Origin of the sequence: Pseudomonas sp. Leaf129 (genome assembly GCF_001423465.1) — a bacterium.
Lineage (GTDB): Bacteria > Pseudomonadota > Gammaproteobacteria > Pseudomonadales > Pseudomonadaceae > Aquipseudomonas > Aquipseudomonas coleopterorum.
On the sequence record NZ_LMOC01000010.1, the window covers coordinates 229,081 to 286,480 of the forward strand.

Consider the following 57,400-nt stretch of genomic DNA (forward strand, 5'->3'; position numbering starts at 1 on the left):
CGCGAGCAGACGGCAGGTCGCCTGAGCAACGACCAAGGCGCTACTGCCATGCTGCTGGTCACGATGCCAGGCGCCCGTCAGCGCGCGCTGTACGCTGCAGACACCATCGAAGCGAGCCTGGTCAGTGTCCAGGCCATGGGCGTGCCGTTGCAGCGCCGCGCCGAACTCACCCACGCCTTGATCATCCGCCGGCGGGTCGGCAGCCAGGGCGGCGAAGTGTTGCTGATGTACACTCCGGTCAACGGGCTTGAGAGCTTCCCGACCTTACAGGCGATGGCCGATGCATTCGCCATGCACCTGGGGCATGCGGTCACCGGCCCGGCGCTGGAGCTGGCGCTGTATTCGCCCACGGGCAACATCTTCGAGGCGCAGGCCCAGGCCATTCTGGAGCAACAACTCGAAGCGGTGCAGACACTGGGGACTTATTGCCGAACCAATGGCCTCGGGGCAGGGGCTCTGGAGCGGGGCACCGAGCATGTGACATTCCTGTTCGATATCGACAGCGCTGAAGAGCGCGCCCGCCTGCAAGCCGTGCAGGAGGGTTTGCCAGCATGGCTGACGAAGGCCGATGATGCGCAACGCCGAGAGTTCTCGTTGTACTTGGCAACGTTGGCCACCTTGCGCGAACAGCAGCAACAGGCATCGTTTCTGGACGGCATCCCCACCATCACCGACTTCACCGAACAAGCGCTGATCAGACAGATCGCCCTGGACCATCCGCATGCAATGCTCGGCGCTGTCGATGACATCGAAGTGCATATCCTGACGGTGCCGAACGCGCAGTTGAGCATCGTCAATGCCGGTGACATGACCTTGGAGGATCATGTCATCAGCCTTGTGGACCTTGCTCTTTACAACCTCTCGGGCCGACCTCAGGGGCGCTTGCTGATCCAGCCCAAGGCGGGTGTCACGCTGCCTGCCTGGGTCGACGAGACCAGTATCCAGGCCTTGGTCACCAGGACCGACGCCGCAGGCGGCTACCTGGCGTTGCTCAAGGAGAAACTGCTGCAAGACCCCGTCGAGTCCACTCGGCGCCAGGGCTTGTTCGCCAGTCAGTTGCAGTGCCAATTACCCATGCTGGCGTTGGAAAACAGCATCCGCGGGCTGTGCGGGTTCACCCGCCTGGGCTGGAAGTACGTGGCCGGGGTCATGGAAGCCCCAGGCAACGCTGAAATCGAAGGCATCAGTGTGGGCATTCAGGCGCTGGGCATCCTGCCAGCGGCGGACATGAAGGTCGACAGGGTCTGCAACATGTATGTCATCGCCGCCACCGACGGTTCCGGTCTGCAGGTGTTGTACCGCCCTCTCATGCAGCCGACGTTGATTCAATACTCGGACCGCGCGGCTCTGTTCGAGGCCATCGCCGAGGAGGGCGAGGTGCAACGTAGCGTGCTCGACTGGCTCGATGCCCCGGCCCGTGCCCGATACGCCAACGGTGGCTTTCATCAGCCGCACCTGGTGCGGTTCGGCCAAGGTTCGGACTATGCGCCGCTCAGCGTTCCTGTTGCAGCCACCTTGAAGGGCATCGCCCTGGGTGGCGATGTATTGGCCGAGCTGTACCAAGGCAGCGCGAATGCCCTGATCACGGTGGCTGATCGGCAGTCGATTTCCAGTGAGGAAAGCCGCTGGATCGGTTATCGCGCGCTGGGCTGGACGGTTTTCAACGCGCTCTTGCCCGTTCTTTCGGGACCCTTGGCCACCGCTGGCTGGCTGATCCAGGCCATGGCCGCGAGCAACGTCACGTTGGTCGCGCAGGCCAGCGGCGACAAGACTGCGGCAGATGATCAACTGGTGGATCTGCTCTTCAACATTGCGTTGGTATTGCTGATCCATACCTCCGAGCAGGCCATGGCGATCCGCGAGTTTCGCCAGCCGGTACTGCCGGTGCCTGCGAAGGCGGTGGTGACGACGCAGTTATCACTGACACCGGTGCAGGCCTTCGACGCCAACGCCCACCTGAGTTTTTCCTGGGCGCGTGCCCAGCACCGGCTCAGCCCCGAGGATGCCACTGCGTTGGCCAGCTACCGCGTTGCTGCTCCGCAGCCGATGCCCGAGCCTCTGCCACATGGTGCGTTGCGCGGTTTGTACCTGGATGGCGAGCGCTGGCTGTTGCCACTGGAGGGGCATTTCTATCAGGTCATGGTCGATGATGGGCAGGTGCGCATCATCGATGCCGCTCGCCCGCAGACACCGGGGCCCTGGGTGGAGCGCGATGAAGTCGGGCGCTGGCGTTTGGATCTGCATTTGCGTCTACGCGGCGGTGGACCCAAGCGCAGCATTGCGGCACTGCGGGCAGCCAATCGACAGCGGATGCAGGCCTGCGACCAGCAGATTATTGAATTCAACCAGAAGCGCTCGTCTTTGCACGAACAGGTCAACGCGGTATTGCGCAAGGTCAACCGTGCCTTCGAGGCCAAGGACAGCGAACGCCTCAGAGGGCTGCGCAATGCCCTGAGCGAGGCGACCGGCAATTATCTTGCCGCGTTGCGCCAGGTACTGGCGGTCAGTCTGGAGCTCAACCAGCTCGAGCCCTACGGCAACCGTGCCAAGGAGCAGGCCAGCCTGCTGTTCCAATTGTGTGAGGTGGGCCAGGAAGAGGTCATCAACCTGCGCTACAAAAGCCTGGATTATCGCGACAGGGCCGATGACATCAGTGCGCTTCTGGACGGCTCAGACATGAGCGAGCAGCAGTCTCGACTGTTTTTCGATTATGTCAGCGACAGTATCGATATCCTCGACAAGCAGGTTCAACTGAGCAAAGAACTCACCCAGTGGAAAGAGCAGCTGCGGCGCATGCCGATCGAAGGCGCGACAGCACTGGAGAAACTGGCCGCAAACTGGATCGAGGCATTGTCGATCCGACGCTGGATCGGCCTGCTGGTGGATGGCCTGGCGCTGACCAGCATCCGCCATATCGCCACCTCGCAAGTGGCTGATCGGATGATGGACTCGGTGGCCGAGCCGGTTCGCCTGGCGGCGCAGACCCATGCCGCGCTGGAAGAAACCGCCGAATACTCCCTCAACGATCGGGTCGAATTGCTCAACAGTCTGGACCTGCAATATGAGGCTGCCCAGCAATCCCTGGCGTTCTATACCAATGAGCATGGCGAGCAGTTGCACGAGCCTGCGCGTCTGCGCCTGGCCGGCCTGATTCAGGAATTGCGCGACAGTGCCCAGGCCGCGCTGGTGCCGCTGATTCGCGAACAGTTCAAGATGACCCGCAAGCAGCGCCAGCAGGCGCGTCACAAGAATATCTTCGTGACCCGTCACAGAGGGCTGGTGGTCGGGCAGCGTCGGACCAAGGTTACCGTCACCGATCGCGACATCGTCGACGTGATCGACCCCATCGAAAAGAAAGTCCTGGCCTCGTTTGGCAAGGATCCGGCACAGGCTGATTGGGAGGCGGTGGAAACACCCGCGGCGGCGCGTCCACGACCGGCGAGCCGCTCGCTGAAAACGGCGATCCGGCGTGGCAACCAGCTGTTGCAGGGTGCCGACCAGCAGACCCGCACGGCCTGGAAGGAAGCGCAAAAGCCCTATCTGCCGGTGGAGGTCGAGGATCGGCTACGGCTGTACGCACAGCAGTTGAATGAGGCGGCCGATGCCGTCGAACAGCAACTGACCCGCGACAATGAGGTGGACGAGGCCACCAGCCAGCAGACATCAGCCCATGGTCGCGCGCAGCTGTTTCGTAACAAGGCCGCCGAGTTGATCGAGCAAGGACGCCTGATCCGCATTCATATGGTCAAGTGGCAGCCCCCGGCGGCGGCTCGGGTTGACTACCTGTACCGTCAGGGTGCAGCACGGATCAGCCGCGTGGGGGCTCGCAGCAAGCTCAAACGCTCGCCCGGCTATCTGGAGGAATACCTGGTGGCCGACACGGCGGGAAAACCCTTGTGGTACGCCCACTTTCACTACGCGCATCCACGCGGCCCTCGTGATGCCTACACCGCGGCACACTTGAAAACCGTGGAGCAACGCTTCGACGGAATCGAGAAGCAAAAGACCGACGAAGCAACCCACGGCAAATGGATCGGGATACTGCGCAGCGAAATCGCGCCGCCTTACGATGAGGTGTACCTGGCGCTCTGAGCCTGGCGCTCGGCCTATCGTTGGCCGGGGCATGAAAAAAACGGAGCCTGATGATTCAGGCCCCGTCTTTTTTTTGCCGCATTCTTCACACTGATTGAACGTGCAGCCTTACTTGCGCTTCAACCCATACTGCTCGTCCAACATGCCAGGCGAGTTCGCTGCCTTGGGCGCGTAATCGCGTGGCGGCTCCGCATCGCGCGGCGGTGTCAGGCGCTCGCGGTGGGGCTGCGGCGCGTCCGAATGCAGGGCGGCGAGCAAGCGCTGGCGAGTGAGTTCGTCCAGGGCCAGACGGTCGGCGCCTTCGGCCAGGTGATCCTGCACTTCCTGATAGCTCTGGGTCAGTTTCTTGACCAGGATCGCGGTGCTGTTGAAATGGGTGACCACCTCGTTCTGGTAGGTATCGAAACGTTCCTGGATATCATCGAGCTGACGCTGTGTGCCATTGGGCACGGCACGGGGTGCCAGGCGCGCAACGGCAAAACCGATGACCACACCGACCACCAGGGCCAGGGTTGGCAACAACCAAACTAAGAGCGAGAGTTCCACGAGTCCTTCCTCTATAAACGGCTTTGCTTTACGTTAACGGCTCGGACCTGCGCTGTATACCGCGCACTTGCGCAATTTCACAGGCCAGAATCTTCCAGCTAGACGAGTCGACCCCTGTTAGGGTCACGGAGTTCACCCCTTGCTCATCCGCGAAACCGCAGTTTTCATCGACGGCCCGCAGGGCCCACTCGAAGCGTTGTACCTCGACACCGCCGATGCTACGGGCATTGCCTTGATCTGCCACCCCAATCCGGTACAGGGCGGGACCATGCTCAACAAGGTGGTGTCTACCTTGCAGCGCACCGCCCGCGATGCCGGCATGCTGACGCTGCGCTTCAACTACCGCGGCGTCGGCGCCAGCGCCGGAAGCCATGATATGGGCAGCGGCGAAGTCGACGATGCCTGGGCCGTGGCCCGCTGGCTTCGAGCGAAACACCCCGAACTGCCGCTGACGATTCTGGGCTTTTCCTTTGGCGGTTTCGTGGCAGCCACCCTGGCCGGCCGCCTGGAGGCTGAAGGCGAGGCGGTGCAGCAGTTGTTCATGGTCGCTCCAGCGGTGATGCGGATAACCGAGCGCTTGCCGCAGCAGGCCACGTTGACCGTGATCCAGCCGGATGCCGACGAAGTGGTCGATCCACAGCTCGTCTACGACTGGTCCGACAAGCTCGAGCGCCCCCACGAGCTGCTGAAAGTGGCAGAATGCGGGCACTTTTTCCACGGCAAGCTGACCGACCTCAAGGATCTGCTGCTGCCGCGTCTTTCGAACTGATGCCCGTCCACGGCTCCTGAACAAGAATCGACCCATGACCACTCGTATCCTGACCGGTATCACCACCACTGGCACGCCTCACCTTGGCAACTATGCCGGTGCCATCCGCCCGGCGATCGTTGCCAGTCGCCAGAGTGACGCCGACTCGTTCTATTTCCTGGCCGATTACCACGCCCTGATCAAATGCGATGACCCGCTGCGCATCCAGCGCTCGCGTCTGGAAATCGCGGCCACCTGGCTGGCGTCGGGTCTGGATGTGGAGCGGGTGACGTTCTATCGGCAGTCCGATATCCCGGAAATCCCGGAGCTGACCTGGCTGCTGACCTGCGTGGCCGCCAAGGGCCTGCTCAACCGCGCCCATGCCTACAAGGCGTCGGTGGACAAGAACGTCGAAACCGGTGAAGACCCTGATGCCGGCATCTCCATGGGCTTGTACAGCTATCCGGTGCTGATGGCCGCCGACATCCTGATGTTCAATGCGCACAAGGTCCCGGTCGGCCGCGACCAGATCCAGCACGTGGAAATGGCCCGCGACATCGGCCAGCGCTTCAACCACCTGTTCGGCAAGGGCCGCGAGTTCTTCGTCATGCCCGAGGCGTTGATCGAGGAGAGCGTCGCCACCTTGCCCGGCCTGGACGGGCGCAAGATGTCCAAGAGCTACGACAACACCATCCCGTTGTTCACCAGCGCCAAGGACATGAAAGACGCTATCTCGCGCATCGTCACCGACTCGCGCGCGCCGGGCGAAGCCAAGGACCCGGACAATTCGCACCTGTTCACCTTGTTCCAGGCCTTCGCCACGCCCGAGCAGAGCGCCGAGTTCCATGCCGCGCTGCGCGAAGGCCTGGGTTGGGGCGAGGCCAAGGCGCGCCTGTTCAACCTGCTCGATGCCGAGCTGGGTGAAGCCCGCGAGCGTTATCACCACTTCATCGAGCGCCCGGCGGAACTGGAAGACATCCTTCTGGCCGGCGCCGCCAAAGCCCGTGCCGTCGCCACGCCGTTCCTGGGTGAGCTGCGCGAGGCGGTAGGGCTGCGCTCCTTCCGCGAGCAGGTGCAGGTGACCACGGCAGGCAAGAAGAAAGCCGCCAAGGCTGCACGCTTCGTCAGCTTCCGTGACGACGACGGCAGCTTCCGCTTCCGTCTGCTCGACGCCAGCGGCGAGCAGCTGCTGCTGTCGCGCAGCTTCGCCGACGGCAAGGCGGCCGGGCAGGTCAGCAAGCAATTGCAGCAGGGCGGTGAACTGGACATCCGCAGCGATGCCGAAAGCTTCACGCTGTGGCTGGACGGCACCTGCGTGGCCGATGGCCCGACGTTCACCACGACAGAGGCCCGCGATACCGCCACCCAGGCGTTGCGCAAGGCACTGCAGCCCCAAGGGGAGTGATGCGACACCCTGTCGCAAAGCTCATTGCCATTATCCTGGGCCGTCGCTACAGTGACGGCCCGTTTTTGTTGCCTTGCTAACGAATATGACGCCCCTAGAACGATACCAAGCCGATCTCAAACGTCCCGAATTCTTCCACGACGCCGCCCAGGAAAATGCCGTCCGCCACCTGCAGCGTCTGTACGACGATCTGGTCGCCGCCGGGCACAGCAAACCTGGCGTGTTCGGCAAGCTGTTCGGCAAGAAGGAACCCAAGCTGGTCAAGGGGATTTACTTCTGGGGCGGCGTCGGCCGCGGCAAGACCTACCTGGTCGACACCTTCTTCGACGCCTTGCCGTTCGAGCAGAAAGTGCGGACGCACTTCCACCGCTTCATGAAGCGCGTGCACGAGGAACTGAAAACCCTCAAGGACGTGAAGAACCCACTGACGGTGATCGCCAAGCGGTTCTCCGACGAGGCGCGGGTGATCTGCTTCGACGAATTCTTCGTTTCGGACATCACCGACGCGATGATCCTGGGCACCTTGATGGAAGAGCTGTTCAAGAACGGCGTGACGTTGGTGGCGACCTCCAACATCGTGCCCGACGGCCTGTACAAGGATGGCCTGCAGCGAGCGCGCTTCCTGCCGGCGATCGCGCTGATCAAGGAGCACACCGAGATCGTCAACGTTGACAGCGGCGTCGACTATCGTCTGCGTCACCTGGAGCAGGCCGAGCTGTTCCACTCGCCGCTCAACGAAGCCGCCCAGGCGAGCATGCGCGAAAGCTTCAAGGCGCTGACCCACAACAGCACCAAGGTGGTCGAGAACGACCCCCTGATGATCGAGAATCGCGAGATCCGCGCGCTGCGCACCTGCGATGACGTGGCCTGGTTCGAATTCCGCGAGCTGTGCGACGGCCCACGCAGCCAGAACGACTACATCGAGCTGGGCAAGATCTTCAATGCCGTACTGCTCAGTGGTGTCGAGCAGATGAGCGTGACCACCGACGACATCGCCCGCCGCTTCATCAACATGGTCGACGAGTTTTACGATCGCAACGTGAAGCTGATCATCTCGGCCGAAGTGGAGCTCAAGGACCTGTACACCGGTGGACGTCTGAACTTCGAGTTCCAGCGCACCTTGAGCCGCCTGCTGGAAATGCAGTCCCACGAGTTCCTCTCGCGGGCGCACAAGCCCTGACAGACCGCAGGGTCTGTTTCGCGGCCGCTGACCGCTCCTACAATTGTCCGTAGGAGCGGTCCATGGCCGCGAATAATTCCCCGTAGGAGCGGACCGTGGCCGCGAAGGGCGCACCGCGATGCTTCCTCAAGCCGCCTGCATGAACTGCTGACGATAGCCATTGGGTGACAGTTCGGTGTGCTGGCGGAACAGCCGCGCGAAGAAGCTCGCATCGTCGTACCCCACTTCATAGCTGATCGTCTTGACGCTCTTGCGGGTACCTGACAACAGGCCCTTGGCAGTTTCGATGCGCAGCCGCTGCAGGTAATGCAGCGGCTTGTCGCCAGTGGCGGCATGGAAACGACGCATGAAGTTGCGGATGCTCATGCCGCGCTCGCGGGCCACGTCCTCGAAACGAAATTTCTCGGCGAAATGCTCTTCGAGCCATTGCTGGATGTGCAGGATCGGCACGTCTCGGTGCAGCTTCTGGCCACCGAAGCCAATGCGTCCAGGCGTATAGCTGCGTTGCACTTCGTACAGGGTATCGCGCGACACCGCCTGGGCTACATGGGCGCCACAGAACCGCTCGATCAGGTGAATGTACAGGTCGCAGGCCGACACCGGCCCGCCGGCACAGAAGAGGTTGTCCGCGTCGGTCAGGTGCTTGTCCTGATTGAGGCGAACGCCGGGAAAGCGTTGCTTGAATTCTTCGAAGAAGCGCCAGTAGGTGGTCGCTTCCTTACCGTCCAGCAGGCCACTGGCAGCCAGCCAGAACACGCCGCTGGCCTCACCGCACAGAACCGCGCCGCGGGCGTGTTGGGCGCACAGCCAGGGCAGCACCTGCGGGTAGCGCGCCGCAGCGCCGTCGAAGTCGCCCCAGCAGGCGGGCAGGATGATCAGGTCGGCGTCTTCCAGACCACCGTCCACCGGCAGCATGACCTCGCTGAAGCTGCGCACCGGCAGGCCGTCCGGGCTGACCAGGCGGGTTTCGAAGAGCGCATGGCGGTCCAGGCCCAGCTGCTTGCCGTAGCGCAGGCTGGCCATGTGGAAGAAGTCCTTGGCCTGCATCAGGGTCGAGGCCATGACCTGATCGGTGGCCAGAATGCAGACGCGCCGCAGCGCAGGCGTGTGGGGCGTGAAGATCATGATTTTATTCTTGTGGGGTGAAAGCGGTCAGGATATGGCCGAAGTGCCGCTGGATTCAAGCGAGGTCGCGAAGGGGAAGGGTATTGATCCCTTCGCGGCCGCTGACCGCTCCTACGAAAGATGTTCAGATCCCTGTAGGAGCGGCCAGTGGTCGCGAAGAGGCCATCAGCAACAGCAGCAATCGAAAGTCACGGCGCCGGATTCGGCTGCGCCTTGTGGATCGCCTCGATACCCGCCAGCACGTCTTCGGACAGCACCAGATCGATGCTCGCCAGGTTGCTGTCCAGTTGTTCCAGCGAGGTCGCGCCGATGATGTTGCTGGTCACGAACGGCTGCGCGGTCACGAAGGCCAGGGCCATCTGCGCCGGGTCCAGACCGTGTTCGCGGGCCAGCGCCACGTAGCGGCTGGTGGCAGCGATGGCCTGGTCGTTGGCGTAGCGGGTGAAACGGCTGAACAGCGCCAGACGGCTACCGGCCGGACGTGCGCCGTTCTCGAACTTGCCCGAGAGCATGCCGAACGCCAGGGGCGAGTAGGCCAGCAGCCCGCACTGCTCACGGATCGCCACTTCGGCCAGGCCGACGTCGAAGGTGCGGTTGAGCAGGTTGTACGGGTTCTGGATGGACACCGGGCGGGGCAGGTTGCCGCTGTCGGCCAGACCCAGGAACTTCATCGTGCCCCACGGCGTTTCGTTGGACAGCCCGACATGCCGGATCTTGCCGGCCTTGACCTGTTCGTCGAGCACCTGCAGGGTTTCCTGCAACGGTGTATCGAGGTGGTCCTGGGTGTGCTGATAGCCCAGCTTGCCGAAGAAGTTGGTGCTGCGTTCCGGCCAGTGCAACTGATAGAGGTCGATCCAGTCGGTCTGCAACCGCTGCAGGCTGGCATCCAGGGCCGCGACGATGTGCTCGCGGTTGAATTTAAGCTGGCCATCGCGGATATGGCTGATGCCGTTGCCGGGGCCGGCGATCTTGCTCGCCAGGATCCAGTCGGCGCGGTCGCCCTGGCGCTTGAACCAGTTGCCGATCACCCGCTCGGTGGCGGCATAGGTTTCCGGACGCGGTGGCACGGGGTACATTTCCGCCGTGTCGAGGAAATTGATGCCGGCCGTCTTGGCCCTTTCTATCTGCGCGAAGCCTTGCTCCTCGGTGTTCTGCTCGCCCCAGGTCATCGTGCCCAGGCACAGCGCGCTCACGTTCAGATCGGTACGTCCCAGCTTGCGATAGTGCATCGGTGACTCCTCTTGGCAAAGGAATCATAAAAGCAGGTTGATATTTTTTTCGCAATCTGGATAATTCGGCCCCTCTCTGTGAAGTGGAAGTGATGCCCCCCTCCCGGAAGAATTTTGCCGTGTATGTGACGCGAAGACCCGAGCCCCCCAAAAGTGTCCCGTGCCCGGCTGCCTTTGACTTGTCAAAGTAAGCACTATTCAGTAAGATCCGCCGTCTCTTTTTGCTGGGCGGCCCCTGAGGCTATAAAGAATGAAAACTTTTACTGCTAAACCGGAAACAGTAAAGCGCGACTGGTTCGTCGTTGATGCTGCTGGTCAGACCCTGGGTCGTCTGGCTACAGAAATCGCGAGCCGTCTGCGTGGCAAGCACAAGCCTGAGTACACTCCTCACGTTGACACCGGCGACTACATCGTCGTCATCAACGCCGAGCAGGTGCGTGTCACTGGTGCCAAAACCACTGACAAGATCTACTACTCCCACTCCGGTTTCCCGGGCGGTATCAAGTCGATCAACTTCGAAAAGCTGATCGCCAAGGCGCCAGAGCGCGTGCTCGAGACCGCGGTTAAGGGCATGCTGCCCAAGAACCCGCTGGGTCGCGACATGTACCGTAAGCTGAAAGTCTATGCGGGCGCTGCTCACCCTCATACTGCTCAGCAGCCCCAAGAACTGAAGTTTTAACGGAATAGTTCATTATGTCGGCGACTCAAAATTACGGCACTGGCCGTCGCAAGACCGCAACCGCTCGCGTTTTCCTGCGTCCGGGCACCGGTAATATCTCCATCAACAATCGCACTCTGGACACCTTCTTCGGTCGCGAAACTGCCCGCATGGTAGTTCGCCAGCCGCTGGAGCTGACCGAGAACACCGAGAAGTTCGACATCTACGTCACCGTCATCGGTGGTGGTGTCAGCGGTCAGGCCGGTGCGATCCGTCACGGTATCACCCGTGCACTGATGGACTACGACGAAGCACTGCGTCCGGCCCTGCGTAAAGCAGGCTTCGTGACTCGCGATGCTCGTGAAGTTGAACGTAAGAAAGTCGGTCTGCGTAAAGCGCGTAAGCGTCCGCAGTACTCGAAGCGTTAATTCGCGTCTTCGTTCCAGAAAAACCCGGTTCTCGCGAGCCGGGTTTTTTTTCGCCCGTCAATACGTGAAAGGCGCTGGTACACTGCGCGCTGGACAATGCAGATGCCTGTTGCAGCAGGCTAAGGTAGAGGATGGCGGACGAGCAGGGCAGGGTGTGTGACATCGACCAGGGTCGCCGTCGCTTTCTGGTCAGAACCACGGCGCTGGTGGGCGCTGCCGGTGCGGTCGGCGCAGCGGTGCCGTTCGTGGCTTCATGGCAACCCAGCGCCAAAGCTCGCGCCGCCGCTGCGCCGGTCAAGGTCAACATCGCCAAGATCGAGCCCGGGCAGCAGGTGGTCGCACGCTGGCGCGGCCAACCCGTTTTCATCTGTCGACGCACGCCGCAGATACTCGACAATCTTGCCCACGACATCGACCATCTGGCCGATCCCGAATCGCGCGACTCCGACCAGCCAACGTATGTAGACGCCGCATTGCGCGCCATCCGGCCCGAGGTGCTAGTGGTGGTCGGCATCTGCACGCACCTGGGTTGCTCGCCCACCTTCCGTCCCGAGGTGGCGCCAGCCGACCTGGGGCCGGACTGGCAGGGCGGGTATTTCTGCCCCTGTCATGGCTCGCACTACGATCTGGCTGGGCGTGTCTACAAGGCACAGCCCGCACCCTTGAACCTCGCCGTGCCACCGCATTACTACGAGAGTGCCGATGTGCTCGTGCTGGGTATCGATGGGGAGAGCGCCTGATGCGAGGCCTGTTGCAGTGGATCGAAGCGCGCCTGCCGGTGGGCAGAGTGTGGCGCAACCACCTGAGCCAGTACTACATCCCGAAGAATCTGAATGTTTTCTACATTTTCGGTTCTCTGGCGCTGCTGATGCTGCTCAATCAGTTGCTCACCGGCATCTGGCTGACCATGAACTACACGCCCACGGCTGAGGGGGCTTTCGCGTCCATCGAGTACATCATGCGCGACGTCGAATATGGCTGGCTGCTGCGCTACCTGCATTCCACCGGTGCTTCGGCGTTCTTCATCGTGATCTACCTGCACATGTTCCGCAGCCTGCTGTATGGCTCCTATCAGAAACCGCGCGAGCTGGTGTGGGTGTTCGGCATGTCGATCTACCTGCTGCTGATGGCGGAGGCCTTCATGGGGTACCTGTTGCCGTGGGGGCAGATGTCGTACTGGGGGGCGCAGGTGATCATCTCGTTGTTTGGTACCATCCCTATCGTGGGCGCCGATCTGGCCCAGTGGATCCGCGGTGACTACCTGGTCTCGGGCGTGACCTTGAACCGTTTCTTTGCCTTGCATGTGGTGGCCTTGCCGCTGCTGATCGTGGCGCTGGTGGTGCTGCACATTCTGGCGCTGCACGAGGTGGGCTCGAACAACCCCGACGGCATCGACATCAAGCGCCTGCGCGACGCGGACGGCAAGCCGCTGGACGGCATTGCCTTTCATCCCTACTACACGGTCAAGGATCTGCTCGGGGTGGCGGTTTTTCTGTTCGTGTTCAGCGCCGTGGTGTTCTTCTTTCCGCAGATGGGCGGGTACTTTCTGGAGCCGGCCAATTTCGAGCCCGCGAACGTGCTCAAGACGCCGGAGCACATTGCCCCCGTCTGGTACTTCACCCCGTTCTACGCGATTCTGCGCGCCGTGCCCGACAAGCTCATGGGCGTATGCGCCATGGGCCTGGCGATCGCCATTGTGTTCGTACTGCCCTGGCTGGACCGCAGTCCGGTGAAGTCGATGCGCTACAAGGGAGGGTTCAGCCGCGCTGCATTGGCGTTGTTCTGCCTGGCGTTCGTGGCGCTGGGCTACCTGGGTATGCAACCGGCCACGACCGCCGCGATCTGGGCGGCGCGGGTGTGCATGCTGCTGTACTTCTGTTACTTCCTGGCAATGCCGCTGTATACGCGTCGGGAAGTGACCCGGCCGGTGCCTGATCGGATTCCAAGCCGATGAGAGTGCTGATTGCGTTTGTGCTGCTGTCGCTGTCGCCGCTGATGGTCTGGGCGGCACCCGTCGCTTCAGGTGTGCAGCCTGTGGTGATCGACGTGACCGACAAGGCCGCCTTGCGCGACGGTGCGAACACCTTTGTCGGCTATTGTATGGGCTGCCATGGCGCGCAATTTCAGCGATACCAGGCGGTGGCTGACGACTTGGGCATACCCTATGAGCAGGTGTTGCAGACCCTGGCACCTGCAGGGGCGAGCATTGCCGATCACATGCAGACACGTTTGCTGCCAGCCGATGCCAAGGCATGGTTCGGCACCGAGGTGCCCGACCTGACGCTGATCGCTCGCGTGAGGGGTACCGACTGGCTGTACGCCTACCTGCAGGGCTTTCACGCCGACCCTGCGCGGCCCTGGGGCGTGAACAACATCGTCTACCCCAACGTCGGCATGCCCAATGTGCTGGAAAGCCTGCAGGGGCGTCAGGTGCTCGACTGCCCCGAGCCAGCGGTGCAGCCGTGCACGCGTCTACGCGTCATACCCGGTACCGGCAGCCTCGACGCTCGGCAATTCGACGACAAGGTCAGGAATCTGGTGGCGTTCCTGGCCTACTCGGCCGACCCGGTACAGACCAAAAGCCGGCAGATTGGCCTATACGTATTGCTGTACCTGGCGCTGCTGATCCTCTTCGCTTACTTGCTGAAACGCGAATACTGGAAGGACGTGGGTTGAAAGTGCGGTAAACTTCGCGGCTTGCTTGCGCCCCCTGCTGGGGTCGCTCGTTTTTGCATTCATACTCTATACGCGAGGAGGACCGCCATGGGCGTGACCAATCGGTTGGCCTGTTACTCCGACCCCGCCGACCACTATTCTCATCGGGTGCGCATCGTTCTCGCCGAGAAAGGCGTCAGCGCAGAGATCATCAACGTGGAAGGCGGTCGTCTGCCACCCCGGCTGATCGAAGTGAACCCCTACGGCAGCACGCCGACGCTGGTCGACCGGGACCTGGCCCTGTTCGAATCGACCGTGGTGATGGAATACCTCGACGAACGCTATCCCCATCCGCCGCTGTTGCCAGTGTATCCGGTGGCGCGCGCCAACAGCCGGCTGCTGATCCACCGCATCCAGCGCGACTGGTGCGGCCTGGCCGACCTGATCCTGGATCCGCGCAGCAAAGAAGCCGCCCGCGTTCAGGCGCGCAAAGAGCTGCGCGAAAGCCTGACCGGCGTGTCGGCTCTGTTCGCTGACAAGCCCTGCTTCCTCAGCGAGGAGCAAAGTCTGGTCGACTGCTGTCTACTGCCGATACTCTGGCGCTTGCCGATCATGGGTATCGAACTGCCGCGGCCCGCCAAGCCGCTGCTCGACTATATGGAACGTCAGTTCGCACGGGAGGCCTTCAAGGCCAGCCTGTCTGCCGCTGAACGTGAAATGCGCTAGGTTTTGAGGAGCCGTTGATGAACTCCAGTCGTCCCTATCTGATCCGCGCGCTGTACGAGTGGATCGTCGACAATGACTGCACCCCCCACATGCTGGTCAATGCCGAGTATCCCTCGGTACGGGTCCCGCAAGGTTTCGCCAGCGATGGCCAGATCGTATTGAACGTGTCGCCCAGCGCCGTACGCAACCTGCATATGGATAACGAGGCGGTCAGTTTCGACGGTCGTTTCGGCGGCGTATCGCACACGCTGTTCGTGCCTACGGGCGCCATTCTCGGCATCTATGCTCGCGAGAACGGTCAGGGCATGGTCTTCGATCTGGAGTCCCCGGAGTTGGACGAGGAGGACGCCGAATTCGAGGACATCGTCGAATCAGACGACGATGCCCCTCCACCCGGTAACCCCCCGCCACGGCCTACCGGGCGTCCAAGCCTGAAAGTGGTGAAATGAAAAAAGGCGATCCGCAAGGATCGCCTTTTTTGTTGCGCTCGTACCGCCCGGCAGGGGCGGCATCGATGGTCAGTCGATGTATTCGAACAGCTTCACGATCTTCTGTACGCCGGAAACGCCCTGCACCAGGTTGGTGGCCCGGGTAGCCTCGGCCTGGGTCAGCAGACCCAGCAGGTAGACGATGCCGTTCTCGGTGACCACTTTGATGCGCGAGCCAGGGATGGCGCTGTCGGCCAGCATCTGGGTCTTGATCTTGGTGGTCAGCCAGGCGTCGTTGTTGCGCGCCAGCAGCGAGGACGGTGCCAGCACCTGGATTTCGTTGTGCACTTTCTTGACCCGCTGCACTTCACTGGCCGCCTGCTCGGCGAGGGTCTTGAGGTCGGCGCGCGGGGTCTGTCCGGCGAGCAGGACCACACCGTTGTAGCTGGTCACGACGATGTGGGAATTCTTGTCCAGATCGATATTGGCCTTGGCGATATTCACCGACACCTTGGTTTCGATCAGCGAGTCGTCGATCTTGCTGCCCAGGGTGCGGGTACCGCGGTCATCGTCGATCGGGTTATCGCGGGTAGCAGTCAGAACCGAGCTGCAGCCGGTGACGCTCAAGGCCAGGCTCAGGGCCACTAGGGCAAGGCGGGTACGCTTCATTCTTCACTCCCGAACAGTTGGCTGTCGATCAAGTCGCAGAGGCAGTGGATCGCCAGCAGGTGAACTTCCTGAATGCGTGCCGTGACGTTGGCAGGCACGCGGATCTCGACGTCTTCAGGCAGCAGCAGGGAGGCCATGCCACCCCCGTCGCGGCCGGTCAGGGCAACCACCACCATGTCACGGTCGTGGGCGGCCTGGATGGCCTGGATGATGTTGGCCGAGTTGCCGCTGGTGGAGATGGCCAGCAACACGTCGCCGGGCTGTCCCAGCGCGCGGATCTGCTTGGAGAATACCTCGTTGTAGCTGTAGTCGTTGGCGATCGAGGTAATCGTCGAGCTGTCGGTGGTTAGGGCGATGGCGGGCAGGCTGGGGCGTTCCCGTTCGAAGCGGTTGAGCAGCTCGGATGAGAAGTGCTGGGCATCGCCGGCCGAGCCGCCGTTACCGCAGGACAGCATCTTGCCGTCGCTGAGCAGGGCGCCGACCATGACCTGGCTGGCTTGTTCGATGTACGGTGCAAGGACTTCCATCGCCTGTTGCTTGGTATCGATACTGGCCTGGAAAAGCTGGCGAATTCGGGATTGCATGTCCATCAAGGTGACCTTAAGTAAAGCGGCTGGTCGGGCAAGACCGCAACGCGGCGGCGGTTCCCGGCACAACAAGAATGTGCAGCCCGCAAAGCAAAGAGCGAGAACGCGTGGCTGGGGTGTCAGGTATCAGCTGTCGAAGGCATTGCGTATCCAGTTCAGGCGCGTGGCCTGGCTACCGCTGCCTTCCAGGGCGATCACGTCGAAACGGCATGGATGTTGGGCCCAGCGTGTTTCCTTGAGGAGGAAATACTGCGCGGCCAACACCAGCTTTTCGCGCTTGCGGGCATCGATGCTGGCCAATGCTCCACCCCATTGTGCGTGCAGGCGATAGCGGACTTCGATGAATACTACTGTATCGCCCTCTAGCATGACCAGATCAAGCTCGCCTCGTTTGCACAGCCAGTTCTGCGCCAGCAGCTCCAGGCCCAGTGCACACAAGTGCTCCAGGGCCTGCTGCTCGGCCTCGCGACCCGCCTTCTGTCGGGGGTTCAGCGACATTACGGCGTGGTGTTGGGCAGGCGCTGGACTTGGCCACCGACGAACTGCGCCCAGGGCAGTTGGCGTTCGATGCGTTGGTTGGCGCCCATGCCCAGGTTGCCGGACAAGCCTTCGACGCGGCTGTCAGGCAAGGCCTTGAGCTGGCCCAGACGGGCGGCCAGGGTGTAGGCGTCCACGCCCATGGCGTACAGCCGGCCCATGCTGCCGTTGGCCTGTGGCCACTGCCGAGTGACCTGCTGACGCAGTGGATTGCTGGCGTCGAGCAGCCAGGGCGTTTCGCAGAAGCGAATGCCGGTCATGTCGTTGTACTGAGCCTGGTCGCCACTGGCGCTGAACACGTGCGAAGTGGCGTAGACCGGAAGATCACCGGCGTACTGGAAGTTCAGGGTCGGCTTGATCTGCTGCGCCTGCTGAGGTGTAGCGGCCAGGAAGATGAAATCGATGTCCTGACGCCGCGAGCCCTGGGCGCCGCTGCTGCTCTGCAGCCCGCCGCCGGCGTTGCGCACATTGAGCATATCGGCAATCTGCTGAGCCAGTTGCACCGGTTGGTCGACGCGTTCGGCTGCGATCAAGGTGCCGCCGTTGGCTTCCCAGTCCTGGCGGAAGGCGTTGAGCACGCGGTCACCCCAGTCACCCTTGGGGATCATCGCAGCAGCGCTGTGCAAGCCATCGGCGCGGGCACGGCGCGACACTTCGCGAGCTTCGTCTTCGGCAGCCAGACCGAACTGGAACAGCTGGGGCGGCCCCATCTGGTTGGTGTCGCTGTAGTTCAGTGCCAGGGTCGGAAGGGGCAGTTGCGCACGTGCGGCCAGCTGTTTGACCAGTGGCTTTTCCAGCGGGCCGATCACCAGTTTCACGCCTTGGGCCTGAGCCTGGCGGTAGAAATCGTCGAGCGAAGTCAGGCGCGAACTGTCGATCACGTCGATCACCGGCGGCTTCTGACCGGCTTGCTGGGCCTGATAGTAGGCCGCCATGAAGCCTTCGCGCAGGGCGCGAGCCACGCCTGCAAGCTGCCCATCCTGCGGCAGCAGCAGGGCGATGCGAGTCAGGGGCTGGCTGGCCAGGGCCTTGAGTTTGACCAAAGGCGCAGGCAGCTGTCGCGCGGCCGGATGGGCGGCGTGTTGGGCTACCCAGGTATCGATGGCTGCCTGCTGCTGTTCCAGGGTGGCGGCGGATTTGACCGCCAGGGCCAGGCTCAACCAGCCGGCGAAGTCATCGGTGCCTTGATTCTGTAGTTGCTCGACGGGCAGCGAGCCCACCAAGGCCCAGATGGCCTCATGGTTCTGGGCCGCGGCGTCACCACTGAGCAGGGGCGCGATGAACACCCGCTCGCGTGCGGCAGCCAGGATCTGGCCATCGGCTTCCAGTGCGCGAGCACGAACCAGGTGGGTACGCACCTGCTGGTCGGCGGGCAACTCGCCCAGGCGCTGCAGGCTCGGATGATTGAGCGCGGCCAGCGCGGCCTTGGCGTCATTGCGCGTCAGTGCCAGCTCCGCGCTTAAGGTGCTGGCCAGTATCTGCAGGCCCGGCTTGAGCAGTTCGATACGCACCTGCTGCAGGATCTGGGTAGCGCGGGCCGAGTCGCCCTGGCGAGCGGCCTGATCCGCCGCGCTCAGGCGCAGGACCGCCGCCTCTTCCGGCGACTTGCTGGCGCTGGCGCGTTCGAGCAACTGTTCCACGGTGGCGTCCGGTGTGCGGGGCAGCTCACCGAGATTGGATGAAGGCGAACTGGCGCACGCAGCCAGCAAGGCGGCGAGGCATAGGGCAGATAGAAGCCGCAGGCAGGCTGTCATGGATATCTTCCTGATTTACTCGATCAATAGACGGGCAAGTGTACCCAAGCATCGGCCAGGGTACGACGAAGAAGGCTAGTCCGTCCTTATATAGGACGAGCAAATGTTTCACGTCGACTGCCCCGGATCGCTGGGCAAGCACTGGGTGGCGTAGAGCCTGTACAATGCGGGTTTGGCCGAACGACAAGGTGTGTGCTGTGACTGCTTCAAGCGCTTCTAATTCCACCCCGGGCACACTTTATGTAGTGGCCACGCCCATCGGCAATCTGGACGACATGAGCGCACGTGCGCTGAAGATCCTGGGCGAGGTGGCGCTGATTGCAGCCGAGGACACACGTCATTCGGTGCGCCTGATGCAGCACTTCGGATTGAATACGCCGCTGGCCGCCTGTCACGAACACAACGAGCGGGACGAGGGCAGCCGTTTCATCCAGCGATTGTTGGCCGGCGATGACGTGGCGCTGATTTCCGACGCGGGTACGCCGCTGATTTCCGATCCCGGTTATCACCTCGTGCGTCAGGCGCGTGCCGCGGGTGTGCAAGTGGTGCCGGTGCCCGGTCCCTGCGCGCTGATCGCAGCCCTGTCGGCTGCAGGATTGCCATCGGACCGTTTCATCTTCGAAGGTTTTCTGCCCGCCAAGACCGCCGGTCGCTGCGCGCGCCTTGAGCAGGTGAGGGAGGAGCCGCGCACCTTGATCTTCTACGAGGCGCCCCATCGCATACTCGAATGCCTGCAGGACATGGAAAAGGTCTTCGGCGGCGAGCGTCCGGCATTGCTGGCGCGCGAACTGACGAAAACCTTCGAAACCCTCAAGGGTTTGCCGCTGGCAGAGCTGCGTGCATTCGTGGAAGCCGACAGCAATCAGCAGCGGGGCGAGTGCGTGGTATTGGTGGCAGGCTGGACCGCGCCGGTCAGTGATGAGGCGGTCAGCACTGAGGTCATGCGCATTCTGGATGTGCTGCTGGCGGAAATGCCGCTCAAGCGCGCCGCTGCCGTGGCGGCAGAGATCACTGGCGTGCGCAAGAATCTGCTCTATCAAGTGGCGCTGGAAAAGCAGAAGACGTGATTCCGGCCCAGGTATGACCCATTGGTGCGATTAAAGCTTGTCCTGGCCGGTGCATGTCGTTAACCTGCGCGCCGGAGAGTCGATCGGACAGTCGCTGCCCGTTTTTGTTCCGCAACTCGTTGCTGGGCAAGCGGGGGGAGGAAAGTCCGGGCTCCATAGGGCGGAGTGCCAGGTAATGCCTGGGAGGCGCGAGCCTACGGAAAGTGCCACAGAAAATAACCGCCTAAGCGCGCAAGCGCCGGTAAGGGTGAAAAGGTGCGGTAAGAGCGCACCGCACGTCTGGCAACAGTTCGTGGCTAGGTAAACCCCACTCGGAGCAAGACCAAATAGGGTTCCATATGGCGCGGCCCGCGTTGGAACCGGGTAGGTTGCTAGAGGTGTCCAGCGATGGCCATCGTAGAGGAATGACTGTCCTCGACAAAACCCGGCTTACAGATCGACTCTCCACCTTTTTACTTCGCGTCCTGCTGTATTCCCCGCAAAAAAAGGCAACCAAATCCCCTCTGGTAATGTCGAAAAATTCTTAGTCTTGAGACTCTACTTTAAGTTCAAGGCGCAGATGCTTGAACTCTAAAGGCTTTATCCCTCCCTTGCGTGTCTCAAATACCGCTTTCCCTTCCTTTTGCGTTCTAAATCTCCGATCTATAAGGCTTTTCCCTACAGACGCGCCTTGACGGTGTGGTAGGGGGGTTCCTATAGTGTGCGCGAGTGGCGGGAAGTGGCGAAAAGTGGGTTTTTCGAGCTTAAAAATCTGAGTTCAGGGGAAACGCGACGTGTTTCGTGGAGCTAATCCGATCAACCTCGATGCCAAGGGACGGCTCGCCATGCCGAGTCGGTATCGTGACGAGTTGGATTCCAAATGCTCCGGTCAGCTGATCATCACGGTCGATACCGTCGACCCTTGCCTGTGTGTCTATCCACTGGATGAATGGGAACTCATCGAGGCCAAGCTGCGGGCCTTGCCATCGTTGGTGGAAAGCAACCGCCGTCTGCAACGCCTGCTCATCGGCAATGCCGTCGACCTCGAACTCGATGGCAGTGGACGTTTTCTGGTGCCCCCGCGTCTTCGCGAGTACGCCCGGCTGGACAAGCACGCGATGCTGGTCGGCCAACTGAACAAGTTTCAATTGTGGGACGAGGGTGCGTGGAATGCCGTAAGTGCGGCAGACCTTGCAGCTATACAACAACCGGGCGCCATGCCCGAAGAATTGCGTGATTTGATCTTGTGACTATTGATAGCGGCTTCAATCACATCACCGTGCTGCTCGACGAAGCTGTCGAGGCTCTGGCCGTGCGCGACGATGGTTGCTATCTGGACGGCACTTTCGGCCGGGGTGGCCATAGCCGCCTGATCCTGCAGCACCTGGGGCCCGATGGTCGCCTGTTGGGGTTCGACAAGGACCCTCAAGCGATTGCCACCGGGCAAGCGCTGGCGGCCGAAGACGGCCGCTTTGTCATTGTACAGCGCAGCTTTGCCGAGCTCGGTGCCGAAGTGCGCGAGCGCGGCATGCATGGCAAGGTCAGCGGCATCCTGCTCGACCTGGGCGTTTCCTCGCCGCAACTCGACGATGCCGAGCGCGGCTTCAGTTTCCTTCACGACGGCCCGTTGGACATGCGCATGGACCCGACACGGGGTGTAAGTGCGGCACAGTTCATCGCGACCGCCGCCGAGGAGGAAATCGCCCGCGTGTTCAAGGAATACGGCGAAGAGCGGTTCGCTCGTCGCATGGCCCGTGCGGTAGTGGAGCGCCGCGAAGTGCAGCCGTTCGAGCGCACCGCCGACCTGGCCGAAGTGCTCAAGGTGGCCAACCCGGCGTGGGAGAAGGGCAAGAACCCTGCAACTCGCGCGTTCCAGGGACTGCGTATCCACGTCAACAATGAGCTGGCCGACCTCGAGGCGGGCCTGGAGGCTGCCCTTGATGCTCTGGAAATCGGTGGTCACCTAGTGGTGATCAGCTTCCATTCCCTGGAAGACCGCATCGTCAAACTGTTCATGCGCAAGCTCACCAAGGGCGAAGCCGACAACCTGCCGCGCAACCTGCCGGTGCGGTTCGAAGCCTTCGTGCCCAAGGTCAAGCTGCATGGCAAGGCGCAATTCGCTTCCGAAGCCGAGCTCAAGGCCAACCCGCGCTCGCGCAGTGCCGTCATGCGTGTCGCGGAGAAGCTGCGATGAGCAAGCTGCTCAACAAGCCGCTGCCGGGCGGCAGTTTCCTCATGCTGCTGCTGTTCGTCGCCGTGCTGGTGTCGGCCATTGGCGTTTCCTACAGCGCGCACATCAATCGGCAACTGCTCAACACGCTGTACGGCGAGCTGAGCGAGCGCGACAAGGCGCAGGCCGAATGGGGTCGTCTGATCCTGGAGCAAAGCACCTGGACCGCACACAGCCGTATCGAATCCCTGGCCACCGAACAGTTGAAGATGCGCATCCCGGATGCCACTGAAATTCGCATGGTGTCGCCATGATGAAGCTCGACGGGGCACTGTTCCCGTGGCGGTTCCGCCTGATGGTCGGTCTGCTCCTGCTGCTGGTCGGCGGCATCGTTGCGCAGATCGTCTACCTGCAGGTGATCAACCGTGACTTCCTGATCGGTCAGGGCGACGCGCGCAGCATGCGGCACATCCCCATTCCCGCGCACCGCGGCCTGATCACCGACCGTAATGGCGAGCCTCTGGCCGTGAGTACGCCGGTGACCACCCTGTGGGCCAACCCCAAGGAAATGCAGCTGGCCAAGGACAAGTGGCCTGCGCTCGCACGCGCGCTCGGGCAAGACCCCAAGGCTCTGGCCGAGCGTCTGGAAGCTCAGGCGAGCAAGGAATTCATCTACCTGGTCCGCGGCCTGACCCCCGAACAAGGCGCGTCGGTACTCGACCTGAAAACCCCCGGTGTCTACGGCATCGAGGAATTCCGTCGTTTCTACCCGGCGGGCGACGTGACCGCGCACATGGTCGGCTTCACCGACCTCGACGATCACGGCCGCGAAGGCGTCGAGCTGGCCTATGACGAGTGGCTCGCCGGCGTACCCGGCAAGCGTCAGGTCATCAAGGACCGCCGTGGTCGGCTGATCAAGGACGTACAGGTCACCAAGAACGCCAAGGCCGGCAAGACCTTGGCGTTGTCCATCGACCTGCGTCTGCAGTATCTGGCCAGCCGCGAGCTGCGCAACGCTATCACCGAGAACGAAGCCAAGGCCGGCAGCATGGTCATCATGGACGTGAAAACCGGTGAAGTGCTGGCCATGGTCAACCAGCCGACCTACAACCCCAACAACCGCCGCACCATGCTGCCGGCGGCCATGCGTAACCGTGCGATCATCGACGTGTTCGAGCCGGGCTCGACCATGAAGCCGATCTCCATGAGCGCGGCATTGGAAACCGGCCGCTGGAAGCCCAGCGACAAGGTCGACGTGTACCCAGGCACGCTGCAGATCGGTCGCTACACCATCAAGGACGTGACCAAGACCGAAGGTCCGGTGCTTGACCTGACCGGGATTCTGATCAACTCCAGTAACGTGGGCATGAGCAAGGTGGCCTTCGATATTGGCGGCGAGAGCATCTATCGCGTCATGTCCGCGGTCGGCCTGGGTCAGTACACCGGCCTGGGCTTCCCGGGCGAGCGCGTCGGCAACCTGCCCAACCACCGTGAATGGCGCAAGGCCGAGACCGCCACGCTGTCCTACGGCTACGGCCTGTCGGTGACGGCGCTGCAGTTGGTGCACGCCTATGCGGCCATCGCCAACAACGGCCGTATCGTGCCCCTGACCATTCTCAAGAGCGACCAGCCGCCGACCGCGGCGCAGGTGATTCCCGAGAAGGTCGCCAAGACCGTGCAGGGCATGCTCCAGCAAGTCATCGAAGACACCCGCGGCGTGTATCGCGCGCGGGTGCCTTCGTATCACGTGGCGGGCAAGTCGGGTACTGCGCGCAAGGCCACCATCGGCTCGCGCGGCTACACCGAGAATGCCTACCGCTCGCTGTTCGCAGGCTTCGGCCCGATGAGCGACCCGCGCTACGCGATCGTCGTGGTGATCGACGAACCGAGCAAGGGCGGCTACTACGGTGGCCTGGTCAGCGCCCCGGTCTTCAGCAAGGTGATGTCCGGCACGCTGCGCCTGATGAACGTGCAACCTGACAACCTGCCGCCGCCGGTGCCGCAGCAGCAGGTCAACGCCGCACCGGCGACCCCATTGATAAAAGGAGGGCGCGGCTGATGACCATGCCCCTGAGCAAGCTTTTTTCCGAAGCCAGCCGCGATCCGATGATCCGCGAGCTAACCCTGGACAGCCGCAACGTGCGTCCGGGCGATCTGTTTCTGGCCGTACCCGGCAGCAAGGTCGATGGCCGAGCGCACATCACCGATGCGCTCAAGCTGGGTGCCGCCGCCGTGGCCTATGAAGTGGAAGGCGCCACCGTGCTGCCGCTCACCGACGTGCCCCTGATTCCGGTAAAAGGGCTGATCGCGCAGTTGTCGAGCATTGCCGGGCGTTTCTACGGCGAGCCGAGCCGCTCGGTGAATATGGTTGGCGTCACCGGTACCAATGGCAAGACCAGCATTACCCAGTTGGTGGCTCAGGCGCTCGATGCCCTGGGCGAGCACTGCGGCCTGATCGGTACCCTGGGCACCGGTTTCTACGGTGCCTTGCAGAGTGGCCGATTGACCACCCCCGACCCGATCGCCGTGCAGTCCACACTGTACGATCTTAAAAAGGGCGGCGCTCACGCCGTGGCCATGGAAGTGTCTTCGCACGCACTGGATCAGGGCCGCGTAGCCGCGCTGGATTTCGACATCGCCGTACTGAGCAACCTGTCCCGTGACCATCTGGATTACCACGGCAGCATGCAGGCCTACGCAGAAGCCAAGGCCCGACTGTTCGCCTGTCCAAGCCTGAAGTGCCGTGTGCTCAATCTGGACGATGCGTTCGGTCGCGAGTTGGCCGAGCAGGATCACGAGTCGCGGCTGATCACCTACAGCCTCAGCGACAGCAGCGCGACCCTGTACTGCCGCGACGCGCAATTCGATGACCACGGTGTGCGTGCCACGCTGGTGACCTCACACGGTGAATACAGCCTGCGCAGCAGCCTGCTCGGGCGCTTCAACCTGAGCAACGTACTCGCTGCAGTCGGTGCCCTGATGGGCATGGAATACCCGCTGGACGACGTGCTCAAGGTGATGCGCCAGGTGCAGGGACCGCAAGGCCGCATGCAGCGTCTGGGCGGTGGCGACAAGCCCCTGGTGGTGGTCGACTACGCGCACACGCCCGATGCCCTGGACCAGGTCCTGCAGGCCTTGCGGCCCCACGCCAAGGGCCAATTGCTGTGTCTTTTCGGCTGTGGCGGCGACCGCGACAGTGGCAAGCGTCCGTTGATGGCCGAAGTTGCCGAGCGCCTGGCCGACCGCGTGCTGGTCACCGACGACAACCCTCGCAGCGAAGATCCACTGCGCATCTTCGACGACATTCGTGCCGGTTTTTCCAGTGCGGCCAACGCGACCTTCGTGGCGGGCCGTGCAGCCGCCATCGCTCAACTGATCGATTCGGCTTCGGTCGACGATGTCATCGTGTTGGCTGGCAAGGGCCATGAAGACTATCAGGAGATCAACGGCGAGCGTCATGCGTTCTCCGACCTGCAGCAGGCCGAGCAGGCTCTGGCTGCATGGGGAGCGGCCGATGCTTGACGCCATGACCCTCAGCCAACTGGCAGGCACTCTGCACGGCCGCGTGCCGGGTGACGACGCGCGCTTCGACGGTGTCAGTATCGACAGTCGGGCCATCGCTGCAGGCGATCTGTTCGTCGCATTGGTCGGCCCTCGTTTCGATGGTCACGACTACCTCGACGACGTCGCCGCCAAGGGTGCGGTAGCCGCGCTGGTGCAGCGCGAAGTTCCAGGCTCCACACTGCCGCAGTTGGTCGTGGCCGACACTCGCCTGGCGCTGGGCCAGCTCGGCGCACTGAACCGCGCCGCGTTCACTCGCCCCGTGGCTGCCATCACCGGTTCGAGCGGCAAGACCACGGTCAAGGAAATGCTTGCCAGCATTCTGCGTACTCAAGGCCCGGTGCTGGCCACCCGTGGCAATCTGAACAATGACCTGGGCGCACCGCTGACCTTGCTCGAACTGGCGCCACAGCACACTGCGGCAGTGATCGAGCTGGGTGCATCGCGGGTGGGCGAAATCGCTTACACCGTCGGTCTGACCCGTCCACACGTGGCGCTCATCACCAACGCCGGCACCGCCCATGTCGGCGAGTTCGGCGGTCCGGACAAGATCGTCGAGGCCAAGGGCGAGATCCTCGAAGGCCTGGGCGAGGGTGGCAAGGCCGTGCTCAACCTCGACGACAAGGCTTTCCCGATCTGGCAGGCACGCGCCGGTCAGCATGCCGTGCTGACGTTCTCGCTGGACAACGCCGTGGCGGATTTTCATTCCAGTGCCCGGCACAGTGATGCCCGTGGTTGCCCGTCCTTCACCCTGCACGGGCCCGACGGCGAAGTCTTCGTCCAGCTCAATTTGCTCGGCACCCACAACGTGCTCAACGCCCTGGCGGCAGCGGCGGCGGCGCAGGCTCTGGGCGTGACGCTGGCCGGCATTCAGACGGGCTTGAATGCGGTGCAGCCGGTCAAGGGCCGCACGGTCGCGCAGCTCGCCCTCAACGACGCGCGGGTCATCGACGACACCTACAACGCAAATCCCACCTCGATGTGCGCGGCAATCGATATACTCGCCGGCTTTTCCGGGCGTACCGTCCTGGTCCTCGGAGATATCGGCGAACTGGGCGCCTGGGCCGAAGCCGGCCATCGCCAGGTAGGTGAATATGCCGTCGGCAAGGTCGACGCGCTGTACGCGGTCGGTCCATTGATGCGCCACGCGGTGACCGCGTTCGGTGCTCAGGGGCAGCACTTCGCCAATCAGGCAGACCTGATCGCGGCGCTGGCCGCCGAGCAGGGTTCCAATACCACTATTTTGATCAAGGGATCACGCAGCGCGGCGATGGAAAACATCGTGGTGGCGCTGTGTGGTTCTGGCGGGGAGAAACACTGATGTTGCTGCTGCTGGCAGAATTTCTGCAACAGTTCTATAAAGGCTTCGCGGTCTTTCAGTACCTGACCCTGCGCGGGATTCTGGGTGTACTGACCGCGCTGTCGCTGGCCCTCTGGCTGGGCCCCTGGATGATCCGCACCCTGCAGATTCGTCAGATTGGCCAGGCGGTACGCAACGATGGTCCGCAATCGCACCTGTCCAAGTCCGGTACGCCGACCATGGGCGGCGCCCTGATTCTCTCGGCCATCGCCATCAGCACGCTGCTGTGGGCTGATTTGTCCAACCGCTATGTCTGGGTCGTGCTCATCGTCACCCTGCTGTTCGGCGGCATCGGCTGGGTGGATGACTATCGCAAGGTGATCGAGAAGAACTCCCGCGGCCTGCCCAGCCGCTGGAAATATTTCTGGCAGTCGGTGTTCGGCCTAGGGGCTGCGGTGTTTCTGTTCATGACCGCCAACAGCCCGGTCGAAACCACCCTGATCATCCCGATGCTCAAGGACGCCAGCATTCCGCTGGGTGCCGGGTTCATCGTGCTGACCTACTTCGTCATCGTCGGCTCCAGCAACGCGGTCAACCTCACCGACGGCCTCGACGGCCTGGCGATCCTGCCGACGGTGATGGTCGGCGGCGCCCTGGGGATTTTCTGCTACCTGTCGGGCAACGTTAAATTCGCCGAATACCTGTTGATTCCCTATGTGCCGGGTGCAGGTGAACTGATCGTCTTCTGCGGCGCCTTGATCGGCGCCGGCCTGGGCTTCTTGTGGTTCAACACCTACCCGGCCCAGGTGTTCATGGGTGACGTCGGCGCGCTGGCGCTGGGCGCAGCCCTGGGCACCATCGCGGTGATCGTGCGTCAAGAGATCGTCCTGTTCATCATGGGCGGCATCTTCGTCGTCGAGACGCTGTCGGTGGTGATCCAGGTCGCCTCGTTCAAGCTCACCGGTCGCCGTGTGTTCCGCATGGCGCCGATCCACCACCATTTCGAACTCAAGGGCTGGCCCGAACCGCGGGTCATCGTACGCTTCTGGATCATCACCGTGATTCTGGTGCTGATCGGCCTTGCCACCCTGAAGCTGAGGTAGAACGAGTGTCTCTGATCGCTTCTTCCCACTTCCGCATCGTTGTCGGCCTCGGCAAGAGCGGCATGTCCCTGGTGCGCTTCCTCGCGCGTCAGGGCGTGGCGTTTGCCGTGGCCGATACACGCGCAGCGCCGCCGGAACTGGCGACGCTGCGTCGCGACTATCCGCAGGTGGAAGTCCGTTGCGGTGAGCTGGACGTGGAGTTCCTGTGCCGCGCCGATGAGCTCTATGTGAGCCCCGGTCTGGCACTGGCGACTCCCGCCCTGCAGCAGGCAGCGGCGCGAGGCGTGCACCTGTCCGGCGATATCGATCTGTTTGCCCGTCATGCCAAGGCCCCGATCGTGGCGATCACCGGCTCCAACGCCAAAAGCACCGTGACCACGCTGGTGGGCGAGATGGCCGTTGCGGCGGGCAAGTGTGTGGCGGTTGGCGGCAACCTGGGGCAGCCAGCGCTCGACCTGCTCGATGACGATGTCGAGCTGTACGTGCTGGAACTGTCGAGCTTTCAGCTGGAAACCACCCATCAGCTCAATGCCGAAGTGGCCACGGTGCTCAACGTCAGCGAAGACCACATGGATCGCTACAGCGGGCTGCCGGCCTATCACCTGGCCAAGCATCGGATTTTTCGGGGCGCCCGCAAGGTCGTGTTCAATCGCCAGGATGCCCTGAGCCGGCCGCTGATCGGCGAGGGCATGCCGTGCTGGACGTTCGGCCTGAACAAGCCGGACTTCAAGGCTTTCGGCCTGCGCGAGGAAGGCGGGCAGAAGTACCTGGCCTACGAGTTCGAGAACCTGATGCCGGTCAGCGAACTCAAGGTGCGTGGCGCGCACAACCAGGCCAATGCCCTGGCTGCGCTCGCCCTGGGACACGCGGTGGGTCTGCCGTTCGACGCCATGCTGGCCAGCCTGCGTGAATTCACCGGGCTCACGCACCGCTGCCAGTGGCTGCGCGAGCGCGATGGCGTGGCCTGGTACGACGATTCCAAGGCGACCAACGTCGGTGCTGCGATTGCCGCCATCGAAGGGTTGGGCGCCGATATCGAAGGCCAGCTTGTGCTGATCGCAGGCGGCGACGGCAAGGGCGCCGATTTCACCGCGCTCGGCCAGCCTATCCAGCGTCATTGCCGTGCTCTGGTACTGCTGGGTCGCGATGCCGGCCGTATTGCGGCCGTTGTCGGGCCAAGCGTTGCCCAGGTCAACGTCGCCTCGATCGAGGAAGCGGTTCAGCGCTGCGCCGAACTGGCCCGGCCCGGTGATGCCGTGCTGCTCTCACCGGCCTGCGCGAGTCTGGACATGTTCAAGAATTATGAAGAACGCGGGCGACTGTTCGCCCATGCCGTAGAGGGCTTGTCATGATCTTTGGTGTCATCAAGCCATTCCCCTCGCCGCTGATCAGCGGTCGCGGGATCGATATCGACTTCGCCATGCTGGCCGGTTGCCTGGCGCTGCTGGGCCTCGGTCTGGTCATGATCACCTCGGCTTCTTCGGAAGTGGCGGCGGTCAACTCGGGCAACTCGTTGTCGATGATGATTCGCCACCTTGTGTATCTGGTGATCGGTATCGGCACCTGCATCGTCACCATGATGGTGCCTATCGCTACCTGGCAGCGCATAGGCGGTACGCTGCTGATCGCGGCATTCGGCTTGCTGGTGATGGTGCTGCTGCCCGGCATCGGTCGCGAAGTGAACGGGTCCATGCGCTGGATCGGCTTCGGCATGTTCAACGTCCAGCCTTCGGAAATCGCCAAGGTGTTCGTGGTGATCTTCCTGGCAGGCTATCTGGTGCGTCGTCAGCAGGAAGTGCGCGACAGCTGGATGGGCTTCTTCAAGCCGTTCTTCGTGTTGCTGCCGATGGCTGGACTGCTGCTGATGGAGCCTGACTTCGGCGCCACGGTGGTGATGATGGGTGCCGCAGCCGCAATGCTGTTCCTGGGTGGCGTGGGCCTGTTCCGTTTCGCCCTGATGGTGGCCTTGGCGGTGGGTGCGGTGTTCGTGCTGGTTCAGGCCCAACCGTATCGCATGGCGCGTCTGATCACCTTCACCGACCCGTGGAGCGACCAGTTCGGCTCCGGTTATCAATTGACCCAGGCGCTGATCGCCTTCGGTCGTGGCCAGTGGTTCGGCGTTGGGCTGGGCAACAGCGTGCAGAAGCAGTTCTACCTGCCCGAAGCCCATACCGACTTCGTGTTCTCGGTGCTCGCCGAAGAGCTGGGCGTGGTGGGTTCGCTGTGCACCGTGGCGCTGTTCGTGTTCGTCTGTATCCGCGGCATGTACATCGGTTTCTGGGCCGAGCGGGCCAAGCAGTACTTTGCCGCCTACGTGGCCTATGGCCTGTCGTTCCTGTGGATCGGCCAGTTCCTGATCAACATCGGCGTGAACGTCGGCCTGCTGCCCACCAAGGGTCTGACCCTGCCGTTTCTCAGCTACGGCGGCAGCTCGCTGGTCATCTGCTGCGCCTGTCTGGGGCTGTTGCTGCGCATCGAGTGGGAAAGCCGCTCGCACCTGGGTAGCGAAGAGGTGGAATTCAGCGAGAGCGATTTCGCCGAGGAGACGCCCCATGGCCGGTAAAGGCAATGTGCTGATCATGGCTGGCGGCACCGGCGGACACGTGTTCCCGGCCCTGGCCTGTGCGCGCGAGTTCCAGGCGCGCGGTTTCAGCGTGCATTGGCTGGGTACGCCGCGCGGTATCGAGAACGAGCTGGTGCCGGCCAACGGCCTGCCGTTGCATTTGATCGATGTCAGCGGTGTGCGTGGCAAGAGCCGACTGGCCCTGCTGAAAGCGCCGTTCGCCATCTGCAAGGCAGTGGTTCAGGCCCGCCGCATCATTGCCCAACTGCGACCGGTGTGCGTGGTCGGCTTCGGTGGTTACCTGACCGGCCCCGGCGGCGTGGCTGCGCGGCTGGCTGGTGTACCAGTGATCGTTCATGAGCAGAATGCCGTGGCCGGTACCGCCAATCGCCTGTTGGTGCCTTTCGCCAGCCGAGTCTGCGAAGCTTTCCCCGACACCTTCGCCGCTTCGGCCAAGCGCCGGACCACCGGAAATCCGGTGCGCAGCGAGTTGTTCATGGAAACTCCGCGCCAGGCGCTGATCGGGCGCCAGCCACGGCTGCTGGTCCTGGGCGGCAGCCTGGGCGCCGAGCCGTTGAACAAGCTGTTGCCCGAAGCCTTGGCGCAGGTTCCTGCACAGTACCGGCCCGAGGTGTTTCACCAGGCTGGCAAGAAACACGATGAGATCACCGCCGAGCGTTATCGCACCGCCGGTGTCGAGGCGCAGGTCGCCCCGTTCATCAAGGACATGGCCCAAGCCTACGGCTGGGCCGACCTGGTGGTCTGCCGCGCGGGCGCGTTGACCATCAGCGAGCTGGCGGCTGCCGGCCTGCCGTCGCTGTTGGTGCCTTTGCCCCACGCGATCGACGACCACCAGACACGCAATGCCGATTATCTGGCCCGCGAAGGCGCTGCCTTCCTCATGCCACAAGCGACAACCGGCGCGGCGCAACTCGCCGAGCGCCTGAAAGAGGTTTTGATGCAACCCGAAAAACTCCTGAGCATGGCGAGCACTGCCCGCCGCCTGGCCAAACCCGATGCCACGCGCAATGTGGTCGACGTCTGCCTGGAGGTGGCCCATGGTTGAGAACCAGAAAGCCATTCCGCAACCGGAAATGCGCCGCATCCGTCGTATCCATTTCGTCGGCATCGGCGGCGTGGGCATGTGCGGCATCGCCGAGGTACTGCTGAACCTGGGCTACGACGTCTCGGGTTCCGACCTCAAGGCTTCACCGGTGACCGAGCGACTGACGTCGTTCGGCGCGCAGATCTTCATCGGCCACCGTGCCGAAAACGCCGCCAGCGCCGACGTGCTGGTGGTCTCCAGTGCCGTCAACACCAGCAACCCGGAAGTCGCTACCGCTTTGGAACGCCGGATTCCAGTGGTGCCGCGCGCCGAGATGCTCGCCGAGCTGATGCGCTACCGGCACGGCATCGCCGTGGCCGGGACCCATGGCAAGACCACGACCACTAGCCTGATCGCCTCGGTATTCGCGGCCGGCGGCCTGGACCCTACGTTCGTCATCGGCGGTCGTCTGAATGCGGCTGGCACCAATGCCCAGCTGGGCACCAGTCGCTATCTGATCGCCGAAGCCGACGAGTCCGATGCCAGCTTCCTGCACCTGCAGCCGCTGGTGGCCGTGGTCACCAACATCGACGCCGATCACATGGCGACCTACGGCGGCGACTTCAATGTATTGAAGAAGACCTTCGTCGAGTTCCTGCACAACCTGCCGTTCTACGGCCTGGCCGTGGTTTGCCTGGATGACCCGGTGGTGCGCGAGATCCTTCCACAGATCGCCCGTCCGACCCTGACCTATGGCATCAGCGAAGAAGCCGACGTGCGTGCCATCAACGTGCGCCAGCAAGGCATGCTGACCCACTTCACGGTGCTGCGCCGCGACCGCGAGCCGCTCAACGTTTCGGTCAACATGCCAGGCAACCACAACGTGCTCAATGCCCTGGCAACGATCGCCATCGCCACCGACGAAGGCATCAGTGACAGCGCCATCGTTCAGGGCCTGTCCGGATTCCAGGGCGTCGGCCGGCGCTTCCAGGTGTACGGCGAACTGCCGGTCGAAGGCGGCAGCGTGATGCTGGTCGACGACTACGGCCATCACCCCCGCGAAGTGGCGGCCGTGATCGCCGCGGTGCGCGGCGGCTGGCCCGATAAACGTCTGGTGATGGTATATCAGCCCCACCGCTTCAGCCGCACGCGCGACTTGTACGACGATTTCGTACAAGTGCTCGCCGACGCCAATGTGTTGCTGCTGATGGAGGTCTACCCGGCAGGCGAAGAGCCGATCCCGGGCGCGGACAGCCGTCAGTTGTGCCACAGCATCCGCCAGCGCGGCCAGTTGGACCCCATCTATATCGAACGCGGCGTCGAGCTGGCGCCACTGGTCAAGCCGTTGCTGCGCGCCGGTGACATCCTGCTCTGCCAGGGTGCCGGCGACATCGGCGGCCTTGCCCCGCAGCTGCTCAAAAGCCCGCTGTTCGCGCAGGCCTCGGAGAAATCGCAATGAACATTCTGGATATCAACACCCTGCGTTCGCAGATCATGCCCAGCGACTTCGGTCGCGTGGCCGTGCTCTACGGCGGCAAGAGCGCCGAGCGTGAGGTGTCGCTGAAATCCGGCGCCGCGTGCCTGGAGGCCTTGCAGAGCGCTGGCGTGGACGCGTTCGGTATCGACGTTGGCGATGACCTGCTGGCACGCCTGCAAGCGCAGAAGATCGACCATGCCTTCATCATCCTGCACGGCCGCGGCGGCGAAGACGGCAGCATGCAGGGCCTGCTCGAGTGCCTGGACATTCCCTACACCGGCAGCGGCATCCTCGCCAGCGCCCTGGCGATGGACAAACTGCGCACCAAGCAGGTGTGGCAGAGCCTCGGTTTGCCGACCCCGGCGCATGCCGTGCTGGCGAGCGAACAGGATTGTATTTTCGCGGCTGGGGAACTGGGCTTCCCTTTGATCGTCAAACCCGCCCATGAAGGTTCAAGCATCGGGATGGCCAAGGTGAACAGCGTCGACGAACTGGTCGACGCCTGGAAAGCCGCCAGCACCTACGACTCACAAGTGCTGGTCGAACAATGGGTCCAGGGCCCTGAGTTCACTGTCGCGACGCTGCGTGGCCAGATGCTGCCTGCCATCGCGCTGGGCACACCCCACACGTTCTACGACTACGACGCCAAATACGTCGCCAACGATACCCAGTACCGCGTTCCCTGTGGCCTTGCGCCCGCCAAGGAGCAGGAACTCATCGACCTCTGCGCGCGCGCCTGCGATGCCATCGGCATTCAGGGCTGGGGGCGCGTGGACGTGATGCAGGACCAGCAGGGCCGTTTCTGGCTGCTGGAAGTCAACACCGCTCCAGGCATGACCGATCACAGCCTGGTGCCCATGGCGGCGAAAGCGGCTGGCCTGGATTTCCAGCAGTTGGTGCTGGCGATTCTTGCCGCCAGTTGCAAGGCGCGAGGGTAAGACCATGCACGGCCCAATGATTCGCCATCAGTCACCTGCCATCGGTCGCAACAAGCCGGTGCCGCGGGGTGCAAGCCGCATGGTGGCCAAGGAGCCACTGTCGGTGCGTCTGCCCAAGGCCAACTTCAGCATCTTCAAGAAGCTGATGTGGCCGGTGCTGCTGGTGGGTCTGGGTTTTGGCACCTATGAAGGCGCCCAGTACCTGATGCCCTACGCCGACCGCCCGATCACCAAGGTGTCGGTGCAGGGCGACCTGGCCTACATCAACCAGCAGTCGGTGCAGGAGCGTATCCAGCCTTATGTCGGCAGCACGTTCTTCAGCATCGACCTGACCCGCATGCGCACCGAGCTGGAGACCATGCCCTGGATCGCCCACGCCGAAGTGCGCCGTGTATGGCCCGACCAGGTGGTGATTCGCCTGGAAGAGCAACTGCCGGTCGCGCGCTGGGGCAACGAGTCACTGCTCAACAACCAGGGCCAGGCGTTCGCGCCTCGCGAACTGGGCAACTACGAACACTTGCCGCAGTTGTTCGGCCCGGCACGGGCCCAACAGCAGGTGATGCAGCAATACCAGGTGCTGAGTCAGATGTTGCGTCCGCTGGGCTATTCGGTAGCCCGGCTGGAACTGACCGAACGCGGCAGCTGGTTTCTCACCACAGGCGCAGGAAGCGCCGGCCCAGGCATCGAGCTGTTGCTGGGACGTGACCACTTGATGGAAAAAATGCGCCGCTTTATCGCCATTTACGACAAGACACTCAAAGACCAGATCACGAATATCGCGCGTATCGACCTGCGCTATGCCAACGGCCTGGCCGTGGGCTGGCGTGAAACGAGCGCCCCGACGGCGGACAAGCCCGCCGTCGCGAAGAATTGACAAGAGGCAGGACCATGGCAAACGTGCAAAGCGGCAAAATGATCGTCGGGCTGGACATCGGCACCTCCAAGGTGGTGGCGCTGGTGGGCGAAGTCGCGGCCGACGGTACGCTGGACATCGTGGGGATCGGCACCCATCCTTCGCGCGGCCTGAAGAAGGGCGTGGTGGTGAACATCGAGTCGACCGTGGCGTCGATCCAGCGTGCGGTCGAAGAAGCCCAACTGATGGCCGGTTGCCGCATTCACTCGGCGTTCGTCGGCGTTGCCGGTAACCACATTCGCAGCCTGAACTCTCACGGGATCGTGGCCATTCGCGACCGTGAGGTCAGCACGGCCGACCTGGAACGCGTTCTGGACGCAGCCCAGGCCGTGGCGATCCCGGCCGACCAGCGCGTCCTGCACACCCTGCCGCAGGATTACGTGATCGACAACCAGGAAGGCGTGCGCGAGCCCCTGGGCATGTCCGGCGTGCGTCTGGAAGCCAAGGTTCACGTGGTGACCTGCGCCGTCAACGCGGCTCAGAACATCGAGAAGTGCGTTCGCCGCTGCGGTCTGGAAATCGACGACATCATCCTCGAGCAGTTGGCCTCGGCCTACTCGGTGCTGACCGATGACGAGAAAGAACTGGGCGTGTGCCTGGTCGACATCGGCGGCGGCACTACGGATATCGCCATCTTCACCGAAGGCGCCATCCGTCACACCGCAGTCATCCCCATTGCGGGCGATCAGGTCACCAACGACATCGCCATGGCCCTGCGGACCCCCACGCAGTACGCCGAAGAGATCAAGATCCGTTACGCCTGCGCCCTGGCCAAGCTGGCCGGTGCCGGCGAAACCATCAAGGTGCCCAGTGTCGGTGACCGTCCGCCGCGCGAGCTGTCGCGCCAGGCGCTGGCCGAAGTCGTCGAGCCACGCTACGACGAACTGTTCACCCTGATCCAGGCCGAGCTGCGTCGCAGCGGCTACGAAGACCTCATTCCGGCCGGCATCGTGCTGACCGGTGGTACGGCAAAAATGGAAGGCGCGGTCGAGCTGGCCGAAGAAATCTTCCACATGCCGGTGCGCCTGGGCGTGCCGCATAGCGTACGGGGGCTGAGTGACGTCATCAGCAACCCCATCTATTCCACCGGCGTGGGCCTGCTGATGTACGGCCTGCAGAAGCAGTCCGATGGCTTGAACCTGTCAGGTATCAGCAACAGCAGCAGTTATAGCGATGACACCAAGGCTCCGGTGCTGGAACGGCTGAAGCGTTGGGTGCAAGGCAATTTCTGATTCAAAACGGCAGTAGCGGTAGGCGCACACAAATAGAGAAAGGAGAGGGCACATGTTCGAACTCGTAGACAACATCCCGCAAAGCCCGGTAATCAAAGTTATCGGTGTCGGCGGTGGCGGCGGCAACGCCGTCAACCACATGGTCAAGAGCAACATCGAAGGCGTTGAATTCATCTGCGCCAACACCGATGCTCAGGCACTCAAGAACATCGGCGCACGCACGATCCTGCAACTGGGTACCGGCGTCACCAAGGGCCTGGGCGCCGGCGCCAACCCCGAAGTCGGCCGTCAGGCCGCGATGGAAGACCGCGAGCGCATCGCCGAAGTGCTGCAAGGCACCAACATGGTCTTCATCACCACCGGCATGGGCGGCGGTACCGGTACCGGTGCTGCACCGATCATCGCCGAAGTGGCCAAGGAGATGGGCATCCTGACCGTTGCGGTCGTGACCCGTCCGTTCCCCTTCGAAGGCCGCAAGCGCATGCAGATCGCCGATGAAGGCATCCGTATGCTGTCCGAAAGCGTCGACTCGTTGATCACCATTCCCAACGAGAAGCTGCTGACCATCCTGGGCAAGGACGCCAGCCTGCTGTCGGCGTTCGCCAAGGCTGACGACGTGCTGGCCGGTGCCGTTCGCGGTATCTCCGACATCATCAAGCGTCCGGGCATGATCAACGTCGACTTCGCCGACGTGCGTACCGTGATGAGCGAAATGGGCATGGCGATGATGGGTACCGGCTGCGCCAGCGGTCCGAACCGCGCTCGCGAGGCCACCGAGGCGGCCATTCGCAACCCGCTGCTCGAAGACGTCAACCTGCAGGGCGCTCGCGGCATTCTGGTGAACATCACCGCAGGTCCCGACCTGTCGCTGGGTGAATACTCCGACGTGGGTAGCATCATCGAAGCGTTCGCCTCTGACCACGCGATGGTCAAGGTCGGTACCGTGATCGATCCGGACATGCGCGACGAGCTACACGTTACCGTCGTGGCCACCGGCCTGGGCGCGAAGATCGAGAAGCCTGTGAAGGTCATCGACAACACCATGCAGACCGCCGCCCAGACGCCTCCACCTTCGCAGCAGCCTGCTCGTCAGGACGCTCCATCGGTGAACTACCGCGACCTGGACCGCCCGACCGTGATGCGCAACCAGGCTCACGCCGGCGCTGCCGCTGCGGCCAAGCTGAACCCACAGGATGACCTGGATTATCTGGACATCCCGGCCTTCCTGCGTCGTCAGGCCGATTGATGCAATTTATCAGGGGTATTAGGGTGATTGGTGTTCAGCAAAGGTTCGGTCTGCTATCATCGCCAGCCTTTGTTGATACCAGTTCGCAATTTGCGCTGAAGCGGCCAATGCCATGATTAAACAACGCACCCTGAAGAATATTATCCGTGCCACAGGCGTCGGCTTGCACTCCGGTGAGAAGGTCTACCTGACCTTGAAGCCCGCGCCCGTGGATACCGGCATCGTGTTCTGCCGTGTCGACCTCGATCCGGTCGTGCAGATCCCTGCGCGCGCCCACAATGTCGGCGCCACCACGATGTCCACCACTTTGGTCAATGGCGATGTCAAGGTCGATACCGTAGAGCATCTACTGTCGGCCATGGCGGGCCTGGGAATCGATAACGCCTACGTCGAGCTCTCCGCGTCCGAAGTGCCGATCATGGATGGCAGTGCCGGACCCTTCGTATTCCTGATTCAATCGGCTGGTCTGGAAGAACAGGACGCGCCGAAGAAATTCATCCGGATTCTGCGTGAAGTGACAGTGACGGAGGGCGACAAGCGCGCCACCTTCCTGCCTTTCGAAGGGTTCAAGGTGAGCTTCGAAATAGATTTCGATCATCCTGTCTTCAAGGATCGCACTCAGACCGCCAGCGTCGACTTTTCCAGCACGTCCTTCGTGAAGGAAGTCAGTCGGGCGCGCACGTTCGGTTTCATGAGCGACCTTGAATACCTGCGCAAGCACAATCGTGCACTGGGCGGCAGCGTTGAAAACGCTATCGTGGTGGACGAGGCAGGCGTCATGAATGAGGACGGTCTTCGCTACGAAGACGAATTCGTCAAACACAAGATTCTCGATGCAATCGGCGATCTCTATCAGCTGGGTAACAGCCTGATTGGCGAATTCCGTGGCTACAAGTCGGGCCACGCACTGAACAACCAGCTTCTTCGTCGTCTGCTCGAGCAGGATGACGCCTGGGAAGTGGTTACGTTCGAAGATGCCAGCACGGTACCGATCTCTTACATGCGGCCAGCTGCGTTGGGTTGATACAACCTCTCTTTTCTGGTTTCACATTTATAGGCCACCCATTGGGTGGCTTTTTTTTTGGGTGTTGTTTTTTGGGGCGGGGCGGGGGGGCGGTTGGGGCGTGGCGAGCGCTCAGTGTGGGCGCTTGGCGTGAGCTGCCAGACGTTCCAGCGCCGCGCGCAGATTGGGATCGCTGATGCCCTCGGCGGTCGCCTGGATGTTCTCGCCCGCGCTGATCGACAGGTCGATGCTGCGCGCGCCGGCCTTGCTCTGCACGGTGGGCGGCTGCACCTTGAACAGGATGCGCGTCAGGCTGCTGAATTCCTCCAGCGCCTGCAGATCGCGTTGCAGGCGCTTCTGCTGGTAGCGCAGGCGCGTGGCCCAGTGGCCGTCGGTGACGATCAGCAACAGGCTGCCCTCGCGCCACGAGGCGACGTAGCAATGCTCGCGCGCCGCCGGCTGCAGTTGGCTCTCGAACAGGCGCTGCAGATGCGACAGGCGCTGGGCCTGGCTGAACAGGGCCTTGAGCGGTTTGGCTTCGCGCAGCAGGACTGCCGGTGCCCGGGCGGGCAGGGGGCGAAAGACCATGGGGATACACCTGAAGTTACAGAGTCGGCATGTTAACAGAATCCCTCGCCCACACCGTTTCACATGGACGACACAGGCCAGCTCTCGGCGTTTGAATGGATGACATCTGCACCTTGCGGGTTGAAGTTGGCGAAAAAGCCCTTATTGTAAAGCCGCCCCATTACAACGCTGTGCCAGCATCGTGGACATCGCGCCACTTTCCTCTCCATCGTTTCCGGGTAGAATGCTCGTTCGCATGCGGCCATGAGGGCTGCACGGGCGACTCACGGGGCCGCCCTCCATCCCTATGTGTGGAAGATCCTGCCAATATGTTTGCGCCTTTGTTAAAGAAACTTTTTGGAAGCAAGAACGAGCGTGAAGTACGACGCATGCTCAAGACGGTACAAGCCGTCAATGCCTTCGAAGAGCAGATGGTGGCCCTTTCGGACGAGCAGCTGCGCGCCAAGACCGCAGAGTTCAAGGCCCGCCTGGCAAAAGGCGAGACCCTCGACCAGCTGCTGCCCGAAGCCTTCGCCGTCTGCCGCGAAGCCGGCAAGCGCGTCATGGGTATGCGGCACTTCGATGTCCAGCTGATCGGTGGCATCACCCTGCACGAAGGCATGATCGCCGAAATGCGCACCGGTGAAGGCAAGACCCTCGTAGCGACCCTGGGCGTGTACCTCAACGCACTGTCCGGCAAGGGCGTGCACGTGGTCACGGTCAACGACTACCTGGCGCGTCGCGATGCCAACTGGATGCGTCCGCTGTACGAGTACCTGGGTCTCACCGTTGGCGTGGTCACGCCGTTCGCGCCGCCGGAAGAGAAGCGTCTGGCCTATGCTGCCGACATCACCTACGGCACCAACAACGAATTCGGTTTCGACTACCTGCGCGACAACATGGCGTTCAGCATGGAAGAGAAGTTCCAGCGCGAGCTGAATTTCGCCGTGATCGACGAAGTCGACTCCATCCTGATCGACGAAGCCCGTACGCCGCTGATCATCTCCGGCCAGGCCGAAGACAGCTCCAAGCTGTACACCGAGATCAACCGCCTGATTCCCCAGCTCGAGCAGCACATCGAGGAAGTCGAGGGCCAGGTCACCAAGGAAGGCCACTACAGCATCGACGAGAAGACCCGTCAGGTCGAACTCAACGAAGCCGGTCACCAGTACATCGAGGAAATGCTCACCCGCGCCGGCCTGCTGGCCGAGGGCGAGAGCCTCTACTCGGCGCACAACCTGGGCCTGCTGACCCACGTCTACGCCGGCCTGCGCGCGCACAAGCTGTTCAACCGCAACGTCGAGTACATCGTCCAGGACGGGCAGATCCTGCTGGTCGACGAGCACACCGGTCGTACCATGCCGGGCCGTCGCCTGTCCGAAGGCCTGCATCAGGCTATCGAGGCCAAGGAAAACCTGAACATCCAGGCCGAGAGCCAGACCCTCGCCTCGACCACGTTCCAGAACTACTTCCGCCTGTACAACAAGCTCTCGGGCATGACCGGTACGGCCGACACCGAAGCGTTCGAGTTCGCCCAGATCTACCAGCTCAACGTGATGGTGATCCCGCCGAACAAGCCGCTGGCGCGCAAGGACTTCAACGACCTGGTCTATCTGACTGCGGACGAGAAGTACGCCGCCATCGTTACCGACATCAAGGAAAGCATGGCCCAGGGCCGTCCGGTGCTGGTCGGTACTGCAACCATCGAAACCTCCGAGCACATGTCGCGCCTGCTCAACCAGGAAGGCATCGAGCACAAGGTGCTCAACGCCAAGTTCCACGAGAAGGAAGCGGAGATCATCGCCCAGGCCGGTCGCCCCGGCGCGCTGACCATCGCCACCAACATGGCCGGTCGCGGTACCGACATCCTGCTGGGCGGCAACTGGGAAGTCGAAGTCGCTTCCCTGGAAAACCCGAGCGAAGAGCAGATCGCACAGATCAAGGCCGACTGGCAGAAGCGTCATCAGCAGGTGCTCGAATCCGGTGGTCTGCACGTGATCGCTTCCGAGCGTCACGAGTCGCGCCGTATCGACAACCAGCTGCGTGGCCGCGCCGGTCGTCAAGGTGACGCCGGTTCCAGCCGCTTCTACCTGTCGCTGGAAGACAGCCTGATGCGCATCTTCGCCTCCGACCGGGTGAAGAACTTCATGAAGGCGTTGGGTATGCAGTCCGGCGAAGCCATCGAGCATCGCATGGTCACCAACGCGATCGAAAAAGCTCAGCGCAAGGTCGAAGGCCGTAACTTCGACATCCGCAAGCAATTGCTGGAGTTCGACGACGTCGCCAACGAGCAGCGCAAGGTCATCTACCACATGCGCAACAGCCTGCTGGCGTCCGACAACGTCGGTGACACCATTGCCGACTTCCGTCAGGAAGTCCTTGGTCAGCTGTTCTCCCAGCATATTCCGCCACAGTCGCTGCCCGAGCAGTGGGACGTTCCAGGCCTGGAAGCGGCCTTGCAGACCGATTTTGGCGTGAGCCTGCCGATCCAGCAGTGGCTGGATGCGGACGACAAGCTGTACGAAGAAACCCTGCGCGAGAAGGTCATGGTCGAGTTGCTGGCGGCCTACACCGAGAAGGAAGATCAGGCCAGCGCCGATGCCCTGCGCACCTTCGAGAAGCAGATCCTGCTGCGCGTTCTCGACGACCTGTGGAAAGATCACCTGTCGACCATGGACCACCTGCGTCACGGTATTCACCTGCGCGGCTACGCCCAGAAGAACCCGAAGCAGGAGTACAAGCGCGAGTCGTTCAGCCTGTTCCAGGAGCTGCTCGATTCGATCAAGCGCGACACCATCCGTGTGCTGTCGCATGTGCAGGTGCGCCGCGAAGATCCGGTCGAGGAAGAAGCGCGTCTGCGTCGCGATGCCGAGGAATTGGCGGCGCGCATGCAGTTCGAGCACGCTCCGGCGCCCGGCCTGGATCAGCCCGAAGTGTTGGCTGAAGACGCCGAAGTCGTTGCCGCCACCGCGTCGGAGCCCGTGCGCAATGACCAGAAGCTGGGCCGCAACGAGTTGTGCTGGTGCGGTTCGGGCAAGAAATTCAAGCATTGCCACGGCAAGATCGACTGATCGCGTTTCGACAGGCTTTGCAGCAACATCACGCCGCGACTGACGCTGGTTCCCAGGATGGGTGCCCGCGTACGGATCGCGGCGTTCGTCCCTCTACTGGCGGCGTCGACGATACGCCGCAGATTCCTCAAAGGAGTGCTCACATGGCTGTTGGTCTTGGTCCCTTGCCCACGCTGCATCCGGTTCCGGGTTTCGAGCTGGGCATCTCCAGCGCCGGTATCAAACGCCCCGGACGCAAGGACGTCGTGGTCATGCGTTGCGCCGAGGGTTCCAGCGTCGCCGGCGTGTTCACCCTGAATGCGTTCTGCGCGGCACCGGTCATTGTGTCCAAGCAGCGCGTGGGTGGCCCCGTGCGTTATCTGTTGACCAATACCGGCAACGCCAACGCCGGGACCGGCGAGCCGGGTCTGGCTGCGGCAGAGCGCACCACGGCGCGTCTGGCCGAACTGGCGGGCGTGGACGCCAGCGCCGTGCTGCCGTTCTCCACCGGGGTGATCGGCGAGCCGCTGCCCGTCGAGAAGATCGAAGGGGCCTTGCAGGCCGCGCTCGACGATCTGTCGATCGACAACTGGGCGGCTGCGGCCACCGGCATCATGACCACGGACACCCTGCCCAAGGGCGCCAGTCGCCAGTTCCAGCATGAGGGCGTCACCGTCACCGTGACCGGTATCAGCAAAGGCGCCGGCATGATCCGCCCGAACATGGCGACCATGCTGGGCTACATCGCCACCGACGCCAAGGTCGCGCCGGGTGTGCTGCAGGATCTGCTGCGCGACGGTGCCAACAAGTCGTTCAACCGCATCACCATCGACGGCGACACCTCGACCAACGACTGCTGCATGCTGGTCGCCACCGGGCAGGCGGCCTTGCCGGAAATCAGCGAGGCCAGCGGGCCGCTGTTCGCAGCGCTCAAGCAGGCGGTTCTCGAGGTGTGCATGGAAGTGGCCCAGGCCATCGTGCGCGACGGCGAGGGGGCGACCAAGTTCGTCACGGTCCAGGTCAACGGCGGCGGCAACCACCAGGAGTGTCTGGACGTGGCCTACACCGTGGCCCACTCGCCGCTGATCAAGACGGCGCTGTTCGCTTCCGATCCGAACTGGGGACGCATCTTGGCCGCTGTGGGCCGTGCCGGTGTGCCGGAGCTGGATGTCAGCAAGATCGACGTGTTCTTGGGCGATGTGTGCATCGCCAGCCGTGGCGCCCGTGCCGCCAGCTACACCGAAGAGCAGGGCTCGGCGGTGATGGCGCAGGAAGAGATCGGCATTCGGATCGAGCTGGGTCGCGGCGAGTGCAGCGAGACCATCTGGACCACCGACCTGTCCCACGAGTACGTGAAGATCAACGCCGAATACCGTACCTGACTGGCGCGCCCGGCTGCGCCTTGCAGGGGCATCCGGGCACTGGCAGTTCAGCGCGGTCTGGAGATCGAGTGAAACGAATACATGTAGCCGCCGCGGTGATCCGTGGCGCGGATCAGCGCATTCTGATTGCCCGCCGCGGCGATACCCAGCACCAGGGCGGTCTGTGGGAGTTTCCCGGTGGCAAGGTCGAGCCCGGCGAGACGGTGCAGGCGGCGCTGGCCCGCGAGTTGCGCGAGGAGTTGGGGATCGAGGTCAGCCTGGCGCGGCCGTTGATCAAGGTGCATCACGACTACGCCGACAAGCAGGTCCTGCTGGACGTCTGGGAAGTTACCGCGTTCACGGGTGAACCCCATGGTGTCGAAGGCCAGCCGTTGGCATGGGTCAGAGCGCGCGAGCTGCCAGGCTATGCGTTTCCCGAGGCCAATCGGCCGATCGTGGCGGCGGCCAGTCTGCCGGGCGAATACCTGATCACCCCGGACGGGCTGGACAACTCGACCCTGCTGCGCGGCATGCAGAAGGCGATCGCCGGTGGCATCAAGCTGCTGCAACTGCGCGCACCCAATGGCTACGATCCGCAGTACCGCGACCTGGCGGTGGATGCGGTCGGGTTGTGTGCAGGCAAGGCCCAGTTGATGCTCAAGGGGCCATTGGAGTGGCTGGGCGATTTTCCTTCGGCCGGGTGGCACCTGACCTCGGCGCAGCTGCGCAAATACGCCAGCAAAGGTCGACCGTTTCCCGCCGAGCGTTGGCTGGCCGCGTCCTGTCACGATGCCGAAGAGCTGGCGTTGGCGCAGCAGATGGGTGTTGATTTCGTCACCCTGTCGCCCGTGCAACCGACCCTGACCCATCCCGATGCGCAGCCATTGGGCTGGGATCAGGCGCGTGGTTTGATCGAGGGCTTCAACCAGCCGGTGTTCCTGCTGGGCGGGCTGGGGCCGCAGGATCAGGCGAAAGCCTGGGAGATCGGTGCCCAAGGTGTCGCGGGCATCCGCGCCTTCTGGCCGTCGCCCTGACAACCGCTCCGCGCACCTCCTGTAGCAGCGGCGCAAGCCGCGTCAGCGGTCACTCGATTTGGCTGGCTGCCAGAGAATCTCGGGAATGCCCTCACGCCGAGCAATGATCCGCGCAGCCACGAACAGCAGATCGGACATCCGGTTGATGTACGCCAGGCTCACCGCCGACAACGGCTCCACCGCGTTGAGCTGCTGACAGCGGCGCTCGGCTGTACGCGCCAGGCTGCGGCATACGTGGGCCTGGGCAATCAGCAGCGAGCCTCCCGGCAGAATGAAGTTTTCCAGCGGGCCCAGCTCGTCGTTCCAGGTATCGATGGCAGCCTCCAGGCGCTCTACTTCCGCTGCATCCAGCGCCTGGTATGCAGGCATGGCCAACTCCCCACCCAGATCGAACAGCCGATGCTGACAGGGCGCGAGCACTTCGCTGACCTCGTTCAGACGCGAGTCGTCGGCCAGCCCGGCCAGTAGCACGCCCAGCTGGCTGTTCAGGCTGTCGACTTCGCCGATGGCCTCCACGCGGGGATGGTCCTTGGGCACCCGACGGCCGTCGCCGAGCCCGGTTTCACCTTGGTCGCCGGTGCGCGTGTAAATCTTCGACAGGCGAAAGCCCATGTTCATATCTCCGTGGTGGTGAGGGGCAGCGGATTGCCGGCCAATGGCAGGCGCAGCGTGAAGCAGGTGCCCTGGCCGGGACTGGACTGCACTTCCATCTGGCCCTTGTGGTTGTTGGTGATGATGAAGTACGACACCGACAGGCCCAGCCCGGTGCCCTGGCCGATCTCCTTGGTGGTGAAGAACGGTTCGAAGATGCGCTTGCGCACGCTCTCGGGCATTCCCACACCGTTGTCCTCGACCTGGATTTCAGCCCATGGCGGGTTCAGTCGCGTGCGCAGGGTGATGCGTCCCGGTTCCTGTTCGTCGTTGCGCTGATGAATGGCCTGGGCGGCATTCTTCAGCAGGTTGAGCAGCACCTGCTCCAGTTCGTTGGCCGTTCCAGGCACCGGGCCCAGTGCCGGGTCGAACTGGCGCACGATGTTCTGCCCCTTGAAGTCGAAACCGATCGCCAGGTCGAAGTCGTTGCCGGCGATTTCCACGGCTTGATCGATCAGCGCCGGCAGCTCGCAGGGCGCCATTTCCCGGGTGCTGCGGCGGCTGAAGCTGAGCATGTGGGTGACGATCTTCGCGGCCCGTGCGCCAGCCTGCTGGATGCCGTCGAGCAACTGCGGGATTTCTCGTCCTTGCAGGTAGGCGTTCACCGCGGCCAGATCGATACCGGCGTCGCTGGCTTGCTCGAGGTTCTTCGGCAGGTCGGCCGAGAGGCGCCGCCTGACGTTCTGCACGTTGTGCAGGATCGCGCCCAGGGGGTTGTTGATCTCGTGGGCCATCCCCGCTGCGAGGCCGCCGACCGAGAGCATCTTTTCCGACTGCACCATCATTTCTTCCAGCGACAGGCGCTGGGTGATGTCGTCGATGCGAATCACCACTCCACGGCCGGCGCCGCCCATCAGCGGATAGAAGGTCAGCGCGTAATGGCGGGGCGTGTCGTCCTTGACCCAGGTCACCCGCTCGATCTTGGCCACCGTGTGCTGTTCGACGGTGGTCTTGAGTTGCGGCAGGAATGGCTTGAGTGGGGCGAACGCGAGAAAGATCGGTTGATTCAGCGCCTCGTCCAGCGGCGTGCCGGAAAGGGCGCTGGCCTCCTGGTTCCATTGGGTGACGTACAGTTGCTCGTCGAGGGCGATGAGTGCCGACGGCATGGAGTCGATGATGCTGTTGAGGTAGTTCTGGAAACCAGTGAGCTTCTTTTCGATCTTGCTGCGCACCTGGACTTCGAGTTCGAGCTTGCGGTTGGTGTGGCGGGTTTCCTCGGCCAGTCCCTGGGCCTGGTCGTAGGCCGCCTGAGACTCGTCGCGGGCTCGCTTGAGCTGCTGTTCGCGCGCCTCGATGCGCGAGAGCATGGTGTTGAAGGCTTCCGCCAGACTGCCGATCTCGTCATGGTTGCCGCGGCCTGCGCGCAGGGCGTAGTTCTCCTCGCGGGTGACCTGGCGCGACAGTTCTTCGAGGCGATAGATGGGCTGGGTGATCAGGCGCTTGATCTGCCGGGCGATGACCAGCCACAACAGCACGCTGAACACCAGGATGCCGAGGCTCGCAGTGAGGGTGCCGGTGTAGAACGCCACGGGCAGCTCGCTGCTGGCCACCAGCAACAGATGGCCGGCGTTGGGCAGTGGCACCAACTGGGTGCTGCGGAATTCGGTGGAACGCCAGCTTTCGATGCTGTCGAAGCGTGCGGGCATCTTCAATCGATCGCCGTGCTGCAATTGGGCCAGGCGCTCGCCCTGGGCATCGTAGATGGCGGCGGCGCGCAGGGGCGAATAGCCATTGAGCTCTTCGAGCAGGGCCTCGGCCTCCTGCGGCGAGCCCACCGCCCGCTGCGCGAGGCTGGGGTTGGCCAGCAGCCGGCCAATGGTCTGCAGGGCTTGGGGTGCCATGCTCTCCTGGGAGATCCAATAGGCCGCGCTGATGAACGTCAGGTTGGCGACCAGCAGCACGGTGGTCAACAGCACCAGCAGGGCGGCCAGCAGTTTTTGGCCAACCGGCAGGTTCTCGAGTCTCTGGCGCAGGGGCATGGGTGTGATCGCTTCCAAGGCAGTGCAGGGCAGAGCCGCAGTGTAGCAAAGTGTGCTGCAGGCACCGTGGGAGCGCTTATTGGCCGGAGAGCAGCTACTGTGATTTGCCTGACACATCGTGTCGCCCGTTTCGCGGCCGATGACCGCTCCTACAGAAGGGCGTACCTGCGGGAGCCGTTTCCGTGTTTCCCGGCCGATGACCGCTCTTACCGGACGTGCGGGCCTCCTGCAGGAGCGGTCTGCGGCCGCGAAAGGAGCGACGCTGCTTCAGGGCTTGTGCAGGGCCTTGATCAGTCGTGCCTGCAATGTGTGTAGACCCGGCACCTCGCACTGCCGGTCGAGCGCCGCTGCGCAGGCATAGCCCAGCAGGTAGTCGACCTCGGTTCGGCGACCCTGGTCGACGTCCTGATACATCGAAGAGTAGTTGGCGGCCGTCGCCTGGATGACCCTTATCACCTCTTCGTGCAGCCCGTCGGCGGCGTCTGCCTGGCCACACGCTCGCAGCAGTCGTGCCAGCTCGGCGCACAGCGCGGTCACTTCGTCAGGGTGATCGGCCAATGCCCCGTTGCGACAGCCATGCAACACGGTCAGCGGATTGATCGCGCAGTTGAGGGCCAGCTTGCGCCACAGGCGCGATTCGATAGCGTCTGTCCACTGATGCGCGATGCCAGCCCGAGCCAGGTCGGCCAGCAGCGCCGTCGGAGCTTCTGCGCAGTTTGGGTCGGCATCACCCAGCCAGGTCAGTCCCTGCCCGGCGAAGACCGCCTGGAAGTCACCAGCGCGATAGGCCCCTTCGGTCGTCGAAGCATAGATGCAGCGTGTGTGCGGCAGCATCCGCGCCACCGCTTGCTGACTGCCCATGCCGTTCTGCAACAGGATCACTTCGGCGCCCGGCACCAGGCGCGCGGCGACACTGGCGACGGCCGCCTGCGCATCGTAAGCCTTGCACGCCAGCAGCAGACGCGTGATCGGTCCATCACCGGCGACGCTCGTGGCGGGCAGCAGGTGAACATGGGTCTGCGCGCCTTCGGTCAAGCTCAGCCCACCGGCCTGGAGGTACGCCTGCGCTCGTGCGGCATCGCGCAGCAGCAGATGCACTGGCACACCGGCACGAGCCAGTCGGCACGCCCACAACACGCCCAGGCTGCCGACGCCCAGTACATGCCAGGTCCGATCCACTGGCTGCTCGGCCGCAGGCTCATGGGTGGGGTGTTGCTCGCGCATCGCAGACTCGCTCGAAAAATGGATGACCCGCGCCTGAATTCAAGCCGCAGGTGGCCTTTCACAATGCCGGCTCCCTTATAATGAGCGGGCATTTCAATCGTCAAGCCAGGCGCGCTCCTTCTTTCAACGAGCCGCCGATCATTTTCCGGAGAAAACACATGCCCTCGTTCGACGTAGTGTCCGAGTTGGACAAGCACGAAGTCACCAACGCGGTCGACAACGCCATCAAGGAGCTGGATCGCCGTTACGACCTCAAAGGCAAAGGCAGCTTCGCCTTCAAGGACCTCACGGTCACCCTGACCGCCGAAGCCGAGTTCCAGCTCGAAGCCATGATCGAGATCCTCAAGATGGCCCTGGTCAAGCGCAAGATCGACGTGCAGTGCCTCGAGATCAAGGACGCCTATGCCTCGGGCAAGGAAATGAAGCAGGAAGCCGTGCTTCGCGAAGGCATCGAAAAGGAACTGGCGAAGAAGATCGTCGCCCACGTCAAGGATGCCAAGCTCAAGGTGCAGGCGGCCATCCAGGGTGAGCAGGTGCGCATCACCGGCAAGAAGCGCGATGACCTGCAGGAGGCGATTGCCGCCCTGCGCGCCAAGGAATTCGGCATGCCCCTGCAGTTCAACAACTTCCGCGATTGATGAAACCTTGGGCTGCCCGAGGCGTCGGAGCAGGTGCCCCCGAGGGACGCGATCCCATGTGGTCGGGGGTATACGTGTATTACGGTGGTAGGAGAACCCCATGGATTTGAACGCAGAAGTCGATCATCTGGTACAGGCTTCACAAGCCTGGATTCCGATGGTCATGCAATATGCCAGCAAGGTCGTCCTGGCGCTGGTGGTGCTGTGTATAGGGTGGTGGCTGATCAACAGGGTCACCGCCAGCCTGCAGAAACTCTTGGCGTTGCGGCATATCGACCTGGCTTTGCAGCGTTTCATCGGCACGTTGGCCAACGTCGTTCTGAAGATTCTGCTGTTGGTCAGTGTCGCCTCGACCATCGGCATCGAAACCACTTCGTTCGTCGCTGCCATCGGTGGTGCGACCGTGGCCATCGGCCTGGCTCTGCAAGGCAGCCTGGCGAACTTCGCCGGCGGCGTGCTGATCCTGCTGTTTCGTCCTTTCCGCATCGGTGACTGGATCGAAGCTCAGGGTGTGAGCGGTACCGTAGACTCCATCCAGATCTTTCACACCGTCTTGCGCACCGGCGACAACCGCACGGTGATCCTGCCCAACGGCAACCTGTCCAACGGCATCATCACCAACACCAACCGTCAGCCCACGCGCAAGATCACCTTCGACATCGGCGTGGACTACGACGCCGACTTGCAGAAGGCCCGCGAGATCCTGCTGGACTTGGCCAAGGACCCGCGCGTGTTGCAGACGCCGGCACCCGAAGCCGTGGTGGCCGCCTTGGGCGACAGTTCGATCACCGTGTCCCTGCGCATATGGGTGAACACCGGCGACTTCGGCGGGGTGACCAACATGCTCAATGGCGAGATTCGTGATCGCCTGCGCGCCGAGGGTATCGACATTCCGTTCCCGCAACGGGTCATCCGCGTGATGCAGGAAGAAGCCAAGCAGCCAGTCTGAGCCGTCTTGCGAGGCGTAACGAAAAAGCCCCGGTCGTCATGGCCGGGGCTTTTTTTGTCACGTCGCTTCTTCGTCGGGCCCCTCGCGGGCGATGCGCGCATTCTCCTGCTTCCAGTGCAGGGCGATGAGCAGCAGCGTCGGCACGCCGAGCAGGGCGGTGATCAGGAAAAAGTTGTGATAGCCGAACTTCTCGACCATGACCCCTGAATAACCACCGATCAGGCGCGGCAGCAGGAGCATGATCGAGCTCAGCAGCGCATATTGCGTGGCCGAGAACTTGAGGTTGGTCAGGCTCGACAGGTAGGCAACGAAGGCCGAGGTGGCCAGGCCGGAACTGAAATTGTCCAGCGAGATGGTCAACACCAGCATCTTCAGGTTCGGCCCCATGTCGGCCAGCATCAGGAACAGCAGGTTGGTGCCGGCCGAAGTGATGCCGCCGATGAACAGGATCGGCAGGATGCCGAAGCGCACGATCAACAAGCCGCCGAAGCCGGCGCCGAGCAGGGTCATGATCAGGCCGAAGATCTTGCTGACGCTGGCGATCTGGTCCTTGGTGAAGCCCTGGTCGATGTAGAACACGTTGGCCATGACCCCCATGACCGTATCGGACATCCGATAGGTCGCGATCAGCCCCAGCAGCAGCAAGGCTTGCCAGCGGTAGCGCAGAATGAAGTCGTTGACCGGGGTCAGCACCGGCGCCAGCCCGCGGCGACCGACCGACGACAGGCACGCGGCGGTCAGAATGATGTAGAGCAGGGCACGCAGAAATGCCCGGTCTTCGAGCAGCAGGTCGATCAGGCTCTGGCTGCCGAACAGCACGCTGGCGAAATCGGTGTTGTACAGCTGGGTGAACATGGCCGGTACCGACACCAGCAGCACGATCAGCACGAACACCGACATCAATTGATGGCTGAAGCCATAGCGCGCCGCCGACAATTGCGTGCGCAGGGCCACTGGCGGTTCACGCATGACCAGGGTGGTGATCAGCGCTGGCACCATCAACAAGCCGAACAACAGATAGGTGTTGGCCCAGGCCTGATGCAGATAGGCAAATCCGGTGGAGCCGAAGCCTTCGGCGAAATACAGGGCGCCGGCGGTGGCCAGCAGCGCGGCCACACGGTAACCGGCCATGTAGCTGGCAGCGAGGGCGGCCTGGCGCTGATCTTCGGCGATCTCCAGGCGGTAGGCATCCACGGCGATGTCCTGGGTGGCCGAGGCGAAGGCGACCACGACGGCAATGGCGATCAACCACGACAGATGCTTTTGCGGATCGCAGAAACTCATGCCCACCAGACCGAGAATCACCAGTGCCTGTGCCAGCACCAGCCAGGAGCGCCGCCGCCCCAGCTTGCCGAGCAGCGGCAACCGCCATTGGTCGAGCAGCGGCGACCATACCCACTTGAAGGCATAGGCCAGACCGATGAGGCTGGCATAGCCGATGGTTTCACGGGCAACGCCTGCTTCACGCAACCACACCGAGAGGGTCGAGAACACCAGCATGTACGGCAGGCCGGCAGCGAAACCGAGCAGCAGAAGCACAACGGTGGAAGGGCTGGCATAAGCGGCGAGCGCGGCGCGCCAGGTTTTACGGGGCATGGGCTGGAATCTGCCTCAGTTTGCGAAACAAAGCGCGCACTCTAACCGCATGCTTGCTCTGGACGCCAGCCATGGCGTGCCATATCGACGCGATTCTTCATGATCAGTACGCCTTCGCTGCGCAGGCGCGCCCGTTGTTCGGCGCCGCTGGACGTTCCCGCCTCAAGGCTCAGCCGCCCGCCGGCGGCGACCACGCGATGCCAGGGCAGACGGGTGCCGTCCGGCAGTTGGCTCAAGGTTCGCCCGACCCAGCGCGCCGCGCGACCGAGCATGGCCAGTTCGGCGAGCTGCCCATAGGTCACGACTTTGCCTTCTGGCACTTGGGCCAGCACGGTGTAGAGCGCGGTGCGGCGAATGGCCGCGGCCTGATCGGGGTCATTCTGCAGTTGAGAATTGAACTCGTCTGTCATCTAAGTGTCTGTCCTTGCTCGGATCTAGTCCTACCGAATAATGCTGCATTTCCTACACATCAGAGCCCCCAGAATCTGCCTATGTTGCCTAGAACCCTGCTGTGCCTTGCCCTGGCTTCCACTTCTACCGCGACCTTTGCCGATACGGTCTGGCTGAAAAACGGTGACCGCATTTCCGGCAAGATTACCGTGTTCGACGGTGGCAAGCTGATGATCAAGACCGAATACGGCGGCTCGATTCCGCTGGACTGGAAACAGATCAAGACCATGGAGAGCGATCAGGAGCTTCTGGTTAAGCAGGATGACTATATGGGCGAGAAGCCCAAGTCGATCAAAGCCGCCGAAGATGGCAAGGTCATCCTGCAGAACGGTGAGGCGCCCAAGACCGTCGAACTGGCCAGCATCCAGCAGATCATCAAGCCCAAGCCCGTGGTCACCGACCTGCAGATCAAGGGCAATGTCGACATGGGCCTGGACTACAAGCGCGCCGAAACCGATACCGACGACTATAACGTCGCCTTCAAGACCACCGCCCGGCACGGCAAGTGGCGCCACATCGGCTCGGGCGAGTACAACCGCGAGTCCCAGGACAGCGTCGTCACCACCGACAATTTCGCCTTGGAATACTCCCTCGACCGCTTCTTCACCGATCAGTGGTTCTGGCAGGGGCGCCTGGATTACAAGCGCGACAAGATCGAAGATCTGGAGCGCCAGCGCACCATCGGTACCGGCCCTGGCTACCAGTTCTGGGATGACGAACTCGGGGCGTTCTCGCTGGGCGGCCTGTTCAACCGCACCGACTTCCAATACGCCGACGGCGACAAGGACAACTTCTATTCCGTGGCCATGAAGTGGGACTACAACCGCTACCTGATCGGCAAGACGGTGGAGTTCTTCACCAACGGCGAACTCGGCAAGCCGATCAGCAACGTGGCCGATTACAGCCTGGATGCCGAAGTGGGCCTGCGCTACAAGGTCACCGAGTGGGCATCGCTCAACCTCAAGGCCGAGAAGGATCTGGTCAGCGGCACCAGTGGCGCCGACCTCGACAGCACCCGTTACACGGCCGGTTTTGGCGTCGCCTGGTAACCCTGCAATACGCCGACACATGTCCGCCAGGCCCCGAGTGACGCGGGTTTTGCGGGCATGTGCGGTGCCATCGATTCGCCCCTGCCTTGAATTAACGATTTATTGACGTCATCTAGGGTCTACTGGAAGGCATTCTTCCGTAGAGGAAACCATTTGATGCGCGCTTTTCTATTGCTGTTCCTGTTGTTCCCCGTATTGGAACTGTACGTCTTCTTCAAGGTGAGCACCGCAATCGGGTTTTTCCCCGCGCTGTTGCTCATCATTGCCGGCTCGGTGCTGGGTGTGCTGGTGATGCGCGTGGCCGGTCTGGCCACGGTTCTGCGCACCCGCGCCAGCCTGCAGCGGGGCGAGCTGCCTGCCGAGCAGATGTTCAATGGCCTGGTCACTGCAATGGGTGGTGTCCTGCTGATCGTGCCCGGCTTCATTACCGATGTGTTCGGCGTGCTGTGCCTGCTGCCCTTCACCCGGCATTTCCTGATCCGCAAGGTGCGCGAGCGGGCCCAGGCGCAGGCCATGCGCCAGCGCGCGTTCGCCGACGATATGCCACCCTCGGGTGGTTCGACCCAGGCCTACCGCGCCCACGTGATCGAAGGCGAGGTCATCGAAGGTGAAGTGGTCGGACGCGAAACAGGGCGTACCGATCGCTGAAAGATGCCTTGCAGCTTGTCGACGGCGCCTTCGGGCGCCGTTTCTTTTGGCCGTTGGTATGGAAATTTTTCACCCTGGCCCTTGTAATCCCATGCGCCGACCTCATGTATGGGTCACCGCAAGGTTTGTGGCATCAGCGCCACACATGTTTCCGCGTCTTGCGCTGCAAGACGCGACCGGTTACGCCGGAAGATCCACGCCGCCGGTACACACCGGCCGATGAAAACCATAATTAGGAGAGATCGACAATGAAGCTTCGCCCTCTGCATGACCGCGTCGTTATCCGTCGCAGCGAAGAAGAGTCCAAAACCGCTGGCGGTATCGTTCTGCCAGGTTCGGCCGCTGAAAAACCCAACCGTGGCGAAATCGTCGCAGTGGGCACCGGCAAGATCCTGGATAGCGGCGAAGTCCGCGCGCTGGCCGTCAAGGTGGGTGACAAGGTGGTCTTCGGCCCTTACTCGGGCAGCAACACCGTCAAGGTCGACGGTGAAGACCTGCTGGTGATGAGCGAGAACGAAATCCTCGCCGTCGTCGAAGGCTGATACCACTGAACGCCCGTTACTCCCCAGTATTCAAGGAAATCGATCATGGCTGCTAAAGAAGTTAAATTCGGCGACTCCGCCCGCAAGAAAATGCTCACTGGCGTCAACGTCCTGGCTGACGCGGTAAAAGCGACCCTGGGCCCGAAAGGCCGTAACGTGATCATCGAGAAAAGCTTCGGCGCCCCGACCATCACCAAGGACGGCGTTTCCGTTGCCAAGGAAATCGAGCTCGAAGACCGTTTCGAAAACATGGGCGCGCAGCTGGTCAAAGACGTTGCCTCCCGTGCCAATGATGACGCAGGCGACGGCACCACTACCGCTACCGTTCTGGCTCAAGCCATTGTCAACGAAGGCTACAAGGCCGTCGCTGCTGGCATGAACCCCATGGACCTCAAGCGCGGCATCGACAAAGCGACCATCGCCGTCGTTGCTGAGCTGAAAAACCTGTCCAAGCCATGTGCCGATACCAAGGCTATCGCTCAGGTCGGTACCATCTCCGCCAACTCCGACAGCTCCATCGGCGACATCATTGCCGAAGCCATGGAAAAAGTCGGTAAAGAAGGCGTGATCACCGTTGAAGAAGGCACTGGCCTGGAAAACGAACTGTCGGTCGTAGAAGGCATGCAGTTCGACCGTGGCTACCTGTCCCCGTACTTCGTCAACAAGCCGGAAACCATGGTCGCCGAGCTGGACAGCCCGCTGATCCTGCTGGTCGACAAGAAAATCTCCAACATCCGCGAAATGCTGCCGGTGCTGGAAGCCGTTGCCAAGGCCGGCCGTCCGCTGCTGATCGTTTCCGAAGACGTCGAAGGCGAAGCTCTGGCGACTTTGGTCGTGAACAACATGCGCGGTATCGTCAAAGTCGCTGCCGTCAAGGCGCCTGGCTTCGGTGACCGTCGCAAGTCCATGCTGCAGGACATCGCCGTATTGACCGGCGGCACCGTCATCTCCGAAGAGATCGGCCTGAGCCTGGAAAGTGCCACCCTGGAGAACCTGGGCAGCGCCAAGCGCGTGACCATCTCCAAGGAAAACACCATCATCGTTGACGGCGCTGGCGTTGAAGGCGACATCCAGTCCCGTATCAACCAGATTCGTCAGCAGATTGGCGAAACTTCCTCGGACTACGACCGTGAAAAACTGCAGGAACGTCTGGCCAAGCTGTCTGGCGGCGTTGCAGTGATCAAGGTAGGCGCTGGCTCCGAAGTTGAAATGAAAGAGAAGAAAGCCCGCGTTGAAGACGCCCTGCACGCAACCCGCGCAGCCGTCGAAGAAGGCGTGGTACCTGGCGGTGGCGTTGCGCTGATCCGTGCTCTGGAAGCGCTGACCAACCTGACCGGCGATAACGCCGACCAGAACGTCGGTATCGCTGTACTGCGTCGCGCAGTCGAAGCACCGCTGCGCCAGATCGCTGCCAACTCCGGCGACGAGCCAAGCGTTGTGGTCAACGAAGTCAAGAACGGCACAGGTAACTACGGTTACAATGCTGCAACTGGCGTCTACGGCGACATGATCGAAATGGGCATCCTGGATCCTACCAAGGTGACCCGTTCGGCATTGCAGGCAGCAGCCTCCATCGGTGGTCTGATCCTGACGACCGAAGCAGCCATCGCTGACAAGCCGAAAGCCGAAGGCGCAGCTGGCGGCGGCATGCCAGACATGGGCGGCATGGGTGGCATGGGCGGCATGATGTAAGCGAGCCCTCGCGCTCTACCTGTTTACAGGTAAGAAAAACCCCGGCCAGTCATGGCCGGGGTTTTTTTATGCCTGCCCAGCCTATAAGCTGCGCGAGCCCCGTCGGGGCGACAGCAGCACTCGGAGATCTGCCCATGCGAATCCTATTGGTTGAAGACAACCGCGACATCCTGGCCAACCTGGCCGATTACCTGGGTATGAAAGGCTACACCGTCGACTGCGCCCAGGACGGTCTGTCCGGCCTGCACCTGGCGGCCACCGAACATTACGACCTGATCGTGCTCGACATCATGCTCCCGGGCATCGACGGCTATACGCTGTGCAAACGCCTGCGAGAGGATGCCCGACGCGATACGCCGGTGATCATGCTCACTGCACGCGATCAGCTCGATGACCGCCTGCAGGGCTTTCGTTCAGGTGCCGACGACTACCTGCTCAAGCCGTTCGCGCTGTCCGAGTTGGCGGCGCGCATCGAAGCGGTCCTGCGCCGTGCCCAGGGCGGTGGTCGTCGCTCGCTGCAGGTCGGCGATCTGATCTACGACCTCGACACCCTGGAAGTCACCCGCGAGGGCCGCCTGCTCAAGCTCAACCCGGTGGGCCTCAAGCTGCTCGCCGTGCTGATGCAGAAGAGTCCCCATGTGCTGCGCCGCGAAGTGCTCGAAGAAGCCCTGTGGGGCGATGACTGCCCCGACAGCGACAGCCTGCGCAGTCACGTCCACCAGTTGCGTCAGGTGATCGACAAACCGTTCGACAAGCCTCTGCTTCACACCGTGCATGGCGTGGGTTACCGCCTCGCCGAAGGCCGCGATGGAGTTTAAGCAGAGCCTCGCACAACGCATCATCATCGCCTTTGCCTTGATGAGCGCCCTGGTGGCGGGCGCTTTCGCGGTCGGTATCGTGGCCACCGTGCACCTGGTCGAGGAGCGGCTGATTTCCGCAGGCCTGGGCGGCGACCTGCAGCGCCTGCTGCTGATGGACAACGGCGCCGACTGGAGCCATCGCCCTGAACCCGACCAGTTGTTCTACTACGATGGAGGTCCCGGCGAATTCGAGCTGGCGCCGGACGTGAAACATTTGCCGGTCGGCTTTCACGAGGTGTTTCGCGACAAGTTGTCCTACCACGCGATGATCCAGGTGGTCGACGGGCGTCGCTACGCCCTGTTGCAGGACCAGAGCGATTTCGAAGAGCGTGAGCGCGTGCTGTTCGCCGTGGTACTGGTGGGTTTCGTTCTAAGCCTGGCCCTGGCGATCTTTCTCGGCTGGGTGCTGGCGCGCAAGGTCATGGCGCCCGTCGTGCGCCTGGCGCGTCAGGTGCGCCATCGCGATCAGATCCTCGGCATGGCGCCGCCCCTGGCGCCGGACTACACGGCCGACGAAGTCGGTGAGCTGGCCGTGGCGTTCGATGCCACCCTTGGCCGCCTGCGCGATGCACTGACCCGCGAGCGCCTGTTCACCAGCGACGTCAGCCATGAATTGCGCACCCCGCTGATGGTGCTGGCCAGTTCCTGCGAACTGTTGCTGGAAAATCCGGCGCTGCCCGAGCGGTCGCGTGCCCAGGTGCAGCGCATCGCGCGCGCCTGCGAGGACATGCGCGATCTGGTGCAGA

The 57,400-nt window shown here is 62.7% G+C and carries 52 protein-coding genes and 1 other RNA gene (2 of these 53 running past the window's edge); 40 read left to right on the forward strand and 13 right to left on the reverse strand.

The annotated features are described in order from the left end of the window. Positions 1-4,092, forward strand: partial view of a hypothetical protein gene (locus ASF66_RS19715; RefSeq protein WP_156463232.1) — the 3' portion only. Its footprint begins 513 nt before the window's first position; only the last 4,092 of its 4,605 coding nucleotides appear in the window; its start codon lies off the left edge, out of view; its stop codon occupies positions 4,090-4,092. Between the two features lie 108 nt (positions 4,093-4,200). Here ASF66_RS19715 and ASF66_RS19720 read toward each other — a convergent pair whose 3' ends face one another. Then, positions 4,201-4,638, reverse strand: a complete 438-nt coding sequence (locus ASF66_RS19720; RefSeq protein WP_049860598.1) for a YhcB family protein — start codon at positions 4,636-4,638, stop codon at positions 4,201-4,203. A 139-nt stretch (positions 4,639-4,777) separates the two neighbouring features. Between ASF66_RS19720 and ASF66_RS19725 the strand changes: the two genes are divergently transcribed. The 3 genes from ASF66_RS19725 (at position 4,778) to zapE (ending at position 7,971) form a co-directional block, all read left to right on the forward strand. Continuing rightward, the gene (locus tag ASF66_RS19725; RefSeq protein WP_056845039.1) at positions 4,778-5,407 is read left to right on the forward strand and encodes an alpha/beta hydrolase; all 630 of its coding nucleotides are present in this window, start codon (positions 4,778-4,780) and stop codon (positions 5,405-5,407) included. A gap of 34 nt (positions 5,408-5,441) precedes the next feature. Then, positions 5,442-6,791, forward strand: a complete 1,350-nt coding sequence (locus ASF66_RS19730; RefSeq protein ID WP_056845040.1) for a tryptophan--tRNA ligase — start codon at positions 5,442-5,444, stop codon at positions 6,789-6,791. Between the two features lie 85 nt (positions 6,792-6,876). Next, entirely contained in the window at positions 6,877-7,971 is a 1,095-nt protein-coding gene (gene zapE, locus ASF66_RS19735; RefSeq protein WP_049860601.1) for a cell division protein ZapE, read from the forward strand. A 126-nt stretch (positions 7,972-8,097) separates the two neighbouring features. Here the strand turns inward: zapE and ASF66_RS19740 are convergent, their stop codons facing one another. After that, positions 8,098-8,994 (reverse strand): GlxA family transcriptional regulator, encoded by an 897-nt coding sequence (locus tag ASF66_RS19740; protein WP_177331313.1) that lies wholly within the window; start codon positions 8,992-8,994, stop codon positions 8,098-8,100. A gap of 290 nt (positions 8,995-9,284) precedes the next feature. After that, positions 9,285-10,325, reverse strand: a complete 1,041-nt coding sequence (locus ASF66_RS19745) for an NADP(H)-dependent aldo-keto reductase (protein ID WP_056845042.1) — start codon at positions 10,323-10,325, stop codon at positions 9,285-9,287. Positions 10,326-10,575: 250 nt separating this feature from the next. Between ASF66_RS19745 and rplM the strand changes: the two genes are divergently transcribed. The 7 genes from rplM (at position 10,576) to ASF66_RS19780 (ending at position 15,241) form a co-directional block, all read left to right on the forward strand. Then, entirely contained in the window at positions 10,576-11,004 is a 429-nt protein-coding gene (rplM, locus tag ASF66_RS19750; RefSeq protein ID WP_043186791.1) for a 50S ribosomal protein L13, read from the forward strand. 14 nt (positions 11,005-11,018) lie between these two features. Continuing rightward, complete coding sequence (gene rpsI / locus ASF66_RS19755; RefSeq protein ID WP_049860604.1) at positions 11,019-11,411, forward strand: 30S ribosomal protein S9; 393 nt, start codon at positions 11,019-11,021, stop codon at positions 11,409-11,411. A 152-nt stretch (positions 11,412-11,563) separates the two neighbouring features. Continuing rightward, positions 11,564-12,151 carry a ubiquinol-cytochrome c reductase iron-sulfur subunit gene (gene petA, locus ASF66_RS19760; RefSeq protein ID WP_442962790.1) on the forward strand — a complete coding sequence of 196 codons (588 nt, stop codon included), beginning with the start codon at positions 11,564-11,566 and terminating at the stop codon, positions 12,149-12,151. Then, on the forward strand, positions 12,151-13,365 hold the full coding sequence (locus ASF66_RS19765; RefSeq protein ID WP_056845044.1) for a cytochrome b: 1,215 nt from the start codon (positions 12,151-12,153) through the stop codon (positions 13,363-13,365). Before petA ends, ASF66_RS19765 begins: the two co-directional genes overlap by 1 nt. Beyond that, complete coding sequence (locus ASF66_RS19770) at positions 13,362-14,087, forward strand: cytochrome c1 (protein WP_056845045.1); 726 nt, start codon at positions 13,362-13,364, stop codon at positions 14,085-14,087. Before ASF66_RS19765 ends, ASF66_RS19770 begins: the two co-directional genes overlap by 4 nt. 87 nt (positions 14,088-14,174) lie before the next feature. Then, entirely contained in the window at positions 14,175-14,792 is a 618-nt protein-coding gene (locus tag ASF66_RS19775; protein WP_043186799.1) for a glutathione S-transferase N-terminal domain-containing protein, read from the forward strand. A 17-nt stretch (positions 14,793-14,809) separates the two neighbouring features. Beyond that, on the forward strand, positions 14,810-15,241 hold the full coding sequence (locus ASF66_RS19780; RefSeq protein ID WP_056845046.1) for a ClpXP protease specificity-enhancing factor: 432 nt from the start codon (positions 14,810-14,812) through the stop codon (positions 15,239-15,241). 69 nt (positions 15,242-15,310) lie between these two features. Here the strand turns inward: ASF66_RS19780 and ASF66_RS19785 are convergent, their stop codons facing one another. The 4 genes from ASF66_RS19785 to ASF66_RS19800 form a co-directional block, all read right to left on the reverse strand. Beyond that, positions 15,311-15,889, reverse strand: coding sequence for a BON domain-containing protein (locus ASF66_RS19785; RefSeq protein ID WP_056845047.1), 579 nt, complete (start codon positions 15,887-15,889; stop codon positions 15,311-15,313). Continuing rightward, complete coding sequence (locus tag ASF66_RS19790; protein ID WP_043186809.1) at positions 15,886-16,479, reverse strand: phosphoheptose isomerase; 594 nt, start codon at positions 16,477-16,479, stop codon at positions 15,886-15,888. The genes ASF66_RS19785 and ASF66_RS19790 overlap by 4 nt, the downstream gene beginning before the upstream one ends. A 123-nt stretch (positions 16,480-16,602) precedes the next feature. Then, positions 16,603-16,974, reverse strand: a complete 372-nt coding sequence (locus ASF66_RS19795; protein WP_056845048.1) for a YraN family protein — start codon at positions 16,972-16,974, stop codon at positions 16,603-16,605. Continuing rightward, on the reverse strand, positions 16,974-18,767 hold the full coding sequence (locus ASF66_RS19800; protein WP_056845049.1) for a penicillin-binding protein activator: 1,794 nt from the start codon (positions 18,765-18,767) through the stop codon (positions 16,974-16,976). Before ASF66_RS19800 ends, ASF66_RS19795 begins: the two co-directional genes overlap by 1 nt. Before the next feature lie 164 nt (positions 18,768-18,931). On the opposite strand from ASF66_RS19800, the gene rsmI reads away from it, so the two are divergent. From rsmI to lpxC, 18 genes are all read left to right on the forward strand, one after another. Beyond that, positions 18,932-19,834, forward strand: a complete 903-nt coding sequence (gene rsmI, locus ASF66_RS19805) for a 16S rRNA (cytidine(1402)-2'-O)-methyltransferase (protein ID WP_082223640.1) — start codon at positions 18,932-18,934, stop codon at positions 19,832-19,834. A gap of 75 nt (positions 19,835-19,909) precedes the next feature. Next, positions 19,910-20,282, forward strand: an RNA gene (gene rnpB, locus ASF66_RS20555) — RNase P RNA component class A. Positions 20,283-20,607: 325 nt separating this feature from the next. Next, the gene (gene mraZ, locus ASF66_RS19810; RefSeq protein ID WP_049860613.1) at positions 20,608-21,063 is read left to right on the forward strand and encodes a division/cell wall cluster transcriptional repressor MraZ; all 456 of its coding nucleotides are present in this window, start codon (positions 20,608-20,610) and stop codon (positions 21,061-21,063) included. Continuing rightward, positions 21,060-22,007 (forward strand): 16S rRNA (cytosine(1402)-N(4))-methyltransferase RsmH, encoded by a 948-nt coding sequence (rsmH, locus tag ASF66_RS19815; RefSeq protein WP_056845050.1) that lies wholly within the window; start codon positions 21,060-21,062, stop codon positions 22,005-22,007. The genes mraZ and rsmH overlap by 4 nt, the downstream gene beginning before the upstream one ends. Next, positions 22,004-22,297, forward strand: a complete 294-nt coding sequence (gene ftsL / locus ASF66_RS19820) for a cell division protein FtsL (RefSeq protein ID WP_049860615.1) — start codon at positions 22,004-22,006, stop codon at positions 22,295-22,297. The genes rsmH and ftsL overlap by 4 nt, the downstream gene beginning before the upstream one ends. Continuing rightward, positions 22,297-24,042 carry a peptidoglycan D,D-transpeptidase FtsI family protein gene (locus tag ASF66_RS19825; protein ID WP_161804298.1) on the forward strand — a complete coding sequence of 582 codons (1,746 nt, stop codon included), beginning with the start codon at positions 22,297-22,299 and terminating at the stop codon, positions 24,040-24,042. Before ftsL ends, ASF66_RS19825 begins: the two co-directional genes overlap by 1 nt. Further along, positions 24,042-25,505, forward strand: a complete 1,464-nt coding sequence (locus ASF66_RS19830) for a UDP-N-acetylmuramoyl-L-alanyl-D-glutamate--2,6-diaminopimelate ligase (protein ID WP_056845051.1) — start codon at positions 24,042-24,044, stop codon at positions 25,503-25,505. Before ASF66_RS19825 ends, ASF66_RS19830 begins: the two co-directional genes overlap by 1 nt. Next, entirely contained in the window at positions 25,498-26,865 is a 1,368-nt protein-coding gene (locus ASF66_RS19835) for a UDP-N-acetylmuramoyl-tripeptide--D-alanyl-D-alanine ligase (RefSeq protein ID WP_056845052.1), read from the forward strand. Before ASF66_RS19830 ends, ASF66_RS19835 begins: the two co-directional genes overlap by 8 nt. Beyond that, complete coding sequence (gene mraY / locus ASF66_RS19840) at positions 26,865-27,947, forward strand: phospho-N-acetylmuramoyl-pentapeptide-transferase (protein ID WP_043186836.1); 1,083 nt, start codon at positions 26,865-26,867, stop codon at positions 27,945-27,947. The genes ASF66_RS19835 and mraY overlap by 1 nt, the downstream gene beginning before the upstream one ends. 5 nt (positions 27,948-27,952) lie before the next feature. Next, a complete protein-coding gene (gene murD, locus ASF66_RS19845; protein ID WP_056845053.1) occupies positions 27,953-29,299 on the forward strand; it encodes a UDP-N-acetylmuramoyl-L-alanine--D-glutamate ligase in 1,347 nt (448 codons plus the stop codon). After that, positions 29,296-30,510: a putative lipid II flippase FtsW gene (gene ftsW, locus ASF66_RS19850; protein WP_049860620.1), complete on the forward strand. Its 1,215-nt coding sequence runs from the start codon at positions 29,296-29,298 to the stop codon at positions 30,508-30,510. The genes murD and ftsW overlap by 4 nt, the downstream gene beginning before the upstream one ends. Next, positions 30,500-31,576: an undecaprenyldiphospho-muramoylpentapeptide beta-N-acetylglucosaminyltransferase gene (gene murG / locus ASF66_RS19855; RefSeq protein ID WP_049860621.1), complete on the forward strand. Its 1,077-nt coding sequence runs from the start codon at positions 30,500-30,502 to the stop codon at positions 31,574-31,576. Before ftsW ends, murG begins: the two co-directional genes overlap by 11 nt. Continuing rightward, the gene (gene murC, locus ASF66_RS19860; protein WP_049860622.1) at positions 31,569-33,014 is read left to right on the forward strand and encodes a UDP-N-acetylmuramate--L-alanine ligase; all 1,446 of its coding nucleotides are present in this window, start codon (positions 31,569-31,571) and stop codon (positions 33,012-33,014) included. Before murG ends, murC begins: the two co-directional genes overlap by 8 nt. Next, positions 33,011-33,970 (forward strand): D-alanine--D-alanine ligase, encoded by a 960-nt coding sequence (locus ASF66_RS19865; protein WP_056845054.1) that lies wholly within the window; start codon positions 33,011-33,013, stop codon positions 33,968-33,970. The genes murC and ASF66_RS19865 overlap by 4 nt, the downstream gene beginning before the upstream one ends. A 4-nt stretch (positions 33,971-33,974) precedes the next feature. Next, complete coding sequence (locus ASF66_RS19870) at positions 33,975-34,844, forward strand: cell division protein FtsQ/DivIB (protein WP_049860624.1); 870 nt, start codon at positions 33,975-33,977, stop codon at positions 34,842-34,844. Positions 34,845-34,858: 14 nt separating this feature from the next. After that, complete coding sequence (gene ftsA / locus ASF66_RS19875) at positions 34,859-36,115, forward strand: cell division protein FtsA (protein WP_043186854.1); 1,257 nt, start codon at positions 34,859-34,861, stop codon at positions 36,113-36,115. Positions 36,116-36,167: 52 nt separating this feature from the next. Beyond that, positions 36,168-37,361 (forward strand): cell division protein FtsZ, encoded by a 1,194-nt coding sequence (gene ftsZ, locus ASF66_RS19880; RefSeq protein ID WP_049860625.1) that lies wholly within the window; start codon positions 36,168-36,170, stop codon positions 37,359-37,361. Between the two features lie 112 nt (positions 37,362-37,473). After that, positions 37,474-38,385 (forward strand): UDP-3-O-acyl-N-acetylglucosamine deacetylase, encoded by a 912-nt coding sequence (gene lpxC / locus ASF66_RS19885; protein WP_049860626.1) that lies wholly within the window; start codon positions 37,474-37,476, stop codon positions 38,383-38,385. Between the two features lie 111 nt (positions 38,386-38,496). Here the strand turns inward: lpxC and ASF66_RS19890 are convergent, their stop codons facing one another. After that, positions 38,497-38,952, reverse strand: coding sequence for a DUF721 domain-containing protein (locus ASF66_RS19890; RefSeq protein WP_056845055.1), 456 nt, complete (start codon positions 38,950-38,952; stop codon positions 38,497-38,499). Positions 38,953-39,260: 308 nt separating this feature from the next. Here ASF66_RS19890 and secA point away from each other — a divergent pair, with 308 nt between their 5' ends. The 3 genes from secA (at position 39,261) to ASF66_RS19905 (ending at position 44,376) form a co-directional block, all read left to right on the forward strand. Beyond that, positions 39,261-42,002, forward strand: coding sequence for a preprotein translocase subunit SecA (gene secA, locus ASF66_RS19895; protein ID WP_056845056.1), 2,742 nt, complete (start codon positions 39,261-39,263; stop codon positions 42,000-42,002). A gap of 143 nt (positions 42,003-42,145) precedes the next feature. Further along, positions 42,146-43,363, forward strand: coding sequence for a bifunctional glutamate N-acetyltransferase/amino-acid acetyltransferase ArgJ (gene argJ / locus ASF66_RS19900; RefSeq protein ID WP_049860629.1), 1,218 nt, complete (start codon positions 42,146-42,148; stop codon positions 43,361-43,363). Between the two features lie 68 nt (positions 43,364-43,431). After that, entirely contained in the window at positions 43,432-44,376 is a 945-nt protein-coding gene (locus ASF66_RS19905) for a Nudix family hydrolase (protein WP_056845057.1), read from the forward strand. A gap of 42 nt (positions 44,377-44,418) precedes the next feature. On the opposite strand, the gene ASF66_RS19910 is transcribed toward ASF66_RS19905, so the two are convergent. From ASF66_RS19910 to ASF66_RS19920, 3 genes are all read right to left on the reverse strand, one after another. Then, a complete protein-coding gene (locus ASF66_RS19910; protein ID WP_056845058.1) occupies positions 44,419-44,988 on the reverse strand; it encodes a cob(I)yrinic acid a,c-diamide adenosyltransferase in 570 nt (189 codons plus the stop codon). Between the two features lie 2 nt (positions 44,989-44,990). Then, positions 44,991-47,006 (reverse strand): ATP-binding protein, encoded by a 2,016-nt coding sequence (locus ASF66_RS19915; protein WP_056845059.1) that lies wholly within the window; start codon positions 47,004-47,006, stop codon positions 44,991-44,993. Between the two features lie 267 nt (positions 47,007-47,273). Then, positions 47,274-48,185: a putative 2-dehydropantoate 2-reductase gene (locus ASF66_RS19920; protein WP_156463237.1), complete on the reverse strand. Its 912-nt coding sequence runs from the start codon at positions 48,183-48,185 to the stop codon at positions 47,274-47,276. Between the two features lie 203 nt (positions 48,186-48,388). Here ASF66_RS19920 and ASF66_RS19925 point away from each other — a divergent pair, with 203 nt between their 5' ends. Then, entirely contained in the window at positions 48,389-48,868 is a 480-nt protein-coding gene (locus ASF66_RS19925; RefSeq protein ID WP_049860634.1) for a YajQ family cyclic di-GMP-binding protein, read from the forward strand. A 100-nt stretch (positions 48,869-48,968) separates the two neighbouring features. Next, a complete protein-coding gene (locus tag ASF66_RS19930; RefSeq protein WP_056845061.1) occupies positions 48,969-49,817 on the forward strand; it encodes a mechanosensitive ion channel family protein in 849 nt (282 codons plus the stop codon). Between the two features lie 57 nt (positions 49,818-49,874). On the opposite strand, the gene ASF66_RS19935 is transcribed toward ASF66_RS19930, so the two are convergent. Further along, on the reverse strand, positions 49,875-51,413 hold the full coding sequence (locus tag ASF66_RS19935; RefSeq protein WP_056845062.1) for an AmpG family muropeptide MFS transporter: 1,539 nt from the start codon (positions 51,411-51,413) through the stop codon (positions 49,875-49,877). A gap of 41 nt (positions 51,414-51,454) precedes the next feature. Beyond that, positions 51,455-51,823 carry an MGMT family protein gene (locus tag ASF66_RS19940; protein ID WP_056845063.1) on the reverse strand — a complete coding sequence of 123 codons (369 nt, stop codon included), beginning with the start codon at positions 51,821-51,823 and terminating at the stop codon, positions 51,455-51,457. Between the two features lie 81 nt (positions 51,824-51,904). Between ASF66_RS19940 and ASF66_RS19945 the strand changes: the two genes are divergently transcribed. The 6 genes from ASF66_RS19945 to ASF66_RS19970 all read left to right on the forward strand — a co-directional run. Beyond that, a complete protein-coding gene (locus ASF66_RS19945; RefSeq protein ID WP_056845064.1) occupies positions 51,905-52,912 on the forward strand; it encodes a DUF481 domain-containing protein in 1,008 nt (335 codons plus the stop codon). 156 nt (positions 52,913-53,068) lie between these two features. Continuing rightward, positions 53,069-53,560: an FxsA family protein gene (locus ASF66_RS19950; protein WP_056845065.1), complete on the forward strand. Its 492-nt coding sequence runs from the start codon at positions 53,069-53,071 to the stop codon at positions 53,558-53,560. 248 nt (positions 53,561-53,808) lie between these two features. After that, entirely contained in the window at positions 53,809-54,102 is a 294-nt protein-coding gene (locus ASF66_RS19955; RefSeq protein ID WP_043186886.1) for a co-chaperone GroES, read from the forward strand. 45 nt (positions 54,103-54,147) lie between these two features. Continuing rightward, complete coding sequence (gene groL, locus ASF66_RS19960; protein ID WP_056845066.1) at positions 54,148-55,794, forward strand: chaperonin GroEL; 1,647 nt, start codon at positions 54,148-54,150, stop codon at positions 55,792-55,794. 134 nt (positions 55,795-55,928) lie between these two features. Beyond that, positions 55,929-56,612 (forward strand): two-component system response regulator ColR, encoded by a 684-nt coding sequence (gene colR, locus ASF66_RS19965; protein WP_043186890.1) that lies wholly within the window; start codon positions 55,929-55,931, stop codon positions 56,610-56,612. Further along, on the forward strand, positions 56,602-57,400 hold the 5' portion of the coding sequence (locus tag ASF66_RS19970; protein ID WP_056845067.1) for a sensor histidine kinase. It continues 491 nt past the right edge of the window; the window shows 799 of its 1,290 coding nt (coding positions 1-799); its start codon is at positions 56,602-56,604; its stop codon lies off the right edge, out of view. Before colR ends, ASF66_RS19970 begins: the two co-directional genes overlap by 11 nt.

Bases quoted from the DNA above. Each gene is read 5' to 3' on its own strand.
- ASF66_RS19730 (WP_056845040.1), top strand. From the start codon at position 5,442: ATGACCACTCGTATCCTGACCGGTATCACCACCACTGGCACGCCTCAC.
- zapE (WP_049860601.1), top strand. From the start codon at position 6,877: ATGACGCCCCTAGAACGATACCAAGCCGATCTCAAACGTCCCGAATTC.
- ASF66_RS19740 (WP_177331313.1), bottom strand. From the start codon at position 8,994: ATGGCCAGCCTGCGCTACGGCAAGCAGCTGGGCCTGGACCGCCATGCG.
- ASF66_RS19745 (WP_056845042.1), bottom strand. From the start codon at position 10,325: ATGCACTATCGCAAGCTGGGACGTACCGATCTGAACGTGAGCGCGCTG.
- rplM (WP_043186791.1), top strand. From the start codon at position 10,576: ATGAAAACTTTTACTGCTAAACCGGAAACAGTAAAGCGCGACTGGTTC.
- rpsI (WP_049860604.1), top strand. From the start codon at position 11,019: ATGTCGGCGACTCAAAATTACGGCACTGGCCGTCGCAAGACCGCAACC.
- ASF66_RS19765 (WP_056845044.1), top strand. From the start codon at position 12,151: ATGCGAGGCCTGTTGCAGTGGATCGAAGCGCGCCTGCCGGTGGGCAGA.
- ASF66_RS19770 (WP_056845045.1), top strand. From the start codon at position 13,362: ATGAGAGTGCTGATTGCGTTTGTGCTGCTGTCGCTGTCGCCGCTGATG.
- ASF66_RS19775 (WP_043186799.1), top strand. From the start codon at position 14,175: ATGGGCGTGACCAATCGGTTGGCCTGTTACTCCGACCCCGCCGACCAC.
- ASF66_RS19780 (WP_056845046.1), top strand. From the start codon at position 14,810: ATGAACTCCAGTCGTCCCTATCTGATCCGCGCGCTGTACGAGTGGATC.
- ASF66_RS19785 (WP_056845047.1), bottom strand. From the start codon at position 15,889: ATGAAGCGTACCCGCCTTGCCCTAGTGGCCCTGAGCCTGGCCTTGAGC.
- ASF66_RS19790 (WP_043186809.1), bottom strand. From the start codon at position 16,479: ATGGACATGCAATCCCGAATTCGCCAGCTTTTCCAGGCCAGTATCGAT.
- ASF66_RS19795 (WP_056845048.1), bottom strand. From the start codon at position 16,974: ATGTCGCTGAACCCCCGACAGAAGGCGGGTCGCGAGGCCGAGCAGCAG.
- ASF66_RS19800 (WP_056845049.1), bottom strand. From the start codon at position 18,767: ATGACAGCCTGCCTGCGGCTTCTATCTGCCCTATGCCTCGCCGCCTTG.
- rsmI (WP_082223640.1), top strand. From the start codon at position 18,932: ATGCGGGTTTGGCCGAACGACAAGGTGTGTGCTGTGACTGCTTCAAGC.
- ftsL (WP_049860615.1), top strand. From the start codon at position 22,004: ATGAGCAAGCTGCTCAACAAGCCGCTGCCGGGCGGCAGTTTCCTCATG.
- ASF66_RS19825 (WP_161804298.1), top strand. From the start codon at position 22,297: ATGAAGCTCGACGGGGCACTGTTCCCGTGGCGGTTCCGCCTGATGGTC.
- ASF66_RS19830 (WP_056845051.1), top strand. From the start codon at position 24,042: ATGACCATGCCCCTGAGCAAGCTTTTTTCCGAAGCCAGCCGCGATCCG.
- ASF66_RS19835 (WP_056845052.1), top strand. From the start codon at position 25,498: ATGCTTGACGCCATGACCCTCAGCCAACTGGCAGGCACTCTGCACGGC.
- mraY (WP_043186836.1), top strand. From the start codon at position 26,865: ATGTTGCTGCTGCTGGCAGAATTTCTGCAACAGTTCTATAAAGGCTTC.
- ftsW (WP_049860620.1), top strand. From the start codon at position 29,296: ATGATCTTTGGTGTCATCAAGCCATTCCCCTCGCCGCTGATCAGCGGT.
- murG (WP_049860621.1), top strand. From the start codon at position 30,500: ATGGCCGGTAAAGGCAATGTGCTGATCATGGCTGGCGGCACCGGCGGA.
- murC (WP_049860622.1), top strand. From the start codon at position 31,569: ATGGTTGAGAACCAGAAAGCCATTCCGCAACCGGAAATGCGCCGCATC.
- ASF66_RS19865 (WP_056845054.1), top strand. From the start codon at position 33,011: ATGAACATTCTGGATATCAACACCCTGCGTTCGCAGATCATGCCCAGC.
- ASF66_RS19870 (WP_049860624.1), top strand. From the start codon at position 33,975: ATGCACGGCCCAATGATTCGCCATCAGTCACCTGCCATCGGTCGCAAC.
- ftsA (WP_043186854.1), top strand. From the start codon at position 34,859: ATGGCAAACGTGCAAAGCGGCAAAATGATCGTCGGGCTGGACATCGGC.
- ftsZ (WP_049860625.1), top strand. From the start codon at position 36,168: ATGTTCGAACTCGTAGACAACATCCCGCAAAGCCCGGTAATCAAAGTT.
- lpxC (WP_049860626.1), top strand. From the start codon at position 37,474: ATGATTAAACAACGCACCCTGAAGAATATTATCCGTGCCACAGGCGTC.
- ASF66_RS19890 (WP_056845055.1), bottom strand. From the start codon at position 38,952: ATGGTCTTTCGCCCCCTGCCCGCCCGGGCACCGGCAGTCCTGCTGCGC.
- secA (WP_056845056.1), top strand. From the start codon at position 39,261: ATGTTTGCGCCTTTGTTAAAGAAACTTTTTGGAAGCAAGAACGAGCGT.
- argJ (WP_049860629.1), top strand. From the start codon at position 42,146: ATGGCTGTTGGTCTTGGTCCCTTGCCCACGCTGCATCCGGTTCCGGGT.
- ASF66_RS19910 (WP_056845058.1), bottom strand. From the start codon at position 44,988: ATGGGCTTTCGCCTGTCGAAGATTTACACGCGCACCGGCGACCAAGGT.
- ASF66_RS19915 (WP_056845059.1), bottom strand. From the start codon at position 47,006: ATGCCCCTGCGCCAGAGACTCGAGAACCTGCCGGTTGGCCAAAAACTG.
- ASF66_RS19925 (WP_049860634.1), top strand. From the start codon at position 48,389: ATGCCCTCGTTCGACGTAGTGTCCGAGTTGGACAAGCACGAAGTCACC.
- ASF66_RS19930 (WP_056845061.1), top strand. From the start codon at position 48,969: ATGGATTTGAACGCAGAAGTCGATCATCTGGTACAGGCTTCACAAGCC.
- ASF66_RS19935 (WP_056845062.1), bottom strand. From the start codon at position 51,413: ATGCCCCGTAAAACCTGGCGCGCCGCGCTCGCCGCTTATGCCAGCCCT.
- ASF66_RS19940 (WP_056845063.1), bottom strand. From the start codon at position 51,823: ATGACAGACGAGTTCAATTCTCAACTGCAGAATGACCCCGATCAGGCC.
- ASF66_RS19945 (WP_056845064.1), top strand. From the start codon at position 51,905: ATGTTGCCTAGAACCCTGCTGTGCCTTGCCCTGGCTTCCACTTCTACC.
- ASF66_RS19950 (WP_056845065.1), top strand. From the start codon at position 53,069: ATGCGCGCTTTTCTATTGCTGTTCCTGTTGTTCCCCGTATTGGAACTG.
- ASF66_RS19955 (WP_043186886.1), top strand. From the start codon at position 53,809: ATGAAGCTTCGCCCTCTGCATGACCGCGTCGTTATCCGTCGCAGCGAA.
- groL (WP_056845066.1), top strand. From the start codon at position 54,148: ATGGCTGCTAAAGAAGTTAAATTCGGCGACTCCGCCCGCAAGAAAATG.
- colR (WP_043186890.1), top strand. From the start codon at position 55,929: ATGCGAATCCTATTGGTTGAAGACAACCGCGACATCCTGGCCAACCTG.